The sequence below is a fragment of the Streptomyces laurentii genome, assembly GCF_040635425.1.
GTDB lineage: Bacteria > Actinomycetota > Actinomycetes > Streptomycetales > Streptomycetaceae > Streptomyces > Streptomyces laurentii.
Genome location: NZ_JBEYHT010000027.1, coordinates 1 through 53,788 on the forward strand (window position 1 = coordinate 1; position 53,788 = coordinate 53,788).

Sequence of the window (53,788 nt, forward strand, 5' to 3'; positions counted from 1 at the left end):
CACGGGAGGTACCCCCACCGCGTTGTCTCCCTCCTCCGCCTTGCGATCACCCGCACCGGACCCCGCTCCCTGATCCAGCCTGATCCAAAAGAAAGACCCTAGGAACGGAAGAGCGTGGTGTGCCTGTCCGCCCGCCGGGCAGGCACACCCCATGATCTCCACCAGGTGTCTCGACCTCGGGTACTTCACCCGGCCCGCCGCCGAGTGGGGTGGACCGCACGACCGCCGGGAGCCCGCCCTCGGCTATCTGGTCCGCCATGCCACCGGCACCGTGCTGTTCGACACCGGCATGGGCGAGGGGTCGCCCGAGGCCGACGCGCACTACCGTCCCGTACGCCGTGCGCTCCCCGTCGAGCCCGGTGACGTCGACGTCATCGTGAACTCCCACCTGCACTTCGACCACATCGGCGGCAACCAGCTCTTCCCCGGCACCCCCGTCCTCGTCCAGCGCACCGAACTGGCCACCGCGCGGGCCGGCGACCACACGATCGACACCCTGCTCCCGGGCGTCTCCTACCAGGAGATCGACGGCGAGTACGCGCTCGCGCCCGGCGTCCGCGTCGTCCCCACGCCCGGGCACACCGAGGGGCACCAGTCGCTCGTGCTCGACCACGGGGACCGGATGACCGTGCTCGCCGGGCAGGCGTACGACTTCGCGCACGAGTTCGGGACCCCGTACCGGCCCTGGCTCGACCGGCTCGGCGAGCTCGCCGCCGGGCGGCCGGTGCGTGTCCTGTTCGCCCATGACCACGACCTTTGGGAAGGGACGCTGCCGGCGCCCCGGTAGCCTGTGCGCCCGTGACCGCAACACTGATCTGGACCGTAGCCGCACTGATCCTCATCGGCGTCTACCTGAGCTGGACAGCCGGACGCCTCGACCGGCTGCACACCCGCATCGACGCCGCCCGCGCCGCCCTCGACGCGCAATTGCTGCGCCGCGCCTCGGTCGCCCAGGAGCTGGCCACGTCGGGGGTGCTCGACCCGGCCGCGTCGATCGTGCTCTACGAGGCGGCGCACGCCGCCCGGCAGGCCGAGGAGGAGCAGCGCGAGGTCGCCGAGAGCGAGCTGAGCCAGGCGCTGCGCGCGGTGTTCGGGGAGCCCGAGCAGGTCGAGGCGGTCCGCCGGGCGCCCGGCGGCGAGGAGGCCGCGGGGGAGCTCGCGGCGGCCGTGCGCCGGGTGCCGATGGCCCGGCGGTTCCACAACGACGCGGTACGGGCCGCGCGGGCGCTGCGCCGCCACCGCAAGGTCCGCTGGTTCCGGCTGGCCGGCCACGCCCCGTTCCCGATGGCCTTCGAGATGGACGACGAGCCGCCCGTCGCGCTCGCGGACCGCCCGGCCTGAACCGGCCGCGGCCCGCGGCATCGGCGGGTCATGATCACCTACGGTCGAAAATGATCCACGGGGTCCGTATTGGCCCTTGATGTGGACTGGTCGTGGCCTGTTTCCTCACTCTTGTCTTAACCCGCTGTGAACGAGTGAGGTACCCCGTGTCCACCACGCCTTCCGCCACCCCCCAGTCCCCCGAGACCGGCACCGCGCGCGTCAAGCGCGGCATGGCCGAGCAGCTCAAGGGCGGCGTGATCATGGACGTCGTCAACGCCGAGCAGGCGAAGATCGCCGAGGACGCCGGCGCCGTCGCCGTCATGGCTCTGGAGCGGGTCCCCGCGGACATCCGCAAGGACGGCGGCGTGGCCCGGATGTCCGACCCGAACATGATCGAGGAGATCATCGGCGCGGTCTCCATCCCGGTGATGGCCAAGTCCCGCATCGGCCACTTCGTCGAGGCCCAGGTCCTGCAGTCCCTCGGCGTCGACTACATCGACGAGTCCGAGGTCCTCACCCCGGCCGACGAGGTCAACCACTCCGACAAGTGGGCCTTCACGACCCCCTTCGTCTGTGGCGCCACCAACCTGGGCGAGGCCCTGCGCCGCATCGCCGAGGGCGCGGCCATGATCCGCTCCAAGGGCGAGGCCGGCACCGGCAACGTCGTCGAGGCCGTCCGCCACCTGCGCCAGATCAAGAACGAGATCGCCAGGCTGCGCGGCTTCGACAACAACGAGCTGTTCGCCGCCGCCAAGGACCTGCGCGCCCCGTACGAGCTGGTCAAGGAGGTCGCCGAGCTCGGCAAGCTGCCGGTCGTGCTGTTCTCCGCCGGCGGTGTGGCCACCCCGGCCGACGCCGCGCTGATGCGCCAGCTCGGCGCCGAGGGCGTCTTCGTCGGCTCCGGCATCTTCAAGTCCGGCGACCCGGCCAAGCGCGCCGCCGCCATCGTGAAGGCCACCACCTTCTACGACGACCCGAAGGTCATCGCGGACGCCTCCCGCAACCTGGGCGAGGCCATGGTCGGCATCAACTGCGACACCCTGCCCGAGTCCGAGCGCTACGCGAACCGGGGCTGGTAAGCACCCATGAGCACCTCCGGTACCCCGGTCATCGGAGTCCTGGCCCTCCAGGGCGACGTACGGGAGCACCTGATCGCCCTGGCCGCGGCGGACGCCGTGGCCAGGCCCGTCAGGCGCCCCGAGGAGCTGGCCGAGGTGGACGGCCTGGTGATCCCGGGCGGCGAGTCCACCACCATCTCCAAGCTGGCCACGCTGTTCGGCCTCATGGAGCCGGTCCGCAAGCGGATCGCGACCGGCATGCCCGTGTACGGCACCTGCGCCGGCCTGATCATGCTGGCCGACAAGATCCTCGACCCGCGCTCGGGCCAGGAGACCTTCGGCGGCATCGACATGATCGTGCGCCGCAACGCCTTCGGCCGGCAGAACGAGTCCTTCGAGGCCTCCGTCGCGGTCCGCGGAATAGAGAGCCCCGTCGAGGGCGTCTTCATCCGTGCCCCCTGGGTGGAGTCCGTCGGTGCCGAGACCGAGGTGCTCGCCGAGCACGGCGGTCACATCGTGGCCGTGCGCCAGGGCCGCGCCCTCGCGACCTCGTTCCACCCCGAACTCACCGGCGATCACCGAATCCACGCACTGTTCGTGGACATGGTGCGCACGGAGCGGTGAGGCGCTCCCGGTAGGATCTCTCGGGTTCGTGCAGAAAATTGGTTACGCGAAGGAGACAGGCAGATGTCCGGCCACTCTAAATGGGCTACGACGAAGCACAAGAAGGCCGTGATCGACGCCAAGCGCGGCAAGCTCTTCGCGAAGCTGATCAAGAACATCGAGGTCGCGGCCCGCACCGGCGGCGCCGACATGGAGGGCAACCCGACGCTGTTCGACGCCGTCCAGAAGGCGAAGAAGTCGTCGGTCCCGAACAAGAACATCGACTCCGCGATCAAGCGTGGTGGCGGCCTTGAGGCCGGCGGCGTCGACTACGACACGATCATGTACGAGGGTTACGGCCCGAGCGGTGTCGCGGTGCTCATCGAGTGCCTCACCGACAACCGCAACCGCGCCGCCTCCGACGTGCGCGTCGCCATGACCCGCAACGGCGGCTCCATGGCCGACCCGGGTTCGGTCTCGTACCTGTTCAACCGCAAGGGCGTCGTCGTGCTCCCCAAGGGTGAGCTGTCCGAGGACGACGTCCTCGAGACCGTTCTGGAGGCGGGCGCCGAGGAGGTCAACGACCTCGGCGAGCAGTTCGAGGTCATCAGCGAGTCCACCGACCTGGTCGCGGTCCGCTCCGCGCTCCAGGCGGCCGGCATCGACTACGACTCGGCCGAGTCCAGCTTCGTCCCGAGCATGCAGGTCGAGCTCGACGAGGACGGCGCGCGCAAGATGTTCAAGCTGATCGACGCCCTCGAGGACAGCGACGACGTGCAGAACGTCTACGCCAACTTCGACGTCAGCGACGAGGTCATGGCGAAGGTCGACGCCTGATCGCGACCTGAGCGCGGTATCCGAGGCAGCGGGCCCAGCGCCTTCTCGGCGGCGTCGAGCTTGTACCAGCCCTCCCACGTCGTGTACGTGAGGCCCTTGCCCTCCAGGAAGGCCACGACCGCGGCCTCCTCCGGGGACTCGGGGGTGAGCAGGCGCCCGTGGGCGTGGTCGTCGAGCAGGTTGGCCACGGTCTCGTTGGCGTCGCCCTTGGTGTGGCCGATGAGGCCGACGGGGCCGCGCCGGATCCAGCCGGTGACGTACGTGGAGGGCATGGGCGCGTCGGCCTCCATGACCCGGCCGCCCTCGTCCGGGACGGTGCCGCTGGTGGTGTCCCAAGGCAGCTTCGGCAGCTCGTCGGAGAGGTAGCCGACGGCCCGGTAGACGGACTGGACGTCCCAGTCGGTGGTCCGGCCGGTGCCCTTGACGTTGCCGGTGCCGTCCAGCTCGGTGCGCTCGGTGCGCAGGCCGACGACCTTGCCGTCCTCGCCGAGGATCTCGACCGGGGACTCGAAGAAGTGCAGGTAGAGCTTGTGCGGGCGGTCGCCGATGTCGCGGATCGCCCAGTTCTCCAGGGTCTTGGCGACCATGTCGGTCTGCTTGTTCTTGCGCCGCTCGGCGATCGAGCCCTCGTCGTAGTCGATGTCCTCGGGGTTGACGATGACCTCGATGTTCGGGGAGTGGTCCAGCTCGCGCAGCTCCATGGGGCTGAACTTGGCCTGGGCCGGGCCGCGGCGGCCGAAGACGTGGATCTCGACGGCCTTGTTGGCCTTGAGCCCGTCGAAGACGTTGGCCGGGATCTCGGTCGGCAGCAGCTCGTCGGCGGTCTTCGCGAGGATGCGGGAGACGTCGAGGGCGACGTTGCCGACGCCGAGGACGGCGACCTTCTCGGCCTCCAGCGGCCAGGTGCGCGGCACGTCCGGGTGGCCGTCGTACCAGGACGCGAAGTCGGCCGCGCCGTACGAGCCGTCCAGCTCGACGCCCGGGATCCGCAGCTCGCGGTCGGCCATCGCCCCGGTGGAGAAGACGACCGCGTCGTAGAACGCGCGCAGGTCGTCGAGGTGCACGTCGGTGCCGTAGTCGACGTTGCCGAAGAGGCGGACCTGCGGCTTGTCGAGCACCTGGTGGAGGGCGGTGATGATGCCCTTGATGCGCGGGTGGTCGGGTGCGACGCCGTAGCGGATCAGACCGAAGGGTGCGGGCATCCGTTCGAAGATGTCGATGGACACACCCGGCTCGGCGGCGGCCTCGGACTTCAGCAGCGCGTCAGCGGCGTAGATCCCGGCGGGGCCGGCGCCGACGATCGCGACGCGGAGGGGGCGGGGCATGTCTGGATTCCCTTCACACAAACGACGTGGCGGTGCAGCCGCCACTTAGGCCAGCCTAAATAACACGGACGGGTGATCGGTACTCGCCCCCGGCCTATGGCCTCATAAGGCTGACTTATGGGTTCTCAAAGGGAATCTCTTAGTCCTCTCGGGGCCCTCGGTGTTCCGGTGCGGATGCGCGGGGCAGGGGTGGTGCGGCGGCCCGGTCGTCGGCGCGGGTCGTGCTCACGGCACCCCGTCCTTGAAGGACTCCACCAGGAAGAGCACCGCCATGGCGGCGGCGTTGAGCGCGCAGAAGACGAGGAAGACGCCGAGCCCCGCGTTCAGCCGCCGCGTGAACGGAATCTGGAGCGCGACCGCGTCCGTCGGATCCTCTGCGTCGTAGGCGACGGTCAGGGCGACCGCGTCGACCCCGTGCGCGAGCACCCGCTGCATACCGGTGCCGTCCTGGTAGAGATACACGCCGGGCCGGGCCTCCACCGCGGCGACCGTCACCCCGTGCCTGACCAGCCGCCGTTCGTGCCACCACGTCCCGAGAAGGTATCCGCCGACGCCGAACCCGGCCGTCGCGAGGAGGCCGACCGGCACCATGGCGATGGCCGTGCCCATGTCGTCCGCGAGGGCGGCGGCCGTGCTCAGGACGGCCATCGAGCCCTGGCAGCCGAGCACGAGCCACTTGATGCGCCGCAGGAACCGCCGGCGGTGCGCCGGCCGCCGGGTGCGCAGCACGACGAGTGTGGCGCCGTCGATCTCCTCGCCGTCCTCCGGTGCGGGCAGGAGCGAGGTCACGCCCTTGGCGAAGAGGGTCGCCGCGGCCTCGCTCACGTCCTCGACCCGGTACACCAGCGGCTCCGCCCCGGCCGGCGCCCGCAGCTCGACGGCCACCGCCCGCCCCTCGGCCCGCACCCGCGCGACGGCCTCCAGGCGGATCGTCAGCTCCTCGCCGGGCCGTTCGAGGACCAGGCAGTCGGGCTCGGCGGACAGCATGGTGGCGCCCCGGCCCTGGAGGAGGGGTATCGGATTCAAGATCGACATGACGGGAGCGTAGGTCCGGAGTGAGACATTCCGGGAGAGCTCGAAACTGCTTCCCTTAAACGGACTTCAAGCCCGCTCGCCGTCGAACCGGGCCGAGTCGCATCGTCGGGTGATTCGTCAGCGTTTGACGATCCGGTCGAGGGTGGCGGCGAGGGCGGACTTGACCGCCTCGCGGTGCGGGAGGGGTTCCGCCTCGTGCTCGCTGGTGGGGCGTACGCCGCGGTCCGCGAGGATGTACAGCAGGCGCAGGGTGCGCAGGCAGTTGCTGAGGTGGGCGGGCACCGGGGTGCTGATGCGGTCGGACCCGAAGCGGTCGGCGATCGCGTCGAGCCAGCCGACGGCGTCGCGCTCGCTCAGGTCGGCGCGGGTCAGGACGCGGGCGATCGCCCGGGCGAGGCGGTCGTCCTCCAGCTGGTCGTAGACGTGGTCGGTGGGCTCGGTCAGCCGGGCGGCGGCGAGGTCCAGCATCCGCGTCGGCGCCACCTCGGGGTGGAGGCCGAAGCCGGCGAGCAGATCCGCGCCGTGCGCCACCGCGTGCAGCCAGCCGAGGGTGTCGTCGTGGCCGCGCAGATCCCGCTCCGCCGGGTACCAGCGCGCGAACGCGTCCACCCAGCCGGTCTTGAAGTCCCCCGCCGCCACCAGCATCCCGAGGACGAGGGGCGCGAAGGTACGGGCCTCGGTCCGCGGGTCGGTGAGCCGCGCGGCCATCTCGTCGCCCAGCTCCAGCCGCCGGGACGGCTCGATCGTCCCGCGGGCTATCCAGGTCGCGAGGACGCCGTAGGGTTCGCCGTCCCGGACCAGCGGATCGGGATCCGCCAGGGCGCGGGACAGCTCGCGTACGAGGTCGTCCATGGGCCGGCCGGCGGGCACGGCGTAGTCGGCGGCCTCGACGTTCTTCCAGTTGATCATGACGGCAGGCTAGGCGGTGATGGCCGCCGGCGCCCGCGAATTATGTCCGGGTATTCGCCGTGACCTGCCAACCACCGGAAACTGTGCGGAAGTTCCGGACCCGGTCGGGCGCGGATCCCCGCGCCTGCACCAGGTGCGCGGGCCGCCGTCGGGGAGCGGGACCTCGGCCGTGACCGTGAAACCGAGACGCTCGCAGAACCGCGCGTTCGCCTCGCCGGAGGTCTCCGGGAACACCGGATACCCGGCGCGAGGACGACGGCCGGTGTTCACCGCCGCGCACAGGTCCGCGTGCTTCACTTCCGGCGCGTCGATGACAGGCTCCGTACATCGACCACGACAGGAACAGGAGAACGACCATGCCCGCCACGACCACCACCACGACGCTGCGCGTTCCCACGCCCGACGGCCACGCCGACGCCCTCGCCGCCTTCCCCCAGGACGGCGGGGATCACCCGGCGGTGCTGATGTACCCGGACGCCTTCGGGCTGCGGCCCGTGCTGGAGGAGATGGCCCGTGAGCTGGCCGGACACGGCTACTACGTGCTCGTCCCCAACTTCTACTACCGCCACGGCCCGGCGCCGGTGTTCGAGCTTCCCGCGCACATCACCACCGAGAACCGCTCCGAGGTCATCGGCCGGCTGATGCCCCTGCTCAAGGAGAGCGTCGCCCCCGAACTCGTCCTGCGCGACGCCGACGCCTACCTGGCCTTCCTCGCCGAGCAGCCCGGGGCCGCCCCCGGCCCCGTCGCCGTGACCGGCTACTGCATCGGTGCCCTCCTGGCGCTGCGCACCGCCGCGGCCCACCCCGACCGGGTGGCCGCGATCGCCGGATTCCACCCGGCGGCCGTGGTCAACGACGAGCCCGACAGCCCGCACGTCGTCATCCCCCGGCTGGCCGCGCAGGTGCATTTCGGCATCGCCGAGTCCGACGTGACGCCCGAGATCGTCGAGACGCTCTACGCGTCCCTCGACGCGGCCGGCGCCCGCGACACCTGCGAGATCTACCCGGGCACGGAGCACGGCTTCACGATGTCCGACACCGACGTGTTCAGCCCCTCCGGGATGGAACGCCACTGGCAGCGGCTGCTCGCGCTCCTCGGCCGCACCCTCGCCAAGGGCTGAGGAGTACGGCGGGGGCGATTGTCGGAGGCGTCTGACACAGTGCGCGCCATGGAGACGTCGAAAGTGGTCGAGGCCCTGTGGGACCGGATCGAGGCGCGGGACTGGGACGGCGCCGCCGCGCTGGTCGCGGAGGACGCCGTCGTCGAGTGGCCGGTCAGCCGCGAACGCATCGTGGGCAGGGAGAACTTCATCGCGGTGAACCGCGAGTACCCGGAGGGCTGGTCGATTCGCGTCCTCCGGATCGTGGCCGACGGCGACGAGGCCGTCTCGGAGGTCGAGGTTCCGCACAAGGGCCTCGGCGTCTTCCGTGCCGTGTCGTTCTGGTCCGTCCGCGACGGGCGGATCGTCCGCGGAACGGAGTACTGGACGACCCTGGGCGGCGATCCGCGCCCGGAGTGGCGGGCCGCCTACGTCGAAGCGATGTGAAGGCCGTGGGCCGGGGCGTAGGGTGCGGCCTCATGGCCGAGCCCTCCCACCTCGCGGCGGTACGGGAGTCGTACGACACCGTCGCCGCCGCGTACGCCGAAGTCGTCCCGCCGCCCGCCGCGTTGGACCCGCTGTCCCGGGCCATGCTGCACGCCTTCGCCGAGGAGACGGCGGGCGCGGGACCGGTCGCGGACGTGGGGTGCGGGCCGGGGCGGATCACCGCGTACCTGGCGGAGCGCGGCGTACGCGCCGTCGGCCTCGACCTGTCGAGCCGGATGACCGAACTGGCCCGACAGGCGTACCCCCACGTCCCGTTCGCCGTCGCCTCGATGACCACGCTCCCGGTCCGCGACGGCGCGCTCGCCGGCCTCCTGGCGTACTACTCCACCCACCACACCCCGCCCGCGCTCCTGCCGGACGTCTTCGCGGAGTTCCGGCGCGCGCTGGCGCCCGGCGGGCTGCTGATGCTCGCGGGGCACGTCGGTACGGGCGAGTGCCGCAGGCCCACCGAGGCGTACGGCGGTCTGCCCGTCTCGTTCGCGTCTCACCGTCTGCCCGCGACTCGGATCGCCGCCCTCCTGGAGGCGGCGGGCCTCACGGTCACGGCGCGGCTGGAGGAGGGGCGGTTCGCGACCTTCCGTGCACGGCGAGGGTGAGGACGGGTCGCCGTCGCTTAACGTCGTGTCGTCGTGAGTCCGGCGGTGGGGAGCCGCCGACTCCACTTGAGCCGGATCAGGGGGCATCACATGGACGCGAGTGTCGCATCGGCCGTGATTGGGGCCGTCGCCGTGGGCGGCACCGCTCTCGGAACGGTCCTCGGCGGATGGGTGCAGGCGCGGGGCGGCCAGGCTCAGGCGCGAGCCGCCCAGGAAGCGGCGCGTATAGCGGCGGACTCCGCGCACCATCAGGCCGTGTACGAACGGCGCTGGACCGTGCTGGCCGCCTATCTCCGCGCCGCCAGCGAGTGCATGGAAGCCGCGGACCGGCTCTACACCACGGACTCGCTTCCCGACGCCCGACGGCACTGGCACGCGTTGACGCTCGCGCACGCCGAGGCCGAACTGGCGGCCCCGACGGTCCTCCTCGCTCCTGTCGACGAACTCCGCAAGGTGGTCGGCCGGATGTACTGGACGGCACAGCGGTTCGCCCCCGCCGAGCGCGCTTGGAAGGAGCTGGTCAGACGGGCGAAGGAGGGGGAGACGGCGGCGGTCCGCGCGCGGGAGGCGGTCGAGCGGCTCTGGGAGAACGCCGATCAGGTGCCCCCTCGGAACGGGAATCCTCTCCGGAGTACGCCGGTGCGAGGAGCGCTCTCGAAGACCTTCCCGGATTCGCCGACGAACAGATGGTGCTCCTGCTGAACGGGACGCGACAGCGGCGCGAGACCGCCGCCCTGGAGAGGGAGACCCGGAAGGACCATCACATCTCGGCACGCCGGGAGTTGGTATCGGCCGCCCGGAGCGCGTTCGGCACGGACCGCCTGTAGTGCTCCCGTGACGGCGGTGGCTCCGTGGGACGGACTCGGGGCGGCGCCGGCCTCCGGGGTGGCTCGCGGCTCGGGGCCGGTCGCGATCAGGCGAGAGCCTCGCGACCGAGAGACCAGACGCGGTTCTCCACGCCGTCGACCATCATGGACGGCAGTTCGGCGAAGCCGAGGCGCGTGGGGACGGACGCGCTGGCGTGGTTGTCGACGTCGTGGGACACGATGACCCGCTCGACGCCCGGCATCCGGAACGCCTGCTCCACCAGCGCCCGCGTCGCCCGGGTGGCCACCCCGAGGCCGGTGGCGGCGGGGTGGAGCCAGTAGCCGATCTCGTACGCGTCGCCCGGGATCTGCTCGTGCCGGTGCAACTGGCAGGCGCCGGCGATCGATCCGTCCAGGAGGATCGCGTACGTGTACTCGTCGTGCCCCCACCGCTCGGCGCGCCGCGACAGGAACGACGCCGTCCAGTCCGGGCTGTACACCTCGGACCAGGAGATCCACGGTTCCAGGTGGTCGAGTGATTCGCCGATGACCCGGTGGAGTTCCGGCAGATCCGCCGGGTCTTCGAAACGGCGCAGGACGAGCTCGTCGTCCAGGCGTATTCGGGGGGAGGGGGCCGTCACGCCTTGACCCCGTCCACGAAGGCCGCCCAGGCGGCCGTCGGGACGACGAGGGCGGGACCGTCGGGGACCTTGCTGTCACGGACGGGGACCACGCCGGGGACCCCGTCCAGGACCTCCACGCAGGAGCCACCCGACCCATTGCTGTACGAGCTCTTGCGCCAGGCGGCGCCGGTGAAGTCGTACGCGACCTCGACGCAGTCGCCGCCTTCACCGTTGCTGTACGAGCTTTTGAACCAGTGGGCGTTGCTCAGGTCGTACTGGCGCATCGTCTGAATTCCTCCGCCGCCGATTCGATCAGGGCCAGGGACGCCTCCGGCGACAGCGCGGCGACCCTGAGCAGATCGTAGGCGCGCTGTGCCTGCTTCACCACCGCCGGATCGTCGAGGAGCGTGCCCGAAAATTCCGTCTCTGTATAGGCAGTTGGCGGCTGGTCGGAGAACTCCATGAGTTGCAGCATGCCGCCCATCGAGGCGTGTGCTCCGGTCGTACGCGGGAGCACGGTGACCAGGACCAAGCGCTTCCGGACCAGCTCCGCGATGTGCTCCAGCTGCCGTGCCATGACCTGCGGTCCGCCGACCGGAGTGAGCAGGGTGTTCTCGTGCACGATCACCCAGTACTCGGGGCGTGCGGCGTCTTTGAGTATCACCTGCCGGTCGACACGCGAGCTGACCTTCTCCTCGATGTACTCCTCCGTCGCGAACGGATTCGTCGCGGTCGTCACCGCTCGCGCGTACTCGGCGGTCTGCAGCAGACCCGGGACGACCGTCGGCGCGAACTCGCAGAGCTTCGTCGCCTGCGCCTCCAGCTCGGCCACATCGTTGAAATAGACCGCGTAAGGCGATCCGTCGACGAGCTTCCGGCACGTCCGCTCGAAAATACCGCCGGTTTGAAGAACCACGTCGATTCGCTGGGCGACATCCAGCTGTGGCTTTCGTACTCCCTGCTCGAACAGACCGATGTAGGTCCCCGAGACGAACACCTGTACACCCAGCTCGTTCCGGGTGAGGTTCGCCGCTTCCCGTCGCTCCCTGAGGAGTTCGCCGAAGAACTCCCAGGCTTCTTTGCTCTTGCCTTTGGCCATGGATTAACTCCCAAACGGCACAGCGCTGTTGTTGTCCCAGCGCGTATCCCGATTCTACGGAGGGTGCTCCACGCTGGTTGTCGTCCACGGGAATTGAACCGGAAAGGAAGGCGTTGATGGAAAACGACAACATGCGATCGACGGACGAGGCGTGTGAGGCAGTGGTGAGGGAATTGGGTGACGCGCTCGAACGGGCCGGAATCGTCCTGCCGTCGCTCGGGCTCGACGCGGTCACGCTGACCTCGGGGCCGCCGCGCGCGCCGCTGGTGGATCTGGGACGCTGCTCGGCCGGCATCGCCCGGCAGCTGACGGAAGCGCTCCTGAGGGCCCGGGCGGACCGCGCGGACCCCGCGGCCGGTCCGGTCGACGCGAAGCACGGGAACGAAGGGGGACGGGGATGAAACCGCCCATCGGCGCGTACGTGATCGACACGCGTACCGGCAAGGTCGGAACCGTCATGGGACACGAGGGCCCCTACCTCCAGGTACGGCCCATCGGCGGCGGCCGGGAGTGGGACTGCGAACCGGACCGGCTGCGGATCGCCACGCCGTCCGAGCGCCTGCGGGCGTCGACCGCGTACGTGAACGCCCGGAGCCGGGGCGAGGTGCCCTGACGGGCGCGGATCACCGCGGATGAACGAACGGGAGGGCCTGCGGGGAATGTCCCTCCCCGCAGGCCCCGTTCGGTCCAGGTCCCGTTGTCCGCCCCGAGGGTCAGAGCTGCGAGACGAAGTACGGCTCGACGGTCATGTAGCCGTTGCCCCGCGCGCCGTAGTAGGTGCCCTTGTTGGCCTGGGCGAGGGTGTACCAGCTGTCGACGTAGTCCGGGTCGTCCGTCCACCAGTCGTCCGGGATGGCGTCCAGGATGGCGTTGACGAGCGGGATGTACGCGCCGCCGTCGACGATGGTGAGCAGGATGCCGGCGATGGCCTTGGCGAGGTCGCGGTAGTTGGTGCTGCCGTCCTCCTCCATCATCACGGCGTCGGCCAGGTTGTACTTGTAGGACGACCAGTTGACGAGGATCTGGTTCGGCCGGTAGACCGTGCCGTCGTAGTCGAGGTACGGCATGTCGACCGGGTCGACGCGGACCTTGCCGTCCTGGCCGAAGCCGCTGACGAGGGTGTAGATCTCGGCCTTGCCCTTGATCCAGGGCTCCTCGTCGTCGTTGAGGTGGACGGCCGTGATCTTCGTGGTCCAGAAGCCGGCGGCGGCTGCCGCCGGGGTGCCGGTCACCGTCTGGGGCGCGGCGGACTCGACGCCGGCCTTCACCAGTTCCTGGCGCATGACGTCCAGGCCGGCGGCGAGCGCCTTGGTGCCGTCGACGTCGACGACGTACACGGGGTGCGACGGCGGCGTCTTGGCGTCCAGGACGTGGGCCCGGCCCTCGCTGTCGTACGCGGTGACGGTGGTGAGCTCGTCGTCGGAGACGGCGGCGGCCACCCACGGCTCCTCGCCGGCCGAGAGGGAGGTGCGCATCGACGCGTCGCCGAGGCGGAGTTGGAGGAGCGAGCCGGTCTTGGCGGCGTTGAGGCCCTTGGCCTCGGCGATGTCGCGGTCGGCGGCGGCGAGGCGGGTCTTCAGGGCGCCGCTCGCCTGGTCGGTGACGGACACCTCGGCGGACTTCAGGGCCGCCGTACGGAGTCGCGCCTTCCAGGACGTGTCGCCGAGCGAGCGCGCGATGTCCCGGGCCGCCCGGTCCTGGGCGGAGGTGACGGCGGCCTTGGTGACGGAGTGGGCGCGGGCGGCGGGTGCGGCCGTCCGGTCGGGTGCCGCGGAGGCGGTGGCGGCGGCGCTCAGGGTCTGCACCGCGCAGAACGCGACCAGGGTGGCGGCGGTGGCGGTGAGGGTGCCGCGTCGTCTGGTGTGACGAGGTCTCACGGGGATCGTTCCTCCTGCATGGGGAGTGGCTGGTGCGGGGATGCCGGAAGCCGGCGGAGGATGGGGCGGAGATACCTGGAGACGAACCCGGAAGCAGCCCGCGCAAGGGATCTATGCGGGTAGATGACTTCCCAGGCGCCATAATGACGAGGGCATGTCATGGGCACAAGGTTTTCACGGCACGCGCGGACGAACTTGACGATCCAGTAGGGGAGTTGGCGCGATTCATGCGCTCCGGTGGCTGTTCATCGTCGCCCGCCGAGGCGGCGAGGGCGTGGCGGCGGCCGAAACCTTTCGCCTGGGAGAGGCGGCGCGGGCGATACTCCGCCTCCTGAACGAGACCGGATGACGGCGGGGTCGACCGTCAGTGGACCCGTGCTCTCCAGCCGGTCCAGCACTTCCGGCGGATATCCCCAGTGCCCCTTCGAGCGTCGCGTCGGCGCCGTGAGCGCTTCCGCCTCACCGGCACGCCACACGGGCGCGTGGTCGTCGCGGAGCGGGGGGTTCTACCTGCGGATGGGCGCCGAGCGCGTCGGTGAACGGGAGGTCGCCCCGGGCCGGGTGCTGCCGGTCCTGAGGGGCGACGTCCCGGAGGTGTGAGGGCTCCGGAAGGTCGGCTCAGCCGGTGCGGTCCGGGTCCGCGGGGCCGGCTTCGCACGTGGCCGGGCCTGCCTCGCGCGTGGTCACGGGCCGGCTTCGCGCGTGGTCAGCCGCTGGACCAGCAGGATCAGGGCGTCACGGTCCGCCACCGGACGCGGATCCGGGGTGGAGGTCATGAGCAGGCGGGTGATCTGGGGCAGCATGAACCAGCCGGTGACCAGGGTGATCACCGCGTACATCAGGCGGGCGGGGTCGGTGTCCCGGCTCAGGGCGCCCGCGTCCTGGGCGAGGGTGACGGCTTGGATCTTCTCGGCGTAGTGGGCGGTCCGTTCGGCCTCCGCGACCAGGGGGACGGCCGGGTCCTCGACGCCGCACTGGAGACCCTCCCAGGCCAGCAGCCGGGGGAGGTGCGGGTGCGCGCGGTGGTAGTCGTAGACGCGGCCCGCGTAGTCGCCGAGGTCTTCGGCCTGCTCCGCCGAGAGCGGCACGGCCGCGGCGAGCCTGGCCATCTCGCAGGCGAGGACCGCGCCGAAGAGCTGCTCCTTGTTGCCGAAGTACTGGTAGATCCGCTCCTTGTTCACCCCCGCCCGGGTCGCGACCCGGGCGACGCGGGCGCCCTGGGGGCCGTGCTCGGCGAACTCCTCGACGGCGGCGTCGAGGAGGAGCTGCTTGGTGCGTGCGGTGTCCCAGGCCATGGCGTCACGATACCTCGAATCCAACCGGTTGGTTGGACATTGGCGGGCGGCCGTGGCAAACTCCAACCATCCGGTTGGGGAGTGGGTCTCCGGCCGTACGTCTCGAGTCGGAAGGACCGTCCCCATGACCACGCCCGCCGCGACCAGCGCCTCCACCGTTCCGGTCGCCCCGGCGGCAGCCGAGGCTGCCCCGCAGGTCGTGCCGTCCGTGCACCGCCGGGCCCTGCTGACCTGGATGGCCGTCTACCCCGCCATCACGGTCGCCTTCCTGATCCTGGGGCCGTACACCGCCGACCTGCCGCTGGCCCTGCGCACGCTGGTCATGACGGCGGTCGTCGTCCCGGCCGTCGTCTACTTCCTCGTCCCGGCCCTGCTCAAGGTCAACCACAAGGCGTCCGTCGCGCTCGGCGCCGGCCGCAAGGGCGCTGCCTGAGTTCTCGGCCTGGGTCCTCGGCTTGAGTTTTCGGTCTGAGCCCTCGACCCGGGTCCTCGGCCGCCCGACGGCGAGATTCGGCCTTCCTGTAAGACCCTCCCAATATCTGGGTGCCTTACGCGTGCGCGGCACGTAACGTGTGCGGCCGCATTGTGGGTATGACGCGGGTCGCGTGCGCGGCCCCGGCGACGGGAGGGCGCGATGCCGGCGGACATGGTGGAGACGTGGGTGGCGGGCTGGGCGGTGTCGCGGCGGACGCCGCCGCCGGTCGCGCAGCCGTGGGGCTATTACATCGAGGTGGCCGGCAACCCCGCCGAGGTCGGCCGCCATGTCCTCCCGGTGACCGGGGAATCGCTGGTCCGCGACGCGGCCGCCGCCGTGACGGTCCCGCGGACCTGGATGAAGATGCCCGCCGAACCCGGGGGCGTCGAGCCCTGGCTGTCTCCGGGATGGGTGGTGGCCTGGGAGGAGACCGGCCATCTGATGGCCGCCGACCTGACGGTCACGGCACTCCGCCCGCCCGAGGGATACGGCGTGACCGTCGAGTACCTCGAAGGTGTCATCCACGCTCGGGTGTCGGACGCCGCCGGCCGGCCCGCGGCCCAGGGGCAGGCGGCGCTCCTCGGTGAGACCGCGGTGATGGACCGGGTGGTGACCGACGAGGCCCACCGACGGCGCGGTCTGGGCGGTCTCGTGATGCGTACGCTCGCCGACGAGGCCGTGGCCCGGGGCGCGGGCACGGGCGTACTCGGTGCGACGGACCCCGGCCGCGCGCTGTACGAGACGCTGGGCTGGAAGAAGCACGCGACGATCGCGGAGTGCGTGTACCGGCCCTGACGCGGCCGTCGCGGTGGCGGGACGAGGATTCGCCGCACCAGCCGTATTTCCCCTCGTCGCAACGGCAGTTGAAGCTTCCGCAGGGTATTGAACGATGATTCAATTCTCGCCACGCCGAGGAATCCTCGGCGTGGTGGCAGCCCCCACGATGATGCGGAGGACCCTGCGGTGAACCTGACGTGGATGCTGGAGGCCTCGGCCCGCGGTTGCGGCGACAAGCCGGCCCTCGTGTCCGACCTGGGGTCGATGACGTACGCCGAGCTGCTCGCCGCCTCGAAGCGGGCCGCCGCCGTGTTGCGCGAGCGCGGGGTGCGGCCGGGGGACCGGGTGGGCGTGATGACGTACAACACCCCCGCCTTCGCCGTGGCGGCGTTTGGGATCTGGCGGGCCGGGGCGGCGCTCGTACCGGTCAACCACAAACTGACCGCGCCCGAACTGGCGTACCTCGCGGGCCACGCGAAGCTGCGGGTCGCCGTCGTCGCGGACGACCTGGCCGGCCGGATGCGGGAAGGCGCCCCCGAGGCCGACGTGCTCACCACGGACGACACCGGCGGCGGGGAGTTCGACCGGCTGGTCGCCGAGGCACCCGAATGGGACGGGGTGGAGGTCGGCCCCGACGCCGTCGCGCAGGTGCTCTACACCTCCGGTACGACCGGCGCGCCCAAGGGCTGTCTGCACTCGCACCGCGGACTGTCCGCCGTGCCCGCCTACACCACGGCCGCCGCCGGACTGCGGCGCGAGGACCGGTTCCTGATGGCCATGCCGATCTGGCACGCCTCGCCCCTGAACAACTGGTTCCTGTCGATGATCTTCCTGGGCGGCACCGTCGTCCTGCTGAAGGAGTACCACCCCCTCCGCTTCCTCGAAGCCGTGCGCGCGCACCGCGTCACGGCCTTCTTCGGCGCCCCCATCGCGTACCTCGCCCCGCTGAAGACCCTGCCCACGGCAGGTGTGGACCTGTCCGGATTCGGCTTGTCGGACGTGCGGCTGTGGGCGTACGGCGGCGCGCCGCTGGGCGCCGAGACCGTACGGGCACTGGAGGCGGTGTACGGCGAGGACCGCTTCTGCCAGGTGTACGGGATGAGCGAGATGGGGCCGGTGGGCTCCGTCCTGCACCCCCACGAGCAGCTCGTCAAGGCCGGGTCGATCGGGGCGGGCGGCATGCCGGGCGTGGACATCCGCGTGGTCGGGGACGACGGCCGGGACGCCGGGGCCGGCGAGATCGGCGAGCTGTGGCTGCGGTCGGGCACCCGCATGCTGGGCTACCTCGACGATCCGGAGGCGACGGAGCGCGCCTTCGAGGGCGACTGGTACAAGTCCGGGGATCTCGCGCGGGTGGACGAGGACGGCTATCTGTTCATCGTCGGCCGGAGCAAGGACGTCGTCATCACCGGCGGGGAGAATGTCTACGCGCCCGAGGTCGAGGAGGCGATCCTGCAGCACCCGGCGATCCGGGACGCCGCCGTCGTCGGGCGGCCGCACCGGGACTGGGGCGAGACCGTCGTCGCCGTGGTGGAGGCCGAATCGGCGGTGACGGTCGAGGAGTTGCGCGACTTCCTGGCCGGCCGGCTGGCGAAGTACAAGATCCCCCGGGACCTGGTGACGGTCGCGGCGCTGCCGCGTACGCCCTCCGGGAAGGTGCAGAAGCACGTCCTGCGCGAGCGGGTGCTGACGGCCGGCCCGTGATGCGTTGTCGGCGCGCCACGGGCCGTTCCGTCGGCTGGTCCCGCGCTCAGTCCTGCTGCTTGCCCGCGCTGACGATCGTGCCCTGCGCGACGGCGACCAGGCGCTCCTCGCCCTGCTCCGAGACGACGTGGATCTCGCACTGGCAGACGGCCTGGCGGCGGGTCGTGGCGGTCGCCTTGGCGCGGGCGATGACGACCTCGCCCACCGCGGGACGTACGTAATTGATCTTGTACTCGGCGGTGAGCGCGTCGCCGCCGAGGGCGAGGCCGCCGGCGAAGGTCAGCGCGTTGTCGGCCAGGTAGCTGAGCACGCCGCCGTGGACGAAGCCGTGCTGCTGCTGGATCTCGGGCCGGTTGGCGATGCGGATCTCGGCCGAGTCGGGCCCCACGGAGGTGAGTTCGGCGCCCAGGAACACGCTGAACGGCTGGGCCTTGAAGATGCCGTGGGCGAAACCGGTGAGGTCCGTGGTCATGAGTGCCGTCCTGTCGTTCGTGGTGGGGGTGGTGGGGGCGCGGGTTCCGGTGATGGGGGGAGTCACGGGGCCGTGGGTGCGACGGGGGTCGTGGGGGCCGTGGGGGTGTCCGCGTCCGGGTCGGTGAGGCGCTCGTCGATGGTGTTCTGGAACATCGCGAGCAGTCCCTCCGCCAGCCCCAGGACGTGATGGTCGCTGCCGCCGTGGAGGAGGCTCCGCTGCACGTTCTCGGCGATGGCGAAGTCCTCCTGGTCGAAGACCGTGTCGTTGGTGAACGCGAAGCGCTTGGCGAGCGCGCTCTGCCCCTTGGATCCGGGGAAGTCGCCGTCACGGTAGAGCATTTCGTGGGTCCAGACCGTGCGATCCGGTGCCAGCGGCCAGAACGTGTTGATGGACACGTAGTCGGGATGCAGGATGAAGAAGGTGTTGGGGAAGAGCGTGTAGTACACCGAGGCGTAGTCCAGGATGCGCCACTCCTCCTCCGCCTTGAGGGTGATCTCGCCGATGTTGGTGCGTGCCGCGGACAGCCGGATGTGCGGCCCGTCCTCGTCGTGCGCGATCACGCCCTTCTTGAAGGCGAAGGCGAGGGTGTCCCGGTGCAGATACGGGACGTGGTAGCCCTCCAGGTACGTCTTGATCAGCAGCTTCCAGTTGGCTTCCTTGACCACCTTGGTCTTCTTGTACCGGACGAGGGAGGCCACGTCGAAGTTCACCAGGTCGTCGTGGAACGTCCCGAGGAAGCCGGGGATGTCGAGCTCCTCGCCGGGTGTGCGGCCCACCCATATGAGGCCGCCGGACTCCGTGGCGGGCAGCTCCACCAGGCCGTAGTCGCAGGTCTTGACGCCGGGGAAGTCATGCGACCGGGTGATGCCCTTCAGGGCGCCGTCGAGCCCGTAGACCCAGCCGTGGAAAGGGCAGATGAAGTTCTGCACGGTCCCCGACGGCTGGTCGGCGAGGCGGGCGCCGCGGTGGCGGCACTGGTTGTAGAAGGCGCGGACCCGGCCGTCCTCGCCCCGGACGACGATGTACGGAAACCGGTCCCAGTCGCTGGTGAGATACGCCCCGGGCTCGCCGAGCGCCGAGGAGTGGCCGGCGATCAGCGGGTAGTGGGAGAAGGCCGAGTCGATCTCCCGCTGGAGGAGGGCCTCGTCCGTGTACTTGGTGACCGGAATCGTGACGACCTCGTCGAGCATCTTCTCGTCGCGGCGCGTCTCGCGCAGCGCGAGAAGGCGCTTGATCATGGCTACTTGTTCACTCTGACGCATGGTGCCCCCGTCGCAGGTCAAGCTCTGAATCCACGTTCAATTCATGGTACGGAGGGGGCGGGGGCGAGGCAATGAATCGGCGGGAGTGCGCGGTGGGGAGGCCGGGAAGGCGGGGCGAGGGGGTGGGGGAGAGGGGGCGGGGCTCAGGCGGGTACGCGGCCGAGGGCGCGCAGGCAGAAGTCGCGGATCTCGTCGACCAGTTGCTCGTCCGGCACCTCCGCCCGCCGTGCGACCTCCGGCGAGAGCCGGCCGACCAGCGCCTCGGAGATGGCGCCGATGACGGCACCGGCCGCGACCGCCGGATTCTGCCGGGCGAACCGTCCGACCGCGACGCCGTCACGGATGACACCCTCGCACACCTGCGCGTACTCCCGCCGGTACAGCAGCCGTTCCCGTTCCACCACCGGTGAGACCGGCTCGAAGAGCAGGGCCCACGCCAGCCTCCGGCCGCGCAGGGCGCGCACCGTGAAGGTGTCGGCGAACGCTTCGAGCCGGGCCTCGGGGCGGGCGGGTGCGGCGTCCACCGCCGCGCGTACGGCGGCCAGTTCACGTCCGGCGGCACGCCGGAAGACCCGCGCGAGGAGCTCGTCCCTGCTTCCGAAGTACGAGTAGAGCGAGCCCGCGCTGACCCCGCAGGCCCCGGCCACCGCGGCCACCTTCGCCCCGGCGAAACCCTCGTGGGCCACCAGCTCGTGCGCGGCGCGCACGAAGGCCTCCTCCTTCGTCCGGGCGTGCCGCTCCGTGCGTTCCGTACGCCGATACACCATGGCGGGAGTCGGGCCTTTCGTGTTGCTGTCGAGGGGGTTAGGGAGGGGCGGACCGGGAGCCGTCCGGCGGTGACGTGGTGACGCGGGGCTGTGGATCCGCTCCGGGCCCGACGGGGCCTGTCCCTATACGAGTTCCTGCTCCAGGCCGTCGAGCAGGGCGCGGAGGCCGAACTCGAAGGTCCGGTCGGGGGCTGCGGCGTACTCGGCCGCGGCCTGGTTCTCCAGGCGGGTGCGCAGGCGCGGGTAGCGCAGGGCGATCTTGCGGGCCTTGGCCAGGGTCTCTTCGAGCTGCTCCTCGACGGCGGTGCGGTCCTCGCCGTGCCGGCGGGTGAGCGAGGCGGTCGCGGCGACGCCGGCCGCGTTGCCGAGGACGTACGTGAAGACGGTGGCCGCCGCCCGGTCGGCCTGGGTGCCGGTGAAGCCGGCGGCCTCGTAGACGGCCAGGCTGTGGTCGTCGTGGCGGGCCTTGCCCTCGCCGTAGACGAGGTGCGCGGCGAGGACCTGCACCAGCCAGGGGTGCCGGACGAACATCTCGTACAGGTCCGTGGCCATGGCGGAGGCCGCGGCGCGCCAGCCGGCGGTGTCCGGGTCGGGGAGCTTCAGCTCGCCCCACACCTGGTCGGTGGCGAGGAGGACGAGGTTGTCCTTGTTCTTCACGTGCCAGTAGACGGCGGTGGCGGCGGAGTCGAGCCGTTTGCCGAGGGCGCGCATGTTGAGACCTTCGAGGCCGTCGGCGTCCAGGAGTTCGACGGCGGTGCTGACGATCTGGTGGCGGGTGAGCGTGTCGCGCGGCATGGCCTCACCGTACGCAGTCGCGGCGGCTTGCACAAAGTTCAAGAAAGGGCTTGCACGGTGTTCAAGTCGTGGTCTACCGTCTTCTTCATCAGCCGCTTGAACTTAGTGCAAGTCGATCGAAGGGGAGTCCCATGAGTGCCCTCACCGCGGCCGGTCAGCTGCTCGTCGCCGCCGCCTTCGTCAGCATCCCGGTGGTCCGCCACCGCTTCGGTCCCGCCGCGAAGGCCGCCGCCGTCGCCGAGCTGCGCGGGCAGGACGTCCGCCTGGAGGTCCTGGAGGAGAACCGGCTCCGGTTCGACGCCGGGGGCCACGAGACCGCCGCTCCGGTGGCCGTCGCCGCGGTGATGGCCGTCACCGCCGCGCTGAACTTCGCCGGCGCCGACCTGGCCCAGGCGCTGACCTGGGTCTTCTCCTCTGCGGTCCTGCTGATGAACGGGGTGATCGTGTACAGCGACCTCACCGCGGTGAAGTCCGTGGAGGCCGCCTTCCGCCGCAAGGGCGACCCGGAACTCGCCCGCGTCCGGGTCGCTCCCTTCCTCCAGGCCGCCGAGTCCGCCTTCCCCCGCTGGGCGCGCGCCCAGACCTCTGCGCGCAACGCGGTGGTCTTCGGGGGCTCCGCCATAGCCCCGGCCGCCGTCTCCCCCGTCTGAGGGGTACGGGGCTCGTATCCGCGGCCCCGGTCCTGCCCCGCCCGTCCGGGGCTCCCGCGCTGCCCCCCGGCCCCGGCCGGGAGCGCCGGGCGCATGCGCGAGAATGGGCGCATGAGTCTGTTCCGCGACGACGGCATCGTGCTGCGCACCCAGAAACTGGGAGAAGCGGACCGCATCATCACCCTCCTCACCCGCGGTCACGGGCGCGTACGCGCCGTGGCGCGGGGAGTGCGGCGCACGAAGTCGAAGTTCGGGGCCCGGCTCGAACCCTTCTCCCATGTGGACGTGCAGTTCTTCGCGCGGGGCAGCGAGCTGATCGGACGCGGACTGCCGCTCTGCACCCAGAGCGAGACGATCGCGGCCTACGGCAGCGGGATCGTCACCGACTACGCCCGCTACACCGCCGGCACCGCCATGCTGGAGACGGCGGAACGGTTCACCGACCACGAGGGCGAGCCGGCCGTCCAGCAGTACCTGCTGCTCGTCGGCGGACTGCGCACCCTCGCCCGGGGGGAGCACGCCCCGCACCTCATCCTTGACGCCTTCCTGCTCCGCTCGCTCGCCGTCAACGGCTACGCGCCCAGCTTCGACGACTGCGCGCGCTGCGGACTGCCCGGCCCGAACCGTTTCTTCTCGGTCGCCGCGGGCGGAGTGATCTGCGGTGACTGCCGGGTGCCCGGAAGCGTCGTACCCTCTGCGGAGGCCGTAGGGCTGCTCAGTGCGCTGCTCACCGGCGACTGGGAGACCGCGGACGCGGCCGAGCCGCGCCACGTCAGGGAAGCGAGCGGGCTGGTGTCCGCCTACCTCCACTGGCACCTGGAGCGAGGGCTGCGCTCGCTGCGCTATGTAGAGAAGAGCTAGGAGATCCATCGCATGGCCATCGCACGACGCGGAATCCTCGGACGTCAGCGCCGGGAGTACAAGATTCCCGAGCCCCACCCGTCCGGCGCGACTCCGCCGAAGCTCCCGTCCGAGCTGGTGCCGAACCACGTCGCCGTCGTGATGGACGGCAACGGCCGCTGGGCCAAGGAACGCGGCCTGCCGCGCACCGAGGGGCACAAGGTCGGCGAGGGCGTCGTGCTCGACGTGCTCAAGGGCTGCCTGGAGATGGGCGTCAAGAACCTCTCCCTCTACGCCTTCTCCACCGAGAACTGGAAGCGCTCGCCCGAAGAGGTCCGCTTCCTCATGAACTTCAACCGCGATGTCATCCGCCGCCGCCGCGACGAGATGAACGAGCTGGGCATCCGGATCCGCTGGGTCGGCCGTATGCCGAAGATGTGGAAGTCGGTCGTCCAGGAGCTCCAGGTCGCCCAGGAGCAGACCGTCGACAACGACGCCATGACGCTCTACTTCTGCGTCAACTACGGCGGGCGCGCGGAGATCGCCGACGCGGCGAAGAAGATCGCCGAGGACGTCGCGGCTGGGAAGCTCGACCCGTCGAAGGTCAGCGAGAAGACCATCCAGAAGTACCTCTACTACCCGGACATGCCGGACGTGGACGTCTTCCTGCGCCCCAGCGGCGAGCAGCGCACCTCCAACTACCTCATCTGGCAGAGCAGTTACGCCGAGATGATCTTCCAGGACGTGCTGTGGCCGGACTTCGACCGCCGCGACCTGTGGCGCGCGTGCGTCGAGTACGCCTCGCGGGACCGTCGCTTCGGTGGCGTGGACCCGGCGGACATGGCCATTCTCGACAAGAGGTGAGCGTGTCCGAGGGGGGCCGGCTCGGCGCGCCGGGGACACGGCCCGACGCCGAGCCGGAGCCCGGGGCGGCGGGGGCGGCGCTCGAGCTGACATACCTGCCGACGCGGGCCGACGTGCTCGACGCCGTACGGGTGCAGATGCGGTACGGGTCGTTCCGGCGGGTGCGCTGGCTGATCCCGTTCTCCACCGTCATGGCGGTGTTCGGGACGCTCATGGAGTTCTTCGGTTCCGACGAGCCGGATCCGGTCCGGGTGGTCTTCCTGGTGGCGCTCGGACTGCTCACCCTGGTCCTCGGCCCGTTGCTCGCCCGGCTCTCCGCCCGGCAGATGTACGGGCTGGTCGGCCGGCAGGGCGAGTTCCGGGCGCGGGTGGACGAGAGCGGGGTCCGCTGGAGCACCCGCGAGAGCGAGACCGCCCAGCGCTGGCGGATGATGACCCGCTATCAGGAGACGGCCACGCAGTTCGTCCTGCTGACCGCCGACAAGGCGCGGGTGGGCGTCGCGGCCCTGCCCAAGCGCGGTTTCGCCGACCCGGCGGACGTCGAACGGCTCCGCACGCTCCTGGACCGGCACGCCACCCGGCTCTGACGGCACTGCCCGACGGGGCCCGGACGCGGACGCCGGTTCCGGCCCGCGTCCGCGTCCGCGTCAGGGCTCCGGCAGCCGGCAGACGAAGGCCGGTAAAACGAGGGCGGGCCCGCACCGGGACGTGATGTCCGGTGCGGGCCCGCCGTCGTGTGTCACCTCGCACGAGGCGTACGGACTACCTGGCCGCGGCGCACTCCGCGCAGGTGCCGAAGATCTCGACCGTGTGCGCGACGTTCACGAAGCCGTGCTCCGCCGCGATGGTCTCCGCCCACTGTTCCACCGCCGGGCCCTCGACCTCGACGGCCGTGCCGCACATGCGGCACACCAGATGGTGGTGATGGTCACCGGTGGAACAGCGCCGGTAGACGGTCTCGCCGTCGCTGGTGCGCAGCGCGTCGACCTCGCCGGCGTCGGCGAGGGACTGGAGCGTGCGGTAGACGGTGGTGAGGCCGACGGAGTCGCCACGATGCTTGAGCATGTCGTGCAGCTCCTGGGCGCTGCGGAACTCGTCCACCTCGCTCAGCGCGGCCGACACGGCCGCCCGCTGTCGGGTCGAGCGGCCTCGTACGGGGGGTCCTGCCGTTGCCACGGGGGCCTCCTAAATCCTGGTCTGCCCCCGCCATTCTGCCAGCCTCCCCTGTCCCGGGGGCGAGCCCGTGGCGCGCCCCGGACATCCGCCCCGCGGGTGTCTCAGACCCGCACGTCGTCCGCCGGGCGGCGGACGGCCGGGACCGCCGCGTCGCAGACCCGTGTCGCGGTCTCGGCGGCCCGGGCGCGGCGCCTGGCGAGCGGCGCGGCGAGCGCCGTGAGGGCGATGAACACACCGATCGCGAGGAGCACGATCGTCGCGCCGGGCGGCAGGTCCTGGTAGTACGAGGCGGTCGTACCGGTCAGGGTGACGCCGGTGCCGATGACGACGGCCAGCGCGAAGGTCGTACGGAAGGACCGCGCCAGCTGCTGGGCGGCGGCGACCGGGACCACCATCAGCGCGCTGACGAGCAGCAGGCCGACGACGCGCATGGCGACGGTGACGGTGACGGCGGCGGTGACCGCGATCAGCAGGTTCAGCAGCCGCACCGGCAGGCCGGTGACGCGGGCGAAGCCCTCGTCCTGGCTGACGGCGAACAGCTGGCGGCGCAGACCGACGGTGACGAGCATGACGAGCGCGGCGAGCACGGCGATCGTCACGACGTCCTCGGGTGACACCAGGGACAGCGAGCCGAAGAGGAACGAGCTGAGCTTGGCGTTGGAGCCGGTCGGGGTGAGGTTGATGAGCAGCACGCCGCCCGCCATGCCGCCGTAGAAGAGCAGCGCGAGGGCGAGGTCGCCGCGCGTCTTCCCGTACGCCCGGATCAGTTCCATGATCACCGAGCCGACGACGGCGACGAGCGTGGCCATCCAGATGGGGCTGGTGTTGAGCAGGAAGCCGAGACCGACACCGGTCATGGCGACGTGGCCGATGCCGTCACCCATCAGCGCCTGGCGGCGCTGCACGAGGTAGACGCCGACGGCGGGGGCGGTGATGCCGATGAGCAGCGCGGCGAGGAGGGAGCGCTGCATGAACGCGTCCTGGAGCATTTCCATGGGTCTGCTTCTTCTCGTCGGCCGTCAGGTCAGCAGACCTGTACGGAGCGGCTCGTCGGCCGCGTGCGGGTGGACGTGGTCGTGGCCGGGCAGCGCGTGCTGGCCGACGGCCTCGGGCGGCGGGCCGTCGTGCACGACGCAGCCGTCGCGCAGGACGACGGCGCGGTCGATCAGCGGCTCCAGCGGGCCCAGCTCGTGCAGCACGAGCAGGACGGAGGTGCCGCCGGCGACCTGCTCGCGCAGGGTGGCGGCGAGGATCTCCTGGCTGGCGAGGTCGACGCCGGCCATCGGCTCGTCCATGATCAGCAGCTCGGGCTCGGAGGCGAGCGCGCGGGCGATCAGCACCCGCTGGTGCTGGCCGCCGGAGAGCGCGGAGACGGAGTCCCCGGCGCGGTCGGCGAGGCCGACCAGGTCGATGGCCCGCTCGACGGCGGCCTTGTCGGCCTTGTTCGGCCAGCCGAACCGGCGGCGGGACAGCCGACCGGAGGTGACGACCTCGCGGATGGTGGCGGGCACGCCGCTGGAGGCGGTGGTGCGCTGCGGGACGTAACCGATCCGGGCCCAGTCGCGGAAACGCTTCTTCGGAGTGCCGAACAGGTCGATGGAACCACCGGTCAGCGTCACCTGGCCGATGAGCGCGCGGATGGTCGTGGACTTGCCGGAGCCGTTGGCGCCGAGCAGGGCGACGACCTCGCCGCGCCGGACGGTGAGGTCGACGCCGCGCAGCACGGGACGCGCGCCGAGGGTGGCGGTGGCGCCGCTGATGGTGATGACGGCCTCGCCGGTCACGGGCGTGCTCATGCGTGCCTCCTCTGCTTCTTCTTCACAGCTTCGATGTCGTGGGGCGCTCGGGTGCGGGGCGTCGCGGTCGGGGACGTCGCGCCGCGTCGCGCGGTCACCGGGCGCCGAGCGCGGTCTGCAGCGCGGCCAGGTTGGCGCGCATGACCTGGAAGTAGTCGTCGCCCTTGGACTGGTCGGTGATGCCTTCCAGCGGGTCGAGCACGTCGGTGCGCAGACCGGTGTCGCGCGCCAGGGTCTTGGCGGTCCGGTCGCTGGCGAGGGTCTCGAAGAACACAGTGGAGACCTTGTCCGCGCGCGCGATGTCCTGGAGCTGCTTGACGCGGGCGGGGGACGGGTCGGCCTCGGGGTCGACGCCGGCGACGCCCTCCTGCTCCAGTCCGTAGCGCTCGGCGAGGTAGCCGAAGGCGGAGTGGGTGGTGATGAAGGTCCGGGTGGCGGTGTTCTTCAGGCCGTCCTTGAACTCGGTGTCCAGTGCGCCGAGCTGCTTCACCAGGGTGTCGGTGTTCTTGCGGTAGTCGGCGGCGTGGGCCGGGTCGGCCTGGGCGAAGACCTTGCCGACGCCCCGGGCGACCTCGGCGTACTTCACCGGGTCGAGCCAGACGTGCGGGTCGCCGGCGCCGGTCTCGGCCGCGTGGGCGTGTCCCTCGTGGCCCGCTCCCTCGCCCGCCGCCCCCTCCGCCCCTTCCGCGCCGTGCGCGTGGCCGACCTCGGTGCCGTGCTCTTCGAGCGTGGTGAGCGTGGTGGCGTCGACGGTGTGCTCGACGCCCGCCAGCTCGATGGCGTCGTCGACGGCCGGCTGGACGCCCTTCAGATAGAGGACGACGTCGGCGTCGGTGAGCCGGCCGATCTGCCGGGGCTTGAGCTCCAGGTCGTGCGGCTCGACGCCCGGCTTGGTGAGGGACTCGACGGAGACGTGCCCGCCGCCGATCCGCTCGGCCAGGAACTGCACGGGGTAGAACGACGCGACCACATGGAGCTTGCCGTCGTTCTTACGGTCGGCCGCGTCCGAGGTCCCGCCGCAGGCGGTCAGGGTGGCGAGGCCGAGCGCGAGGGCTCCGGCGGCGGCGGTCAGTCGTATCGGCCCGGGAACGTTCATGAAAGCCATTTTCAACAAGAGTGGAAACGATTGTCAATTACCGAACGTGTGTCCAGGCGTACAGACGTGCGGTCCTTCACCCGAAAACCTGTCTGGACCTGCGCTGATTCCCTTCGGAGCCCCACTGTCGGGAGTCTCACCGTCCGAGGCTCCCCGTACGGTCCGCGCATGGCTGATCCACGCCCCCGCTGTCCTCGCCGGCCGGCCGGAGCCTCGCCCACCGGGGCTCCATGCCGCCGGCGGCCCGCGCCGCCGTGGAGGGCATCCGGCGGACGCTCGTCCGCACCCTCGTCGAGGGGAACCTCGGCCCCGCGGTCCGACCGGCGAGGTCACGCCAGAGCTCTTATCCAGGCAGACACGTACAAGTCGGGAGGCGGCCCGGTGCCCCGGCGCCGCCTTCCCCCGCTTTCCGCTCGACGACGCACAACCGATTTGAAAGAGGAGGTACGGGCGCCGGTACCCTGGGGCATTCGCACTTCGTCGTCGTAATGAAGAGAGCACCGTGGCCGCCGACAAGATCGACACCATCGTCAGCCTGAGCAAGCGCCGTGGCTTCGTCTACCCGTGCAGCGAGATCTACGGCGGTCAGCGTGCCGCCTGGGACTACGGACCGCTGGGTGTCGAGCTCAAGGAGAATCTCAAGCGCCAGTGGTGGCGTTACATGGTCACCTCGCGCGAGGACGTCGTCGGTCTCGACTCGTCGGTCATCCTGGCGACCGAGGTCTGGGAGGCGTCGGGTCACGTCGCCACCTTCACCGACCCGCTGACCGAGTGCACCTCCTGCCACAAGCGCTTCCGCGCGGACCACCTGGAGGAGGCGTACGAGGAGAAGCACGGCCGTCTCCCCGAGAACGGCCTCACCGACCTCAACTGCCCCAACTGCGGCAACAAGGGCACCTTCACCGAGCCCAAGAACTTCTCGGGTCTGCTCGCCACCCACCTCGGCCCGACCCAGGACTCCGGCTCCGTCGCGTACCTGCGTCCCGAGACGGCCCAGGGCATCTTCACCAACTTCCTCCAGGTCCAGACGACCTCGCGCAAGAAGCCCCCGTTCGGCATCGCCCAGATGGGCAAGTCCTTCCGGAACGAGATCACTCCGGGCAACTTCATCTTCCGGACCCGCGAGTTCGAGCAGATGGAGATGGAGTACTTCGTCAAGCCGGGTGAGGACGAGGAGGCGCAGGAGTACTGGATGCAGCAGCGCTGGAACTGGTACACCGGCCTCGGCATGCGCGAGGAGAACATGCGCTGGTACGAGCACCCGCAGGAGAAGCTCTCCCACTACTCCAAGCGCACCGCCGACATCGAGTACCGCTTCCAGTTCGGCGGCAGCGAGTGGGGCGAGCTCGAGGGCGTCGCCAACCGCACCGACTACGACCTGAACGCCCACTCCAAGGCGTCGGGTGCCAACCTCACGTACCTGGACCAGGAGTCCGGCGAGCGCTACACGCCGTACGTCATCGAGCCCGCCGCCGGTGTCGGCCGTGCCATGCTCGCCTTCCTGCTCGACGCGTACACCGAGGACGAGGCCCCCAACGCCAAGGGCGTCATGGAGAAGCGCGTCGTGATGCGCCTCGACCACCGCCTGGCCCCGGTCAAGGCCGCCGTCCTGCCGCTGTCCCGCAACGCGCAGCTCTCGCCGAAGGCCAAGGGCCTCGCGGCCGACCTGCGGCAGAACTGGAACATCGAGTTCGACGACGCCGGCGCCATCGGCCGCCGCTACCGCCGTCAGGACGAGATCGGCACCCCGTACTGCATCACCGTCGACTTCGACACCCTCGAGGACAACGCGGTGACCGTGCGCGAGCGCGACACCATGAAGCAGGAGCGCGTCTCCCTGGACCAGATCCAGGGCTACCTGGCCTCCCGCCTCATCGGCTGCTGATCAGCCGCATCCCGTACGGGAAAGCCCCCGGTTCCGACCAGCGGAACCGGGGGCTTTCCCGTACGCATCCGGACGAGGCGACGTGCCCGGGTCACGCCCGCAGCGCGCGCCGCACCAGCGCCACCACCGCCGCGAACGCCGCGTCGGCGTCCGGGCCGGCCCACTCGGCCGCGTGCGCCGGGTTGTGGAAACGGTCGGTGGCGTCGAAGACCGCGCGGGCCGTGGTGCGGAAGTCCGTCTCGGGGGCGGCGAACACGCCCGCGCGGTGACCGTCCGCCAGGATCCGGGCGATCTGCTCGACCAGCCGCTCCTCGTGCCGGTCGACCACCGCGCTGTTCTCGCCGATCAGCACCTTGAACGTGGCCATCAGTTCCGGGTCGCCGCCCGCCTTCGTTCGCTTGAGGTCGAACAGCGCGGTCAGCCAGCCGGTCAGCCGCTCGTCGGCCGGCCCGGAGCCCTCGACGAACGGTGCGAGCGGGACGAAGGTCCGCTCCAGCCACCGCTCCGTGACGGCCTCGCGCAGCGCCGCCTTCGTACGGAAGTGCCGGTAGACGCTGCCGTGGCTGACGCCGAGCGCCCGGGCCACGTCCACCACGGTCGCCTTCGCGGGGCCGTAGCGGCGCAGCACCTCCTCGGTGGCGGCGAGGATGCGCTCTGCGGTCAGGGTCTCGGTGACGGCCATGGTCACGACAGTACCGGGGAGTCCGGCCCGGTCAGCGCTCGCTGTCCAGGAGGGCCATCTGGCCCTCCGCGTAGCGCGCGCCGGCCGCCGCGCCCGCCGGGACGGCCGCCTCGATCGCCGCCAGATCGGCCGCGTCGAGCGGGACGTCCACGGCGCCCAGCGCCTCCGTCAGCCGCTCGCGGGTGCGCGCGCCGACCAGCGGTACGATGTCCGCGCCGTGCCGGGGTCCCTGGGCGAGCACCCAGGCGATGGCGGTCTGCGCCACCGTGACGCCCTTGGCCTCGGCGACCGCGCGCAGCCGGTCCACGAGGTCGAGGTTCCGGTCCAGGTTCGCGCCCTGGAAGCGCGGGCTCGCGCCCCGGAAGTCGCCGGGCGCCAGCTCGCGGTCGCGGGCGAAGTGGCCGCTGATCAGACCGCGCGAGAGCACCCCGTACGCCGTGATGCCGATGCCCAGTTCGCGGGCGGTGGGCAGGATCTTCTCCTCGATGCCCCGGGAGATCAGCGAGTACTCGATCTGGAGGTCGGCGATCGGGGCGACCGCCGCCGCCCGGCGCAGGGTGTCGGCGCCGACCTCGGACAGTCCGATGTGCCGGATGTGGCCGGCCTCGACCAGCTCGGCGAGGGCGCCGACGGTCTCCTCGACGGGGACGTCCGGGTCGAGCCGGGCCAGTCGGTAGATGTCGACGTGGTCGGTGCCCAGGCGCTGGAGCGAGTACGCGAGGAAGTTACGGATGGCCGCCGGGCGCCCGTCGACCCCGCCGAAGCCGCCCTCGACCGTGCGCAGGGCGCCGAACTTCACGCTGGTCAGCGCCCGTTCGCGGGCGGCGGCCGGGGCGGTGCGCAGCGCCTCGTTGATCAGCAGCTCGTTGTGGCCCATCCCGTAGAAGTCGCCGGTGTCGAGGAGGGTGACCCCGGCGTCCAGGGCGGCGTGGATGGTCGCGATCGACTCGGCGCGGTCGGCCGCGCCGTACAGCGCGGACATGCCCATGCAGCCGAGACCGAGGGCGGAGACGCGGGGGCCGGTGGTGCCGAGGGTGCGGGTGGGGAGCATGACGGTCTCCTGGGAGTCGGAATCCGGTCCGTGACGGCTGTCACTCTTCGAGAATGACATGGGGGATGACAGATTTCAATATCTGTCAGTCGGTTGACCGGGGGAGGGAGCGGGGGGCGGGAAAATCGGGTGCCGAGGGCTCGGGGCAGGGGATAGCGTCGACGGCATGTACTCCTATCTCCCGATCTACGAGTGAGCGCGTCGCGCACGCCGCGACCGACGATCGACCGAACGCCCACCTCACCGGAGGGGAGACACCCATGGCCAAGAGCCGCAACAACCTCCTCGGCGTCGGCGGACAGCGCAAGAAGCTGTCCCGCGCCGAACAGCACGGAAACGCGCAGAGCCGGGCCGCCGCAGGCCGCCAGGCCGACGAGCGGAAGCAGGAGCTGCTGAAGAAGATGCGCGAGCGTACGCGGCAGGAGACCGGCGGCCAGGAGGCCGCCGAGTAGGACTGGCACGTACGGCACGACGGCCCGGGTCACCTCGTGACCCGGGCAACCGCACCTTCGGGGCGCTCTACCGCGATCTCGACGCGGAGTCCCGGGCGGGCCTCGAACGGCTCCGGGATCTGCTGCTCGCGGAAGAGGCGGCGGCCGCGCAGGGCGATTTGAGCGCCGGTCAGCGCGGGGGAGCGTTCGCCGGCGTGGGGTGAGCCCCGTCCGCCGTCTGCAGCAGTTCGGCGGTGTGCCGCGCCGTACGCCGGGCCCAGGCGCCGCTGCTCACCGCGCCGGCGACCAGGACGCACAGGCCCCAGCCGGTGATGATCCAGTACGCCGGTTCGCTCGCCGCCAGGAACGCGTCCAGGCTCCAGCCGCCGGGCGCGTGCCGGACCGCCCCGAGCCCCGCCGCGAGCACCGCGCCCGCCACCGCGACCCCGAGTGTCTGCCCGGTCTGCCGGCTGGTCGAGGCGACCGCCGCCGCGACCCCGGCCTGGGAGCGGGGCATGCCGGAGACGGCGGTGTTGGTGATCGGGGCGTTCACCAGGCCGAAGCCGATGCCGAACACCACGTACCCCGTGAACAGCAGCGGAGTGCTGCGTTCCGCGTGGAAGGCGGCGAACATCAGCGCCCCCGCCGTCATCGCGGTGCCCGCGAGCAGCAGCGACGGGCGCGGGCCGCGCGCCCCGACCAGACGGCCGGACAGCGGCGCGAAGATCAGGCTCATCGCCGCCATCGGCAGCATGAACAGCCCCGCGTGCAGCGCCGACAGACCGCGGACGACCTGCAGATAGAGGGTGTTGAGGAAGAGGAAGCCGCCGAGCGCGGAGAAGGCGCAGACCGCGATCACGGTCGCTCCGGTGAACGGCGCGCTGTGGAAGAACCGCAGGTCGATGAGGGGTTCGCGGCGCCGCGGCTCGTAATAGAGGAGCCCGGCGAGGGCGAGCACCGAGACCCCGGCGACCGGCAGGCTGGACTCGATGATCGCGTACGTGAGGGAGGCCAGCAGCGCCGTCACCAGGATCTGGCCCACCGGGTCGGGGCGCCGGGGGTGGGGCGCGCGGGACTCGGGGACGAAGCGCAGGGTGAGCAGCAGGGCGGCGAGACCGATGGGCAGGTTGACCCAGAAGATCGCCCGCCAGCTGATCGTCTCGACGAGCAGCCCGCCGACCAGCGGGCCCATCGCCATCGAGATGCCGACGACCCCGCCCCACAGGCCGATGGCGCGGGCGCGTTCGGCCGGATCGGTGAAGGTGTTGGTGATGATGGACATGGCGACCGGGTTGAGCATCGACCCGCCGACGGCCTGCACCATCCGGAACGCGACCAGCGCGGGCAGGCTGGGCGCGAGCGAGCAGAGCAGCGACCCGAGCACGAAGACGACCAGGCCGACGGTGAAGACGCGGCGGCGGCCGATCCGGTCGGCGGTGGAGCCGGAGAGCATCAACAGCGAGGCCAGTACCAGCGCGTAGGCGTCGACGGTCCACTGCATCCCGGCGACCGAGGCCCCGAACTCGCGCCGCATCGACGGCAGCGCCACATTGAGCGCGGTGTTGTCGAGGCTGACGATCAGCAGACTCATACAGCAGATCGCGAGGACGACCAGCTTCCGACCGCGCGTGAGCTCGGGCATAGGCGGATCCTACGACTGCCGACGCCCACCCGCACGTGTGCCCGAATATCGGGCGGGCCCGCCGGCGGTCAGCGGGCGGTGGGGGAGAGACGGGGCCAGGTCGGGTGGTGCTGGTCGATGACGTAGGGGTGGGCATGGCGCAGGCCGGCGGGGGAGGGGCGGGAGCCGGCGAGGTGGGGGTGGCCGGGCGGCAGGTCGGAGTGGGTGTGTTCGAGGTACGTCGGGTCGTGCGCGGGCCACAGCGCGGTGGCCGCCAAGGTGGCGGCGAGCGCGACGGCGCCGAGGACCGCGGCGGTGACCGGCAGGCCCGCGCCCGCGGCGAGCCAGCCGGCCAGCGGGTAGGTCAGCAGCCAGCAGCCGTGGGACAGGGAGAACTGGGCGGCGAACGCGGCGGGCAGGTCCGGGTCGGCGGCCGAGCGGCGGACCACCCGCCCGCCCGGGGTGAGGACGGCCGAGCAGGCGGCGCCGATCAGCGCCCAGGCGCCCAGGACCGCCCACCAGGACCAGGTGCTCGGCGCGACGGCGGCCGGCACGGCGACGGCGGCGAGGATCACGGGCAGCGCGAAGGCGGCCGGGAGCATCACCGCCCGGTCGCCGGTCCGGCGCAGCAGACGGGGCAGGGCCAGGGCGGCGAGCATCGAGCCCGCGCCGTACGCGCCGAGGGCGAGCGAGAGGGCCCCGGCGGGCCGGTGGAAGTGGTCGCGGACCAGGACGACCGTGTTCACGAAGACGATCGAGCCGGCGGCGGCGACCGCGAGGTCCAGCGCGAGCAGGGCCCGCAGCCGCGGGGTGGCCCGGAACAGGCGGATGCCGAAGACGGCCTTCGCGTACACCCCGCCGGAACGTTCCGCCGGCGCCGGCTTCGGCAGGACCGCCGAGACCACGAGCGCGGCGGAGGCCAGGAACCCGGCCGCCGTGCCGGCGAACAGCCAGCCGGAGGAGACCAGGGTCAGCAGCCCGGCGGCGAGCGCCGGACTGAACAGGCTCTCCAGGTCGTACGCCAGCCGGGACAGCGACAGGGCCCGCGTGTAGTCGCGCTCGGCGGGCAGGACCTCGGGGATGGTGGCCTGGAAGGTCGGGGTGAAGGCGGCGGACGCGGCCTGGAGGACGAAGATCAGGACGTAGATCTGCCAGACCTGGGTGACGAACGGCAGCGCGAGCGCGGCCGTCGCGCGGGTGAGGTCCATCGCCACCATCAGCGTCCGGCGCGGGATCCGGTCGGCGAGCGCGCCCGCCAGCGGGGCGATGGCGACGAAGGCGATCATCTTGATCGCCAGCGCGGTGCCGAGCACCGCGGACGCGTCGGCCTTCGCGAGGTCGTACGCGAGCAGGCTCAGCGCCACCGTCGCCAGACCGGTGCCGGTCAGGGCCACGACCTGGGCGGTGAACAGGTGGCGGTAGGTGCGATCACGCAGTACGGACAGCATGGCCGGCTCCGTCCCGGGTCGGGCGGGTGAGACGTGGGCAGCGTGCGGGAGCGTGCGGGACGATTCCATCGTAATCAACATGTGCGTACATGCGCACGCGTTAGGGGGTGGCTGTCCGGCGTGCCCGCCGGACAGCTCGCCGCGGTGTGCGTGTCCGTGTCCGGCTCCGCGCCCGTGTCCCCGTCACGTACGGATGCGGGTGCTGCCTCCCTCCAGGAGCGCGAGGCCCAGTTCGGTGACCGTGTGCAGGGTCGCGTTGCGGTGGCGCAGGCTGGTGGCCAGGGCCGCCTCCCGCAGCGCCGTGAGGTGGCGGCTGGCGTTGGGCGCCGAGGTGCCCGCGGCGCGCGCGAGCTCGCCCGTCGTCGCGATGCCGTCCGCGAGGGCCGACAGCAGCATCGCCCGGGTCGGCCCGATCAACGCCGCGAGCGCGCGCCCGTCGGCCGGCCCGGACTCCGGAGCCGCCCAGGCGGCGTCGTGCTCGATCGGGTGGACGAGGACCGGCGGCAGCGTCGGGTCGGCGAGTGTCGTCGGGGCGTACCGGGAGAAGAACGACGGCTGGAGCAGCAGGCCGCGGCCGTCGAGGTGCAGGTCCTGGTCGACCGGGAAGTCGAGCCGGAGCACCGGGAAGTCCCAGCGCGCGGACGGATGGATCGTGCTGAGAACCGCGTCCCAGCCGCCCTCCGCGAGCACGGTCGAGCGCCGCGATCTGTCCCGGCTCACCTGGGCCCGGATGCGCTCCCAGAACGGGGCGAGCACCGTGGCGAAGTACGCGTCCGCCGCGTCGGCGATCCGGCCGATGCCCCCGGCGCCCCCCTCCGCCAGGTCCCGGCTCCAGGACGGCATGCGCCTCGCCCCGTTCTGGCGCGTGAACTCGCCCAGATCACGGTGCACTTGACGCAGCGGCGTGGCACGCAGGGCCTCGATCCGCTCGGTCAGGCCGCCGCCGACCGCAGGCGTCAGGAAGTCCACCGTGTACCCGACGGGCGGCGCGAGGGCGGTCAACAGGCGGGTGACGGGCGGGACTCGGGGCAGCGCCTCCCGCAGCCAGGGCCTGAAGAGCACCCCCGCGTCCCGTCTTCGCAGCCGGTGGAGGCTGAGCAGCAGCTCCCACATCGGATCGGGTCCGGGCGCGATCCGCACCCGGGCGAGGTCCTCCCCCGTGAAGTGGATGCGCAGCATCCTCTCAACCCCTCCCACCACGGTAATTGCGTTCCAGTGCAACAACGTTCACCGAACTCCCCCTGACCTCACAGAATCTGTCCGACCAGCACCGGATCAACGCACTCATCGACAGGACGGTGGATCGTAAAATGGCCGGGACCCGGACGAAGAACGTTTGCGGCGCGCGTGTCGCCGCGCGGGGGCTCGTACGCGCGCTGGCCACCGGAGCGGCCGCCGGAGTGGCCCTCGTCGCGACGGCCGGCTGCTCCGGGTCCGCCGGGGCGTCGTCCGCGGCCCCGGCCCCGGCGGCGAAGCGCACGATGGAACCGGCCGCGCTCACCGGGCTGCACGAACTCCTCCCCGTTACCGGTCTGTTGTTCACACCGCAGCTGCGCGGCGCCCGGGCTCAGCAGAAAGTCGCGATCGCCTGCATGGCCGAGCACGGCTACCGCTACGCCCCCGCGGCCCCGGCTTCGGACACCGGGGCGGACGGGGCTCCGGCCGAGGAGCGCCCGCAGCCGTTCGGCCTGGAGTCCTCGGCCCCGCCGCGTACCGCCGCCACGCCGTCTCCCGAGAAGCCGCCCCGGCCGGGCAGCCCGGAGAGCACCGATGCCTACGCCCGGGCCCTGTTCGGCCGGGAGAGCGCCCGGGTCAGTACGAAGGGGCTGCGGCTGGGCGTGTCCCGGCCGGGCGAGGGCTGCCTCGCCGAGGCGGAGAAGCGACTGCTCGGCGACGGCCGGATGCGCTGGCTCCAGGTGCGGATCATGCTCTTCGAGGCGCAGGAGCAGGCACGCGGCGACGTGGAGAAGGACCCCGAGTTCCGGGCGGCGACCACGCGCTGGCGGGCGTGCATGGACCGGGCCAAGGTCAAGGCCCAGGATCCTGTCGCGGTCCTGAACTCGCTGCGCTCGGCCGAGGACCGGCGGACCAGCCCGGTCGCCGCGGCGGATCTGCGCTGCAAGGCCGAGACGGGGTACCTGACCACCGCGTACCAGCGGCTCGCCGTCGCCCAACAGCACTGGCTCGACGGGCACCCGACCGTCGGCGCCGACTGGAAGAAGCTGTCGGACCGCCAGAACAAAGAGGCCGACAAGGTCCTCGGCGCGACGGCCGGCTGAGTTCTCCCGCACGCGGGGATCCACAGTCTTCCGCTCCCGGCCCCGGGAGCGGATGTCCTCCCCATGTTCTCGTACGTCCTCATACGAAAGGGAACCACTCATGTTCTCGAACCAGACCCGCCCGAAGTCCGGCCTCCGCAGGAAGGTCGCCGCCGTCGCCGGCGCGACCGCGCTCCTCGTGGGCGCCGGCGTCGCCACCGCGGCGACCGCCTCGGCCGGCCCCAACTGCGCGTCGGGCTACCACTGCGTCTTCTACAACGGGCTCGGCGAGCCCGGCGGGCACGCGTTCTACAACAGCGACCCCGACTTCACCGACAACACCTTCGACGGTATGTCGATCAACATCAACGACAACGTGTGGGCGGCCAGTAACTCCAGCAACGGTGGTTACGAGAGCCACTACTACTACGACGTCAACTACGGCGGCGGTCTCGTCTTCTGCGTGAACCCGGGCAGCGCGGTCAACTACGACCGACTGAGCGACGACGGCGTGAACGGCAACCACGTCGGTCAGCGTGACGAGGCCAGCTCCCTGCTGATGCGCCCGTCGACGACCGTCTCCTGCTTCTGACCGGACCGCGGGCGGCGCACGGAGGAGCTCCCCTCCTCCGTGCGCCCTCACGGACCGTGCCTCTCACTCACAGCACATCCGACAACCGAAAGGTAGAACACACCATGAGCACGATCGGCAAGAACGCCGGATTCCGCCGGACGCTCGCCACCATCGCCGGAGCGACCGCGCTCCTCGTGGGCGGCGGCATCGCCACCGCTTCGACCGCCTCGGCCGGCCCCAGCTGCCCCTCGGGCTACCACTGTCTCTTCGAGGGCAACCTCGGAAGCTCCGTGCACAACTACTACAACAGCGACCCCGACTTCACCAATGACACGTTCAGCAGCGGGCACGGCGTGAACGACAACTCGTGGGCGGCCAGCAACTCCAGCAGCGGCGGTTACGAGAGCCACTACTACTACGACGTCAACTACGGCGGCGGTCTCGTCTTCTGCGTCAACCCGGGCAGCTCGGTCGACTACGACCAGCTGAGCGACGACAACGTCGACGGCAACCACATCGGCAAGCGTGACGAGGCGAGCTCCCTGTTGATGCGTCCCTCGACGACCGTCTCCTGCTTCTGACCCGACATGGACGGCGCGCGGAGGAGCTTTCCCTCCTCCGCGCGCCCTCGCGGGCCGTGCCTCTCTCAGCACCGCCGACCACCGAAAGGCAGAACACTTCATGAGCACGATCGGTACGAAGTCCAGATTCCGCCGGAAGTTCGCCGCTGTCGCCGGGGCGACCGCGCTCCTCGTGGGCGGTGGCATCGCGACGGCGTCGACCGCCTCGGCCGGCCCTGTCTGCCCCTCGGGCTACCACTGCCTCTTCGAGGGCAACATCGGAGTGTCCGTGCACAACTACTACAACAGCGACCCCGACTTCACCAACGACGTGTTCACCAGTGGGCGCGGGGTGAACGACAACTCGTGGGCGGCCAGCAACTCCAGCAGCGGTGGTTACGAGAGCCACTACTACTACGACGTCAACTACGGTGGCGGTCTCGTCTTCTGCGTGAACCCGGGCAGCGTGGTCTACCCCGACCAGCTGAGCGACGACTTCGTGGACGGCAACCACGTCGGTCAGCGTGACGAGGCCAGCTCCTTGCTGATGCGTCCTTCGACGACCATCTCCTGCTTCTGACCCGGCCGAAGCACACCCGCGCGTGATCAGTCGTGCGGCGGGAGCGCGCCGATCTGGTGGTCGGCGACGTTCAGGGCCTCGTCGACGAGGCGGCGCAGATGGCCGTGCCGCAGTGCGTACACGACCCGGCGGCCGTCCTTGCGGGCGGTGACCAGGCCGGCGAGGCGGAGCTTGGCCAGATGCTGGCTGACCGAGGGGCGGGGGGCGCCGCACGCCTCGGTGAGGGTGGTCACATCCGCCTCGCCCTCGCCGAGCCGCCGCATCAGGGCCAGCCGGGTGCGGTCCGCGAGCAGGGCCAGGATCGAGACGGCGACCGTGAGCCGCTCCGCGTCGTCCCCGGCCTCTTCATGCCGCTGCGGGTGCGCGTCCGCGCCCTGCGTGCGTGAGGTCATCGGCCCATCGTAGGCGGGCGGGCTCCGGCGACGGCCTGGCCGGGGCGGATCGTACGACTCCCGCGGTGCGGGCGCGGTGCGGGACAATGGGCGGATGACCGTGTTCTCCCCCCTCGCCATCGGCCCGCACATCGTGCAGCCGCCGGTGGTGCTCGCGCCCATGGCCGGCATCACCAACGCCCCCTTCCGCACCCTCTGCCGCGATTTCAGCGGCGGCAAGGGCCTGTACGTGAGCGAGATGATCACGACGCGGGCGCTGGTCGAGCGCAACGAGAAGACGATGCAGCTGATCCGCTTCGACGCGAGCGAGAAGCCGCGCTCGATCCAGCTGTACGGGGTGGACCCGGAGACCGTCGGCAAGGCGGTCCGGATGATCGTCGACGAGGACCTGGCCGATCACATCGACCTGAACTTCGGCTGCCCGGTGCCGAAGGTGACCCGCAAGGGCGGCGGCTCGGCGCTGCCGTACAAGCGGCCGCTGCTGCGGGCGATCCTGCGCGAGGCCGTGGGCAACGCGGGCGCGCTGCCCGTGACCATGAAGATGCGCAAGGGCATCGACGACGACCACCTCACGTATCTGGACGCGGGCCGGATCGCCGTCGAGGAGGGCGTGACCGCGATCGCCCTGCACGGCCGCACCACCGCCCAGCACTACGGCGGCACGGCCGACTGGGAGGCCATCGCCCGCCTGAAGGAGCACGTGCCGGAGATCCCGGTGCTCGGCAACGGCGACATCTGGTCGGCGGACGACGCGCTGCGGATGATGCGCGAGACCGGCTGCGACGGCGTGGTCGTCGGGCGCGGCTGCCTCGGGCGGCCGTGGCTGTTCGGGGACCTGGTGGCGGCCTTCGAGGGGACCGAGGACTACGCGCGGCCGGGGCTGCGCGAGGTCGCGGACACGATGGTGCGGCACGCGCGGCTGCTCGGGGAGTGGCTGGGCGACGAGGCACGGGGTGTCATCGACTTCCGCAAGCACGTGGCCTGGTACCTCAAGGGCTTCTCCGTGGGTTCGGAGATGCGCAAGAAGCTGGCCATTACGTCGTCCCTGGACGAACTGAGCGCTCAGTTGAGCGAGCTGGACCTGGACCAGCCGTGGCCGGTCGGCGCGGACGGCCCCCGGGGTCGTACGTCCGGAAATGGGCGGGTTGTCCTTCCGGATGGCTGGCTGAAGGACCCGTACGACTGCTCCGGAGTGAGCGAAGACGCCGAGCTGGACACGTCCGGAGGGTGAGACCAAGGGCCCTTCGGGGTCTCAAAAGAGCGTTTTCAGCGAGTGATTCTCGCCACCCTTGATAGGGGTAGCGCTCAGATGAGCGGTCTTGTAGACCCTCTCCCGTTTGAAGGGTGGCACTGCGTGCCACCCTTCTTTCGTTCAAGCCTTGAACGCAAGTGCCGGATTGTGCGCTCATGTGAGCGCCTGGGTCCTGATTTGAGTCAAAAGAGCTTCGGGGACTGAAAGCGCAGGCTACCCGCCGGTAACTTTCGATGCGCTGGCGGACGGGTGGTTAAGACCGGATGACCGGTAGGCGTACCTCCCCAGAAGCCTTCGATCTGGGTATGTTCCTCGCCGTCAGGGCAGCCAACCGAGTCGTCGAGGAGTCGTGGCCCGTGTCGGAATTCAATGATCAGAAGTTCGTGTACGACTTCACCGAGGGCAACAAGGACCTCAAGGACCTTCTCGGTGGCAAGGGAGCGAACCTCGCCGAGATGACCAACCTCGGTCTCCCGGTTCCCCCCGGCTTCACGATCACGACCGAGGCCTGCAAGGTCTACCTGGAGAGCGGCGCCGAGCCGGCCGCCCTCCGCGACGAGGTCAGCGCGCACCTCGACGCCCTCGAGCGCACCATGGGCAAGAAGCTCGGCCAGGCCGACGACCCGCTGCTCGTCTCCGTCCGCTCCGGCGCCAAGTTCTCGATGCCCGGCATGATGGACACGGTCCTCAACATCGGCCTCTCCGACGCCTCCGTCGAGGGCCTCGCCACCCAGGCCGACAACGCGCGCTTCGCCTGGGACTCGTACCGCCGTCTCATCCAGATGTTCGGCAAGACCGTCCTCGACGTGGACGGCGAGCTCTTCGAGGACGCCCTCGACGAGGCCAAGGCCGCCAAGGGCGCCGCCAGCGACACCGACCTGGACGCCGCCGACCTGAAGCGGCTCGTCGAGCGCTTCAAGGGCATCGTGAAGACCGCGACCGGCCGCGACTTCCCGCAGGACGCCCGCGAGCAGATGGACCTGGCCATCGAGGCGGTCTTCAACTCCTGGAACACCGACCGGGCCAAGCTGTACCGCCGCCAGGAGCGCATCCCGCACGACCTCGGCACCGCCGTCAACGTCTGCTCGATGGTCTTCGGCAACCTCGGCCCCGACTCCGGCACCGGCGTCGCCTTCACCCGCGACCCCGCCTCCGGCCACCAGGGCGTCTACGGCGACTACCTCACCAACGCCCAGGGCGAGGACGTCGTCGCCGGCATCCGCAACACCGTGCCGCTCGCCGAGCTCGAGTCGATCGACAAGAAGTCGTACGACCAGCTCATGCAGATCATGGAAACCCTCGAGACGCACTACAAGGACCTGTGCGACATCGAGTTCACCATCGAGCGCGGCCAGCTCTGGATGCTGCAGACCCGCGTCGGCAAGCGCACCGCCGGTGCCGCCTTCCGCATCGCCACGCAGCTCGTGGACCAGGGCCTCATCGACGAGGCCGAGGCGCTCCAGCGTGTCAACGGCGCCCAGCTCGCGCAGCTGATGTTCCCGAAGTTCGATGACAACGCCAAGGTGGAGCAGGTCGGGCGCGGCATCGCCGCCTCCCCGGGTGCCGCCGTCGGCAAGGCCGTCTTCGACTCGTACACGGCCGTCAAGTGGTCCCGCTCGGGCGAGAAGGTCATCCTGATCCGCCGCGAGACCAACCCGGACGACCTGGACGGCATGATCGCCGCCGAGGGCATCCTCACCTCCCGCGGCGGCAAGACCTCGCACGCCGCCGTCGTCGCCCGCGGCATGGGCAAGACCTGTGTCTGCGGCGCCGAGGAGCTCGAGGTCGACACCAAGCGCCGCCGCATGACCACCGCCGCCGGCGTGGTCGTCGAGGAGGGCGACGTCGTCTCCATCGACGGCTCCACCGGCAAGGTCTACCTCGGCGAGGTACCCGTCGTACCGTCGCCGGTCGTCGAGTACTTCGAGGGCCGGACGCACGCCGGCGCCGACGACGCCGACGAGCTGGTCCAGGCCGTGCACCGGATCATGGCCTACGCCGACCGCGTCCGCCGGCTGCGCGTCCGCGCCAACGCCGACAACGCCGAGGACGCCGCCCGTGCCCGCCGCTTCGGCGCCCAGGGCGTCGGCCTGTGCCGTACCGAGCACATGTTCCTCGGCGAGCGCCGCCAGTACGTCGAGCGCCTCATCCTCGCCGACACCGACGAGGAGCGCGAGGCCTCGCTGAAGGCCCTGCTGCCGCTGCAGAAGGGCGACTTCGTCGAGCTGTTCGAGGCGATGGACGGCCTGCCCGTCACCGTCCGGCTGCTCGACCCGCCGCTGCACGAGTTCCTGCCCGACATCACCGAGCTGTCGGTCCGCGTCGCCCTCGCCGAGGCCCGCAAGGAGCCGCACGAGAACGAACTGCGCCTGCTCCAGGCCGTCCACCGGCTGCACGAGCAGAACCCGATGCTCGGCCTGCGCGGCGTCCGCCTCGGCCTGGTCATCCCCGGCCTGTTCACCATGCAGGTCCGCGCCATCGCCGAGGCCGCCGCCGAGCGCATCGACGCGAAGGGCGACCCGCGTGCCGAGATCATGATCCCGCTCGTCGGCACCGTCCAGGAGCTGGAGCTGGTCCGCGAGGAGGCCGAGGCGGTCATCGCCGAGGTCGTCGCCCGCACCGGCGTCGACCTGAAGCTGGCCCTCGGTACCATGATCGAGCTGCCGCGCGCCGCCGTGACCGCCGGCCAGATCGCCGAGGCCGCCGAGTTCTTCTCCTTCGGCACCAACGACCTCACGCAGACGGTCTGGGGCTTCTCCCGCGACGACGTGGAGGCCAGCTTCTTCACCGCGTACCTGGAGAAGGGCATCTTCGGCGTCAGCCCCTTCGAGACCATCGACAAGGACGGCGTCGGCGCCCTGGTCCGCCAGGCCGTGGAGTCCGGCCGGGCCACCCGCCCCGACATCAAGCTCGGCGTCTGCGGCGAGCACGGCGGCGACCCGGAGTCGGTGCACTTCTTCCACGAGGTCGGTCTCGACTACGTCTCCTGCTCGCCGTTCCGGATCCCGGTGGCGCGCCTGGAGGCCGGCCGCGCGGCGGCCGAGTCGAAGGGCAGCGACAGCCGCTGACCCGCCGCGCCCCCGCCGGTCCGGGTCCCCGGACCGGTGAAGCGGGGGCCGCGCACCACCGGAGCCGCCGTTCGTCCCCGACCCTCAGAACCGATGGGCGGCGGCCCCGGTTTCCGTGAAGAGACAGGGCGGACACCTTTTGTGCGGAGGTGTCCGCCCCGTCGCGTTTCCATGGCCTCTTCGGCTGTTCCCGGCTTATCCGGCTATTTCTTCCCTTCGCCCCGGAATGCCTTCCAGGCTGTGTTCCCATACGCATTCCCGGAAAGGTATTCGGTTTTCCCTGGGAAACCTGGGGGCGGTGGTGCGCGGGAAGTGCCCGGAGGGGTGGAAGGGGTTGCGGGGGTATCGAGGATTTCGATGGGTTCGGGTGTGCGGAAAGGTGAGCTCCTGTTCGCGTCGTGTTCACATCGCGACGGCACAGGAATTTCGCCTTTGAACTTTCGCAAACAAAGACATGGGCGCGGCCTCCGGATCCCCACCCGGAGGCCGCGCCCATTCCGTTAGCCGGGCGGATGAGCCGCAACCTCGCCGACCGCCGCCGGACGCGCCGAAGCCCCCCACGGTCTTCGTCGCGTCACCTCGGTCCTCGAAGGTTCCCCGTCCGGCCGATCACAGCTTTTCGGTTTCCGGCCGTTCACCGCGAGGCTTTTCAAGTCTGGCTGAAACACCCTGGTAACGTGCTGTGATGCTGTGCATACTCGTCGTCGGGGGTGGTTGCGAGTGCACAGGTGGGGGTTCGATGCTGCGGATTCATTTCACCGGGGCCGATCTGGCCGGGGTGAGGATGGCAGCCCAGCCGGACGTGTTGTGGGAAACGATTCTCAGCTTTCACCGGATACGGGACCGGCGCGGCCCGGTCGTGTTCCGGGAATGGCGGTCGGAAGCACGGGTACGGCTCGGCACGGAGACGCGGCTGCTCGCCGCACTGGTCCCGGGACGCGGCTATTTCCCCGACTTCCTCAACCCCCCGGAGGGCATCCTCGGTCTCGACGAGGCGCTTGACGCGATCCGCGCGACCCCGGCCGCCCGGCTCCACGCCGAACTGGCCCAGATCGGCGCCGCGGCCACCGGGCGGCCCGCCGTACCGGCCGCGCTGCGCTCCCTCGCCGACGGCTGCGGCGGGGCGCTCGGCCGGCTGTCCGGGGCGCTGCGCGACTACCACCGGGCCGCCGTCGAGCCGTACTGGACGCACATCCAGGCCCGCGTCGAGGCCGACCGGGTGCGGCGCGGCCGGGCGCTGCTCGACGGGGGAGCGGACGAGCTGCTCGCCTCCCTGCCGCCGATGCTCCGCTGGCACAGCCCCGTCCTGGAGGCGGACTACCCCGTCGACCGGGACGTCCGGCTCGACGGGCGCGGGCTGCTGCTCCAGCCCTCGTACTTCTGCCGCGGCACCCCGGTCGTCCTGCGCGACCCCACGCTGCCGCCGGTCCTCGTCTACCCGCTCACCCACGGCGAGTCCCCGACGGTCCGGCCGCCCGGCCTGCCGTCGCTCGCCAAGCTGGTCGGCCACACCCGCTCGGCGGTCCTGCACGCCATCGGCGACGGCGGTACGACGAGCGAGCTGGCCCGCCGGGCCGGGGTGTCCCTGGCCTCCGCCAGCCAGCACGCCGGGGTGCTGCGCGAGGCCGGGCTGATCGCCACCCTGCGCAACGGCAACGCGGTCCTGCACACGCTCACCCCGCTCGGCGCCGCCCTCCTCGGTGGTGGTGGCGGGACGCGCGACGAGAACGGCCGCCGGGCGGGCGGGGGCCGGCGGGAGGACGGTACGGGGGGTGGCGCGGGCGGCCCGGCCGGTGCGGGCGGTCCCGGCGGCGGGGACGACGGGGCGGGAGAAGCGGGGAGGGCGGGCCGGGCCGGCGGGCGGATCCCGGAGCGGGCCCCGGAGCGGGCCCCGGCTCCGGTCCGGTGACGCGTACGGGACGGTGGGGCCGCCGGGTGATGCGTACGGGTGGTGCGACCGCCCGCTGATACGTACGGGTGGTGCGGCCGCCCGGTGGCCAAGGCGGCCCGGGGGTGTCGGTCCCGGCTCCCGTGACCGGCCCAGGGCACCGGACAGGGACCTTCGGCTCTGTGCGGGCCGGCGGCGGGCGCGCGACCCTGGACCCATGCGTGTCACCCGAGACGTCCCCGACATCCGCGGCCGCGCCGACCTCGACGTGCTGCTGCGGCGCTTCTACACGGCCGCCTTCGCCGACCCGCTCATCGGGCCCTTCTTCACCGAGATCGCCGGCACGGACCTGGAGGTCCATCTGCCGCGGATCGGCGACTTCTGGGAGCGGGCGCTGTTCCGGACCGCCGCGTACCGGCACGACGCCTTCGCCCCGCACTCCGCCGTGCACTCCGTACAGCCGCTGACCGCCGCCCACTTCGGCCGCTGGGTGCAGCTGTGGCACGCCACGATCGACGGGCTGCACGAGGGTCCGCTGGCCGACCGGGCCAAGGCGCAGGGCGAACGGATCGCGCTCGCCCTGCTCCGCCGGCTCGCCGGCCGCGACGTGTCCACCGACGCGCCCCGGGGCGAGGGCGGCGGGTTCGTACCGCTGGCGGCGCTCACACTGCGGGCGGCCGGCTGACGGGTTGGAATCTCTTCGAAGAAAAGCGCGAGAGAGCGATGAGTTCCGGTGAGGCCGGCCGTCTTACCTCTCGAAAGCACCGCGACGGAAGAGAGAGTGACCACCATGGCCCCCCAGATGATCTTCGTGAACCTGCCGGTGAAGGACCTGGACGCGAGCAAGGCGTTCTACGAGAAGCTCGGCTTCTCCGTCAACCCGCAGTTCACGGACGAGACCGCCGCGTGCGTCGTCATCAGCGACGCGATCTTCGTGATGCTGCTGACCGAGGAGAAGTTCAGGGCCTTCACCGCGCCCGGCAAGGAGATCGCCGACGCCACGAAGGTGACCGAGACGCTGGTCTCGCTGAGCGCGGAGAGCCGGGAGAAGGCCGACGCCCTGGCGGAGGCGGCCCTGGCCGCGGGCGGCAGCCCGGCGAAGGAGCCGCTGGAGCTGGGCTTCATGTACGGCCGCTCCTTCGCCGACCTGGACGGGCACCACTGGGAGGTGTCCTGGATGGACCCGGCCGCCCTCCAGGGCGGTGCGCAGGGCTGATCCGCGTCCCGCGCGGCCCCTTGCCGGTCAGGCCGAGACGCCGCCGTCGATCACCAGGTCCGTGCCGACGGCGGAGCCGGCCTCGTCGGAGGCCAGGTAGAGCACCGCCGCCGCCACCTCCCGGGCCGAGGTGATCCGGCCGAGCGGCGACTGCCCCTTCATCCGCACCGCCCGCTCGGCCTCGGTCTCGCCCGGGCGCAGCGACATCGCGGACTCGGCGGCCCCGGGGCTCACCGCGTTGATCCGGATCCCGTCGCCGACGTGGTCGAGGGCGGCGGCCCGGGTGAGCGCGGAGACGGCGGCCTTGGACACCTGGTAGCCGAAGAGGCCCGGCCGCCGGGTGTGGGCGCCCAGGTTGGACGAGATGTTCACGATGGCCCCGCCGCCGTGGGCGCGCATGTGGGCTATCTCGGCCTGGAGCGAGTGCAGGACGCCGGAGACGTTGACGTCGAGCAGCGCCTGCCAGTCGTCGAGCGGGAAGTCGGCCGCGCTGTGGCCGCCCCGGAACACCCCCGCGTTGTTCACCGCCACGTCCAGCGAGCCGAAGGCGGCGACGGTCTCCCGGACGGCCCGGCGCATGTCCTCGGCGACCGAGACGTCGGCGGTGACCGCGCGGGCGGTGCCGCCCGCGGCCTCGATGAGCGCCACCGTCTCGTCGAGGGCGGCGGCCCGGCGGCCGGACACGGCCACCTGCGCGCCCTCGGCGGCGAAGGCGAGCGCGATGGAGCGGCCGAGACCGCCTCTGGCGCCGGTGACGAGGACGGTGCGGCCGGTGAATCGGGACGACGACATGGTCACTCCTGTGCGAGGTGGGCGAGCGGATGGATTTTTGACCGTACGTTCTTGAATGAGGCGCGAAAGATGGGCGCCCGCAGGCGCCCAGGGGCAGAGCCGTGAAGGGCCGGGAAGGCGAGCCGGGGCGGGTCAGTCGAGCAGGGTCAGCGCCTGCTCCGCGGCGTCGCGCACCCGGGCCGGGTCGCTCGACGCCTTGCCGACCACCCGCAGGCCCTGGAGCAGGACGAGCAGCATCCGGGCCAGCGCGCGCGGATCGCGGCCGGGTGGCAGTTCGCCCTGGGTCCGGGCCCGGTTGAGCGCACTGTGCAGCAGGGTCTCCAGCTGCTCCCAGCTCCGTTCGACCCGCCGGCCCACCGCCGGGTCGCGCGGGGCCAGTTCCGCCGCCGAGTTGGTGAGGAGACAGCCGGTCAGCCGCAGCTCGTCGGCCGCCGCCTCGGCCGCGAACCGGCGTACCAGCGCCCGTACGCCCGGCAGTGCGGGCCCCGGCGCGGACAGCTCGTCGAGGATCCGCGGATCCGTGTTCTCCGCGTAGCGCTCCAGGGCCTTCAGATACAGCTCGTGCTTGCTGCCGAAGGTCGCGTAGACGCTGGCCCGGCCGATGCCGAGGCGCTCCACGAGGTCCGCCATGGTGGTCGCCTCGTAGCCGCGCGCCCAGAACAGCTCAAGGGCGGACTGGAGCGCGGCGTCGGGATCGAATTCCTTGGTCCTGGCCACGTGTCGACCGTACGGCTATCGAGAACGATCGGTCAAGATCCTCTATGACTCCGTCCGGCCAAGCTCTGGGCTTGCTCAAGACCGGCCGGGATCGATGGACGGCACACCTATCCCGTTTCTAGGCTCGCGCCATGCCTGACATATCCCTGACCACTCTTGCCCTGCTCTGCCTCGCCGCCTTCGCGGCCGGCTGGATCGACGCCGTGGTCGGGGGCGGCGGTCTGCTCATGCTGCCCACCCTGCTGCTCGGGCTGCCGCACCTGCCGGCCGCGCAGATCCTCGGCACGAACAAGGCCATGTCCATCGTCGGCACGTCCGGCGCGGCCGTCACGTATCTGCGCAAGGCCCCGATGAAACTGGGCATGGCACTGCGGATCGGGTTCGCCGCGCTCGCCGGGTCGATGGCCGGCGCCTTCTTCGCGGCCGGGATCAGCAGCGCGGTGCTGCGCCCGGTGATCATGGTGGTGCTGCTGGCCGTGGCCGTGTTCGTGCTGCTCCGGCCGACGTTCGGCGCGCGGCCCGAGGGCGCGGAGCGGCCGGAGCTCACCAGGGCCCGGATCGTCACCGCGATCGTCGTGGTCGGCGGCGGCATCGGTTTCTACGACGGCCTGTTCGGGCCCGGCACCGGCACCTTCCTGGTCCTCGCCCTGACCGCCGTGCTCCACCTCGACCTGGTGACGGCCTCCGCCACCGCGAAGATCGTCAACGTCTGCACCAACGCGGGCGCGCTCGTCACCTTCGCCTCGCAGGGGAACGTCATCTGGCAGCTGGCCGCCGTCCTGGCCGTCTTCAACCTCGCGGGCGGCACGACCGGCGCGCGGATGGCGCTGAGCAAGGGCACGGAGTTCGTCCGCGGGGTGCTGCTCGTGGTGGTCCTCTCGCTGGTCGCCAAGCTCGCCTTCGACCAGTGGGCGTGAGCCCGCCGTACGGGACCGGCCCGCGGGCGGATCAGGCGGTACGGGAGCCGGCCGGGAGCGACGCCTCCGGCCGTACGCCGATGAGGTGCCCGAACGCGACCACGTTGCCCAGGTAGCCGCCGGACTTCTTGGAGAAGCCGCCGCCGCAGGTGATCACCCGGATCTCGGCCCGGTCCGCCTGCCCGTACACCTTGGCGTCGGGGAAGGCGTCGTTCTCGTAGACCTCGACCGCGTCGATCGTGAACACCGCCGTCCGGCCGTCCCGCCGGTCCACCTCGACCCGGTCGCCCTTCTTCAGCGCGCCGAGCGCGTAGAAGACCGCCGGCCCGTCCGCGTTGTCGACATGGCCGGCCACGATCGCGGTGCCCTTGGCGCCGGGCCGGGTGCCGTCCTCGTACCAGCCCGCCAGATTGCGGTCGGCGGCCGTCGGGACGTCGAGCGCGCCGTCCCGGCCGATCCCGAGGCCCGTCACGGGCGCGTCCACGTCGATCTCGGGGATGCGCAGCCGGACCGGATCGGACGGCGGGAGCGGGTCGGCGGCGGCGTCCGTGTGGACGCTCGGCCCGGCGGCGAACGCCTGGGCCGCCGACGGCACCGGCGGGGTGACCTGCGCCGAACCGTTGTGGATCATCCACAGGCCCAGGCAGGCGGCCGCGGCGACGCCCCAGCCCTTGCTCCGCGTACTCACCTGTCGCTCACCGGCCGCCCATCCGTCGCTCGCCTGCCGCTCGTGTCGCTCACCTCTCGCCCGCCCGTCCTCGCCGGCCGCTCACCGGCTCCTTCCGTGCCTCTCGGGGATGGCCCTGCCCCCGCCGGGCCGTCAGCGGGCGCGCGGCGGAGGCAGGACGTGGGGCGGTACGGGTCAGCCGTCCTGCGCGCCGCTCGCCCGGCGGCGCAGGAGCCACGTACCGCCGGCGGCGGCCGCGGCCAGCACCGCCACGCCCGCCGCGATCTGGGAGGTGTCCGGGCCGACGCTGCCGCCGACACCGGTCCGCACATGGCCGCTGGGGCCTTCCCGGCGTTCGACGATCAGTTCGCCGCGGGTGGACTTGCCGTTGTCGCACTCGACCCGGATCTCGTACGAGCCGGCCCGGGCGTGGTGCGGCACCGCGAACTGCCCGACCACGACCTTCTTGTGGGTGCTCGGGTTGAGATGGAAATCGCCCGCGCCGACCGAGGTCGCGTCGCCCTTGCCGTGGCCGTGCTCGCCGCAGGCGGCGGTGTTCACGGTGACGGTGGTGCCGGGGTCGGCGGGGGAGGGGAAGATCTCCAGCCGCCGGTCGCCCCAGTCGCGGCCGCTCTCGCCGCCACCTTCGCGGCCTTCGTCACGCCCCCCGTCGCGGCCTCCCTCGCCGCCGCCGTCGTTCGCGACGGCGGGGGGAGCGGCGAAGGTGGTGAAGGCGAGGGGCGCGGCGGTGAGGGTGGTGAGGGCGACGAACGTCAGCGCGGTACCGGTGAGCAGTCGGGCGGGGGTGCGGCGCATGGGGGGTCCTCCGGGGCGCGCGAACGGCTTGCGGAAGCGGTCTTCCGTAGGTCCGAGACAAGGCGATGCCCGGGTTCCGCGCCTGGTGAGGAAGCGTCAGAACTGCTCCGTCCGATACGGCGTGCGGCCGCCCTCCCTGGTGTTCGCGCAGGTAGGGGGCGATTCCGGGAGGCGGGATGCGGCCCGCTCCGAATGGGTGAGCACGGCCGCGGAAAATCCGCGCTTGACCTCGACCTTGCTTGAGGTACCACCCTCGTCGACATGGACACCGACACCACCACGCGCCCGCTCCGACTCGCCGTCATCGCCGCCAGCAACCGCGAGGGCCGCTTCGGCCACATCGTCACCGACTGGTTCGCCGGACACGCCGAGGCGCACCAGGACTTCGCCACCCGCGTCGTCGACCTCGCCGACGTCGACCTGCCCACCGCCCTCTCCCGCGACCCCGGCGCCGCCGTCAGGGCCGAATTGGCCAAGGTCGGCCCGGTGCTGGCCGAGGCCGACGCCTTCGTCGTCGTCACCCCCGAGTACAACCACTCCTTCCCCGCCTCCCTGAAGGCCCTGATCGACTGGCACTTCACCGAGTGGCAGGCCAAGCCCGTCGCCTTCGTCTCCTACGGCGGCATCTCCGGCGGCCTGCGCGCCGTCGAGCAGCTGCGCCAGGTCTTCGCCGAGATGCACACCGCCACCATCCGCGAGACCGTCTCCTTCGCCGGAGTGCACGGCAGCTTCACCGAGGACGGCACGCTCAAGGACCCGGAGATCCCGGACGCCGCCGCCACCCGCCTGCTCGACCAGCTCGCCTGGTGGGCCCACGCCCTCAGGGAGGCCAAGACCGTCCGCCCGTACGCGGGGTGAGGACGCGGCGGTACTGGGGGGGCGGACGCCGGTGGTACGGGGTGGAGCGCACCCGCCCCGCCGCCCGCCGCGCCCCGGCCCCTACCGTGGCGGCGTGAACGAGAACGCGAACGAGAACGCGAACGAGAACGCGAGCGGCGCGCACCGGCCCGGGACCGAGCGGCCCTTCTTCGTGTACGGCACGCTGCGTCCCGGCGGGTGGCACCACGACCGGCTCCTGCGCGGCCGGACCGCCGCCGAGGAGGACGCCCTTCTGCCCGACGCGGTGCTGCACGACGGCCCCGGCTACCCGTACGCCGTCGCCGCCCCGGGCGCCGGGCCGGTCACCGGCACCCTGCTGACGGCCGCGCCCGGCACGTACCCCGCACTCCTCGACGCCCTCGACCTGCTGGAGCTTCCCGCCGGCTACGAGCGCGCGGCCCGCGCGACCGTACGGCTCCGGGACGGGGCCCGGGTGTCCGCCTGGGTGTACCTGGCCGCGCCGGGCACGGCGCTCGGCCCGCCGATCCCGGGCGGCGACTGGTTCGGCCGCGCGGACGTGTGACCGGAAGCGGGGACGGAAGAGGGAGCGGACGCCCGACCGGTCACCGGGCCGGGTGCGGGGTGGCCGCCAGGGCCTTGGTGACGCCGTCCTCCCGGTCGCCGAGGAAGTGCGGGTCCGGCCGCAGGGCCGCCTCGGCGGCGGCCTTCCCGGCGGCGGCGATCTCCCGGGTGGTGCCGTAGTACCAGGTGGCGTCGTGCGGTTCGCCGACACCGACGCCGTACGACTCCACGCCCGCCGCCGCGCACAGCGCGAGGGCCCGCTTGACGTGGAAGTCCTGGGTGACGAGGACGGCCCGGTCCACGCCGAAGATCTTCTTGGCGCGGACGCACGAGTCCCAGGTGTCGAAGCCCGCGTAGTCGCTGACGACCTTGTCGTCCGGCACCCCGCGCGCCGCCAGGTAGGTGCGCATCGCGCTCGGCTCGTCGTACTCGGTGCGGCTGTTGTCGCCGGTGACGAGGAGGACCTTGACCTTGCCGGAGCGGTACAGCTCGGCGGCGGCGTCGAGGCGGTGCGCGAGATACGGGGTGGGGCGGCCCTTCCACAGTCCGGCGCCGAACACGACCGCGACGTCCTCGGCGGGCACGTCGGCCGTCGTCCGCAGCCGGCCGTCGGCGGCGGTGTGCATCCAGGTGACCGGCGCGAGCGCGAGACAGGCCCCGATCATGACGGCCTGGACGGCGCGGCGGCGGCCCCGGACGGTGCGGGGGAGTCGGAGCGGTCGGGGCAGTCGGACGCCGCGCATGCGGGGGGACCTCCGGAGTGGTCGTCGGATGTCGGAGCGGGGAGAGGAGCGGAAGAGCCCGGGAAGGTCGAAGAGTCGAAGAGTCGAAGAGTCGAATTGCCGAAGAGCGGAAGAGCGGAAAGTCGAACGGATGTCACACCGTTCGACGCGATACGGCCGGTTCCGGTTCGCTCGCCGGCGCGATCCGTTCCCTCCCGGCCCACCCGCCCCGAGCCGCCGCGCCCGCAACTCCCTCCGGCCGCGCGGAGGTTCCGGGAGGCCCCGTGTGGAAAATAGGAGGAGGCGAAGAGACCGGGCCCGTACCATCCGCGGGTGATCATCGAAGCCGTCCTCGCCGACGCCCTCCAGAACAACGTCCAGTGGTGCGCGACGATGTGCCGCGCGCACGGCCTGTCCGAGGCCGCCCTGGGCCCGCGCGCCTGGACCAGCCCGCGCCGCACCCCGCTCTACTACCCCGACGCGGTCACCCTCACCGCGGACGCCGAAGCGCGGGACGTCCTGGACGGCATCGACCGCACCACCCCCGGCGCCTCCGTCAAGGACAGCCTCGCCCGCCTCGACCTCGCGCCCGAGGGCTTCCGGCTGCTCTTCGAGGCCCAGTGGATCCACCGCCCCGCCGGCCTGCCGGGCAGCGCCGCGGACGCCGGCGCCGCCGCGTACCGGCCCGTCCGCACCCCCGGCGAACTCGCCGCCTGGGCGCTGGCCTGGAGCGGCGGCGACGCCGACGAGGCCGCCCTCTTCCGGCCGGAGCTCCTCGACGACCCCGCCACCACGATCGTCGCGGGCCACGCCCCCGACGGCCGGATCCTCGGCGGCGCCGTCCTCACCGCGAGCCCACGCGTCACCGGCGTCTCCAACCTCTTCACCGCCGACGGCGTCCCGGCCTCCGCCGCCTGGTCCGGCGTCCTCGCGGTCGCCGACCCCGCGCTTCCGCTCGTCGGGTACGAGTCGGGCGACGACCTCGACGCGGCGCTGGCGGCGGGCTTCGAGGCGATCGGCCCGCTGCGGGTCTGGCTCGACGCCTGAGCCACAAAGGCCCCGCCACAGCGGCCCAGCCATAAAGGCCCCGCCACAAGGCCCGGCCGCAAACGCCCGGCCATGGCCCCGGATCCCGGAGGTCCTGCCCCACCCGACGCCGCCATCTGCCCCCTTCTGTCCG

At 71.6% G+C, this 53,788-nt stretch carries 59 protein-coding genes and 1 pseudogene; 33 read left to right on the forward strand and 27 right to left on the reverse strand.

The window, feature by feature from the left end:
• Positions 1-151: 151 nt before the first annotated feature.
• The 5 genes from ABZ693_RS18395 (at position 152) to ABZ693_RS18415 (ending at position 3,821) form a co-directional block, all read left to right on the forward strand.
• Positions 152-787 carry an MBL fold metallo-hydrolase gene (locus ABZ693_RS18395; RefSeq protein WP_359878045.1) on the forward strand — a complete coding sequence of 212 codons (636 nt, stop codon included), beginning with the start codon at positions 152-154 and terminating at the stop codon, positions 785-787.
• 11 nt (positions 788-798) lie between these two features.
• Complete coding sequence (locus ABZ693_RS18400; RefSeq protein WP_359878047.1) at positions 799-1,341, forward strand: hypothetical protein; 543 nt, start codon at positions 799-801, stop codon at positions 1,339-1,341.
• Between the two features lie 146 nt (positions 1,342-1,487).
• A complete protein-coding gene (pdxS, locus tag ABZ693_RS18405) occupies positions 1,488-2,402 on the forward strand; it encodes a pyridoxal 5'-phosphate synthase lyase subunit PdxS (protein ID WP_359878050.1) in 915 nt (304 codons plus the stop codon).
• Between the two features lie 6 nt (positions 2,403-2,408).
• Positions 2,409-3,005 carry a pyridoxal 5'-phosphate synthase glutaminase subunit PdxT gene (gene pdxT, locus ABZ693_RS18410; protein WP_359878052.1) on the forward strand — a complete coding sequence of 199 codons (597 nt, stop codon included), beginning with the start codon at positions 2,409-2,411 and terminating at the stop codon, positions 3,003-3,005.
• A gap of 63 nt (positions 3,006-3,068) precedes the next feature.
• A complete protein-coding gene (locus ABZ693_RS18415) occupies positions 3,069-3,821 on the forward strand; it encodes a YebC/PmpR family DNA-binding transcriptional regulator (RefSeq protein WP_359878055.1) in 753 nt (250 codons plus the stop codon).
• 32 nt (positions 3,822-3,853) lie between these two features.
• On the opposite strand, the pseudogene ABZ693_RS18420 reads toward ABZ693_RS18415, so the two are convergent.
• The 3 genes and pseudogenes from ABZ693_RS18420 to ABZ693_RS18430 all read right to left on the reverse strand — a co-directional run.
• Positions 3,854-5,146 (reverse strand): annotated as a pseudogene (locus tag ABZ693_RS18420) (FAD-dependent oxidoreductase); the annotation flags it as partial.
• A gap of 225 nt (positions 5,147-5,371) precedes the next feature.
• Positions 5,372-6,181: a hypothetical protein gene (locus ABZ693_RS18425; protein WP_359878058.1), complete on the reverse strand. Its 810-nt coding sequence runs from the start codon at positions 6,179-6,181 to the stop codon at positions 5,372-5,374.
• Positions 6,182-6,298: 117 nt separating this feature from the next.
• The gene (locus tag ABZ693_RS18430) at positions 6,299-7,090 is read right to left on the reverse strand and encodes a DUF2785 domain-containing protein (protein WP_359878060.1); all 792 of its coding nucleotides are present in this window, start codon (positions 7,088-7,090) and stop codon (positions 6,299-6,301) included.
• A 356-nt stretch (positions 7,091-7,446) separates the two neighbouring features.
• Here ABZ693_RS18430 and ABZ693_RS18435 point away from each other — a divergent pair, with 356 nt between their 5' ends.
• The 4 genes from ABZ693_RS18435 (at position 7,447) to ABZ693_RS18450 (ending at position 9,995) form a co-directional block, all read left to right on the forward strand.
• On the forward strand, positions 7,447-8,211 hold the full coding sequence (locus ABZ693_RS18435; RefSeq protein ID WP_359878063.1) for a dienelactone hydrolase family protein: 765 nt from the start codon (positions 7,447-7,449) through the stop codon (positions 8,209-8,211).
• 48 nt (positions 8,212-8,259) lie between these two features.
• On the forward strand, positions 8,260-8,637 hold the full coding sequence (locus ABZ693_RS18440; protein WP_359878066.1) for a nuclear transport factor 2 family protein: 378 nt from the start codon (positions 8,260-8,262) through the stop codon (positions 8,635-8,637).
• A gap of 32 nt (positions 8,638-8,669) precedes the next feature.
• On the forward strand, positions 8,670-9,293 hold the full coding sequence (locus tag ABZ693_RS18445) for a class I SAM-dependent methyltransferase (protein WP_359878069.1): 624 nt from the start codon (positions 8,670-8,672) through the stop codon (positions 9,291-9,293).
• Between the two features lie 90 nt (positions 9,294-9,383).
• Positions 9,384-9,995, forward strand: coding sequence for a hypothetical protein (locus ABZ693_RS18450; protein WP_359878071.1), 612 nt, complete (start codon positions 9,384-9,386; stop codon positions 9,993-9,995).
• Between the two features lie 211 nt (positions 9,996-10,206).
• Here the strand turns inward: ABZ693_RS18450 and ABZ693_RS18455 are convergent, their stop codons facing one another.
• From ABZ693_RS18455 to ABZ693_RS18465, 3 genes are read right to left on the reverse strand one after another with little or no spacing between them, the layout of a single operon-like run.
• Positions 10,207-10,740, reverse strand: coding sequence for a GNAT family N-acetyltransferase (locus ABZ693_RS18455; RefSeq protein ID WP_359878074.1), 534 nt, complete (start codon positions 10,738-10,740; stop codon positions 10,207-10,209).
• Positions 10,737-11,006 (reverse strand): DUF397 domain-containing protein, encoded by a 270-nt coding sequence (locus ABZ693_RS18460; RefSeq protein WP_359878076.1) that lies wholly within the window; start codon positions 11,004-11,006, stop codon positions 10,737-10,739. Before ABZ693_RS18460 ends, ABZ693_RS18455 begins: the two co-directional genes overlap by 4 nt.
• Positions 10,988-11,821 carry a helix-turn-helix domain-containing protein gene (locus ABZ693_RS18465; RefSeq protein ID WP_359878078.1) on the reverse strand — a complete coding sequence of 278 codons (834 nt, stop codon included), beginning with the start codon at positions 11,819-11,821 and terminating at the stop codon, positions 10,988-10,990. Before ABZ693_RS18465 ends, ABZ693_RS18460 begins: the two co-directional genes overlap by 19 nt.
• A 116-nt stretch (positions 11,822-11,937) precedes the next feature.
• On the opposite strand from ABZ693_RS18465, the gene ABZ693_RS18470 reads away from it, so the two are divergent.
• Both ABZ693_RS18470 and ABZ693_RS18475 read left to right on the forward strand, forming a co-directional pair.
• Complete coding sequence (locus ABZ693_RS18470; RefSeq protein ID WP_359878080.1) at positions 11,938-12,222, forward strand: hypothetical protein; 285 nt, start codon at positions 11,938-11,940, stop codon at positions 12,220-12,222.
• A complete protein-coding gene (locus ABZ693_RS18475; RefSeq protein ID WP_359878082.1) occupies positions 12,219-12,434 on the forward strand; it encodes a hypothetical protein in 216 nt (71 codons plus the stop codon). The genes ABZ693_RS18470 and ABZ693_RS18475 overlap by 4 nt, the downstream gene beginning before the upstream one ends.
• A 100-nt stretch (positions 12,435-12,534) precedes the next feature.
• Here the strand turns inward: ABZ693_RS18475 and ABZ693_RS18480 are convergent, their stop codons facing one another.
• On the reverse strand, positions 12,535-13,698 hold the full coding sequence (locus ABZ693_RS18480; RefSeq protein WP_359878084.1) for a DUF3103 family protein: 1,164 nt from the start codon (positions 13,696-13,698) through the stop codon (positions 12,535-12,537).
• 683 nt (positions 13,699-14,381) lie between these two features.
• Complete coding sequence (locus ABZ693_RS18485) at positions 14,382-14,993, reverse strand: TetR/AcrR family transcriptional regulator (RefSeq protein WP_359878086.1); 612 nt, start codon at positions 14,991-14,993, stop codon at positions 14,382-14,384.
• Between the two features lie 124 nt (positions 14,994-15,117).
• Between ABZ693_RS18485 and ABZ693_RS18490 the strand changes: the two genes are divergently transcribed.
• The 3 genes from ABZ693_RS18490 to ABZ693_RS18500 all read left to right on the forward strand — a co-directional run bounded on the left by ABZ693_RS18490 (position 15,118) and on the right by ABZ693_RS18500 (position 17,949).
• The gene (locus ABZ693_RS18490; RefSeq protein ID WP_359878089.1) at positions 15,118-15,426 is read left to right on the forward strand and encodes a putative antibiotic biosynthesis monooxygenase; all 309 of its coding nucleotides are present in this window, start codon (positions 15,118-15,120) and stop codon (positions 15,424-15,426) included.
• A 201-nt stretch (positions 15,427-15,627) separates the two neighbouring features.
• The gene (locus ABZ693_RS18495) at positions 15,628-16,263 is read left to right on the forward strand and encodes a GNAT family N-acetyltransferase (RefSeq protein WP_359878092.1); all 636 of its coding nucleotides are present in this window, start codon (positions 15,628-15,630) and stop codon (positions 16,261-16,263) included.
• 168 nt (positions 16,264-16,431) lie between these two features.
• Positions 16,432-17,949 carry a class I adenylate-forming enzyme family protein gene (locus ABZ693_RS18500; RefSeq protein WP_359878094.1) on the forward strand — a complete coding sequence of 506 codons (1,518 nt, stop codon included), beginning with the start codon at positions 16,432-16,434 and terminating at the stop codon, positions 17,947-17,949.
• Positions 17,950-17,995: 46 nt separating this feature from the next.
• Here ABZ693_RS18500 and ABZ693_RS18505 read toward each other — a convergent pair whose 3' ends face one another.
• The 4 genes from ABZ693_RS18505 to ABZ693_RS18520 form a co-directional block, all read right to left on the reverse strand.
• A complete protein-coding gene (locus ABZ693_RS18505) occupies positions 17,996-18,421 on the reverse strand; it encodes a PaaI family thioesterase (RefSeq protein WP_359878096.1) in 426 nt (141 codons plus the stop codon).
• 62 nt (positions 18,422-18,483) lie between these two features.
• Positions 18,484-19,662 carry an aromatic ring-hydroxylating oxygenase subunit alpha gene (locus tag ABZ693_RS18510; RefSeq protein ID WP_359878099.1) on the reverse strand — a complete coding sequence of 393 codons (1,179 nt, stop codon included), beginning with the start codon at positions 19,660-19,662 and terminating at the stop codon, positions 18,484-18,486.
• A 167-nt stretch (positions 19,663-19,829) separates the two neighbouring features.
• Complete coding sequence (locus ABZ693_RS18515) at positions 19,830-20,453, reverse strand: TetR/AcrR family transcriptional regulator (RefSeq protein WP_359878102.1); 624 nt, start codon at positions 20,451-20,453, stop codon at positions 19,830-19,832.
• 123 nt (positions 20,454-20,576) lie between these two features.
• Positions 20,577-21,248 carry a TetR/AcrR family transcriptional regulator C-terminal domain-containing protein gene (locus ABZ693_RS18520; protein ID WP_359878104.1) on the reverse strand — a complete coding sequence of 224 codons (672 nt, stop codon included), beginning with the start codon at positions 21,246-21,248 and terminating at the stop codon, positions 20,577-20,579.
• Positions 21,249-21,379: 131 nt separating this feature from the next.
• On the opposite strand from ABZ693_RS18520, the gene ABZ693_RS18525 reads away from it, so the two are divergent.
• The 4 genes from ABZ693_RS18525 (at position 21,380) to ABZ693_RS18540 (ending at position 24,189) form a co-directional block, all read left to right on the forward strand.
• Entirely contained in the window at positions 21,380-21,898 is a 519-nt protein-coding gene (locus ABZ693_RS18525; protein WP_359878107.1) for a hypothetical protein, read from the forward strand.
• Between the two features lie 111 nt (positions 21,899-22,009).
• Positions 22,010-22,759: a DNA repair protein RecO gene (recO, locus tag ABZ693_RS18530; protein ID WP_359878109.1), complete on the forward strand. Its 750-nt coding sequence runs from the start codon at positions 22,010-22,012 to the stop codon at positions 22,757-22,759.
• An 18-nt stretch (positions 22,760-22,777) separates the two neighbouring features.
• Positions 22,778-23,602 (forward strand): isoprenyl transferase, encoded by an 825-nt coding sequence (locus ABZ693_RS18535; RefSeq protein WP_359878243.1) that lies wholly within the window; start codon positions 22,778-22,780, stop codon positions 23,600-23,602.
• A gap of 2 nt (positions 23,603-23,604) precedes the next feature.
• Positions 23,605-24,189 (forward strand): YcxB family protein, encoded by a 585-nt coding sequence (locus tag ABZ693_RS18540; protein WP_359878110.1) that lies wholly within the window; start codon positions 23,605-23,607, stop codon positions 24,187-24,189.
• 175 nt (positions 24,190-24,364) lie between these two features.
• Here the strand turns inward: ABZ693_RS18540 and ABZ693_RS18545 are convergent, their stop codons facing one another.
• The 4 genes from ABZ693_RS18545 to ABZ693_RS18560 all read right to left on the reverse strand — a co-directional run bounded on the left by ABZ693_RS18545 (position 24,365) and on the right by ABZ693_RS18560 (position 27,670).
• Positions 24,365-24,778, reverse strand: a complete 414-nt coding sequence (locus ABZ693_RS18545; RefSeq protein ID WP_359878112.1) for a Fur family transcriptional regulator — start codon at positions 24,776-24,778, stop codon at positions 24,365-24,367.
• Between the two features lie 101 nt (positions 24,779-24,879).
• Positions 24,880-25,773, reverse strand: coding sequence for a metal ABC transporter permease (locus tag ABZ693_RS18550; RefSeq protein ID WP_359878114.1), 894 nt, complete (start codon positions 25,771-25,773; stop codon positions 24,880-24,882).
• A gap of 24 nt (positions 25,774-25,797) precedes the next feature.
• Positions 25,798-26,574: a metal ABC transporter ATP-binding protein gene (locus ABZ693_RS18555; protein ID WP_359878117.1), complete on the reverse strand. Its 777-nt coding sequence runs from the start codon at positions 26,572-26,574 to the stop codon at positions 25,798-25,800.
• 94 nt (positions 26,575-26,668) lie between these two features.
• The gene (locus ABZ693_RS18560; protein ID WP_359878119.1) at positions 26,669-27,670 is read right to left on the reverse strand and encodes a metal ABC transporter substrate-binding protein; all 1,002 of its coding nucleotides are present in this window, start codon (positions 27,668-27,670) and stop codon (positions 26,669-26,671) included.
• A 502-nt stretch (positions 27,671-28,172) separates the two neighbouring features.
• On the opposite strand from ABZ693_RS18560, the gene ABZ693_RS18565 reads away from it, so the two are divergent.
• Entirely contained in the window at positions 28,173-29,555 is a 1,383-nt protein-coding gene (locus ABZ693_RS18565) for a glycine--tRNA ligase (protein WP_359878122.1), read from the forward strand.
• Between the two features lie 91 nt (positions 29,556-29,646).
• On the opposite strand, the gene ABZ693_RS18570 is transcribed toward ABZ693_RS18565, so the two are convergent.
• The gene (locus tag ABZ693_RS18570) at positions 29,647-30,237 is read right to left on the reverse strand and encodes a TetR/AcrR family transcriptional regulator (protein WP_359878125.1); all 591 of its coding nucleotides are present in this window, start codon (positions 30,235-30,237) and stop codon (positions 29,647-29,649) included.
• 31 nt (positions 30,238-30,268) lie between these two features.
• Positions 30,269-31,288, reverse strand: coding sequence for an aldo/keto reductase (locus tag ABZ693_RS18575; RefSeq protein ID WP_359878128.1), 1,020 nt, complete (start codon positions 31,286-31,288; stop codon positions 30,269-30,271).
• A gap of 260 nt (positions 31,289-31,548) precedes the next feature.
• Between ABZ693_RS18575 and ABZ693_RS18580 the strand changes: the two genes are divergently transcribed.
• Entirely contained in the window at positions 31,549-31,740 is a 192-nt protein-coding gene (locus ABZ693_RS18580; protein WP_359878131.1) for a DUF6243 family protein, read from the forward strand.
• A gap of 169 nt (positions 31,741-31,909) precedes the next feature.
• On the opposite strand, the gene ABZ693_RS18585 is transcribed toward ABZ693_RS18580, so the two are convergent.
• The 3 genes from ABZ693_RS18585 to ABZ693_RS18595 all read right to left on the reverse strand — a co-directional run bounded on the left by ABZ693_RS18585 (position 31,910) and on the right by ABZ693_RS18595 (position 35,967).
• Positions 31,910-33,361, reverse strand: coding sequence for an MFS transporter (locus ABZ693_RS18585; RefSeq protein ID WP_359878133.1), 1,452 nt, complete (start codon positions 33,359-33,361; stop codon positions 31,910-31,912).
• Between the two features lie 68 nt (positions 33,362-33,429).
• Positions 33,430-34,788: an MFS transporter gene (locus tag ABZ693_RS18590; protein ID WP_359878134.1), complete on the reverse strand. Its 1,359-nt coding sequence runs from the start codon at positions 34,786-34,788 to the stop codon at positions 33,430-33,432.
• 183 nt (positions 34,789-34,971) lie between these two features.
• A complete protein-coding gene (locus tag ABZ693_RS18595) occupies positions 34,972-35,967 on the reverse strand; it encodes a helix-turn-helix domain-containing protein (protein ID WP_359878137.1) in 996 nt (331 codons plus the stop codon).
• Positions 35,968-36,098: 131 nt separating this feature from the next.
• Here ABZ693_RS18595 and ABZ693_RS18600 point away from each other — a divergent pair, with 131 nt between their 5' ends.
• The 4 genes from ABZ693_RS18600 (at position 36,099) to ABZ693_RS18615 (ending at position 38,760) form a co-directional block, all read left to right on the forward strand.
• Positions 36,099-37,067: a hypothetical protein gene (locus ABZ693_RS18600; RefSeq protein WP_359878139.1), complete on the forward strand. Its 969-nt coding sequence runs from the start codon at positions 36,099-36,101 to the stop codon at positions 37,065-37,067.
• Positions 37,068-37,167: 100 nt separating this feature from the next.
• Positions 37,168-37,638: a hypothetical protein gene (locus ABZ693_RS18605; RefSeq protein ID WP_359878141.1), complete on the forward strand. Its 471-nt coding sequence runs from the start codon at positions 37,168-37,170 to the stop codon at positions 37,636-37,638.
• A gap of 104 nt (positions 37,639-37,742) precedes the next feature.
• Complete coding sequence (locus tag ABZ693_RS18610; protein ID WP_359878144.1) at positions 37,743-38,201, forward strand: hypothetical protein; 459 nt, start codon at positions 37,743-37,745, stop codon at positions 38,199-38,201.
• Positions 38,202-38,301: 100 nt separating this feature from the next.
• Positions 38,302-38,760, forward strand: coding sequence for a hypothetical protein (locus tag ABZ693_RS18615; RefSeq protein WP_359878147.1), 459 nt, complete (start codon positions 38,302-38,304; stop codon positions 38,758-38,760).
• A gap of 26 nt (positions 38,761-38,786) precedes the next feature.
• Here the strand turns inward: ABZ693_RS18615 and ABZ693_RS18620 are convergent, their stop codons facing one another.
• The gene (locus tag ABZ693_RS18620; RefSeq protein ID WP_359878150.1) at positions 38,787-39,152 is read right to left on the reverse strand and encodes an ArsR/SmtB family transcription factor; all 366 of its coding nucleotides are present in this window, start codon (positions 39,150-39,152) and stop codon (positions 38,787-38,789) included.
• 94 nt (positions 39,153-39,246) lie between these two features.
• Between ABZ693_RS18620 and dusB the strand changes: the two genes are divergently transcribed.
• The 5 genes from dusB to ABZ693_RS18645 all read left to right on the forward strand — a co-directional run bounded on the left by dusB (position 39,247) and on the right by ABZ693_RS18645 (position 46,576).
• A complete protein-coding gene (gene dusB / locus ABZ693_RS18625) occupies positions 39,247-40,383 on the forward strand; it encodes a tRNA dihydrouridine synthase DusB (protein ID WP_359878153.1) in 1,137 nt (378 codons plus the stop codon).
• 377 nt (positions 40,384-40,760) lie between these two features.
• A complete protein-coding gene (gene ppdK, locus ABZ693_RS18630; RefSeq protein WP_359878155.1) occupies positions 40,761-43,472 on the forward strand; it encodes a pyruvate, phosphate dikinase in 2,712 nt (903 codons plus the stop codon).
• A gap of 739 nt (positions 43,473-44,211) precedes the next feature.
• Positions 44,212-45,381 (forward strand): ArsR/SmtB family transcription factor, encoded by a 1,170-nt coding sequence (locus ABZ693_RS18635; RefSeq protein WP_359878158.1) that lies wholly within the window; start codon positions 44,212-44,214, stop codon positions 45,379-45,381.
• Positions 45,382-45,577: 196 nt separating this feature from the next.
• Positions 45,578-46,045: a group III truncated hemoglobin gene (locus ABZ693_RS18640; protein WP_359878160.1), complete on the forward strand. Its 468-nt coding sequence runs from the start codon at positions 45,578-45,580 to the stop codon at positions 46,043-46,045.
• Between the two features lie 105 nt (positions 46,046-46,150).
• Positions 46,151-46,576: a VOC family protein gene (locus tag ABZ693_RS18645; RefSeq protein WP_359878162.1), complete on the forward strand. Its 426-nt coding sequence runs from the start codon at positions 46,151-46,153 to the stop codon at positions 46,574-46,576.
• A gap of 27 nt (positions 46,577-46,603) precedes the next feature.
• Here ABZ693_RS18645 and ABZ693_RS18650 read toward each other — a convergent pair whose 3' ends face one another.
• Together ABZ693_RS18650 and ABZ693_RS18655 are read right to left on the reverse strand one after the other, a co-directional pair.
• On the reverse strand, positions 46,604-47,368 hold the full coding sequence (locus tag ABZ693_RS18650; protein ID WP_359878164.1) for an SDR family NAD(P)-dependent oxidoreductase: 765 nt from the start codon (positions 47,366-47,368) through the stop codon (positions 46,604-46,606).
• A 132-nt stretch (positions 47,369-47,500) separates the two neighbouring features.
• Positions 47,501-48,085 (reverse strand): TetR/AcrR family transcriptional regulator, encoded by a 585-nt coding sequence (locus tag ABZ693_RS18655; protein WP_359878165.1) that lies wholly within the window; start codon positions 48,083-48,085, stop codon positions 47,501-47,503.
• A 131-nt stretch (positions 48,086-48,216) separates the two neighbouring features.
• On the opposite strand from ABZ693_RS18655, the gene ABZ693_RS18660 reads away from it, so the two are divergent.
• A complete protein-coding gene (locus ABZ693_RS18660; RefSeq protein WP_359878168.1) occupies positions 48,217-49,002 on the forward strand; it encodes a sulfite exporter TauE/SafE family protein in 786 nt (261 codons plus the stop codon).
• A 31-nt stretch (positions 49,003-49,033) separates the two neighbouring features.
• On the opposite strand, the gene ABZ693_RS18665 is transcribed toward ABZ693_RS18660, so the two are convergent.
• Both ABZ693_RS18665 and ABZ693_RS18670 read right to left on the reverse strand, forming a co-directional pair.
• Positions 49,034-49,690 (reverse strand): class F sortase, encoded by a 657-nt coding sequence (locus ABZ693_RS18665; protein WP_359878170.1) that lies wholly within the window; start codon positions 49,688-49,690, stop codon positions 49,034-49,036.
• Between the two features lie 174 nt (positions 49,691-49,864).
• The gene (locus tag ABZ693_RS18670) at positions 49,865-50,485 is read right to left on the reverse strand and encodes a GVDTG sorting domain-containing protein (RefSeq protein ID WP_359878172.1); all 621 of its coding nucleotides are present in this window, start codon (positions 50,483-50,485) and stop codon (positions 49,865-49,867) included.
• A 261-nt stretch (positions 50,486-50,746) separates the two neighbouring features.
• Here ABZ693_RS18670 and ABZ693_RS18675 point away from each other — a divergent pair, with 261 nt between their 5' ends.
• Positions 50,747-51,343, forward strand: coding sequence for an NADPH-dependent FMN reductase (locus ABZ693_RS18675; protein WP_359878175.1), 597 nt, complete (start codon positions 50,747-50,749; stop codon positions 51,341-51,343).
• Positions 51,344-51,437: 94 nt separating this feature from the next.
• A complete protein-coding gene (locus ABZ693_RS18680; protein ID WP_435842461.1) occupies positions 51,438-51,887 on the forward strand; it encodes a gamma-glutamylcyclotransferase family protein in 450 nt (149 codons plus the stop codon).
• Between the two features lie 40 nt (positions 51,888-51,927).
• Here ABZ693_RS18680 and ABZ693_RS18685 read toward each other — a convergent pair whose 3' ends face one another.
• A complete protein-coding gene (locus tag ABZ693_RS18685) occupies positions 51,928-52,629 on the reverse strand; it encodes a SanA/YdcF family protein (protein ID WP_359878177.1) in 702 nt (233 codons plus the stop codon).
• A gap of 372 nt (positions 52,630-53,001) precedes the next feature.
• Between ABZ693_RS18685 and ABZ693_RS18690 the strand changes: the two genes are divergently transcribed.
• Complete coding sequence (locus ABZ693_RS18690; RefSeq protein WP_435842464.1) at positions 53,002-53,655, forward strand: hypothetical protein; 654 nt, start codon at positions 53,002-53,004, stop codon at positions 53,653-53,655.
• The last annotated feature ends 133 nt before the right edge of the window (positions 53,656-53,788 follow it).

Coding starts and splice junctions, on each gene's coding strand:
- ABZ693_RS18395 (WP_359878045.1), top strand. CDS start 152: ATGATCTCCACCAGGTGTCTCGACCTCGGGTACTTCACCCGGCCCGCC.
- ABZ693_RS18415 (WP_359878055.1), top strand. CDS start 3,069: ATGTCCGGCCACTCTAAATGGGCTACGACGAAGCACAAGAAGGCCGTG.
- ABZ693_RS18650 (WP_359878164.1), bottom strand. CDS start 47,368: ATGTCGTCGTCCCGATTCACCGGCCGCACCGTCCTCGTCACCGGCGCC.
- ABZ693_RS18450 (WP_359878071.1), top strand. CDS start 9,384: ATGGACGCGAGTGTCGCATCGGCCGTGATTGGGGCCGTCGCCGTGGGC.
- ABZ693_RS18690 (WP_435842464.1), top strand. CDS start 53,002: ATGTGCCGCGCGCACGGCCTGTCCGAGGCCGCCCTGGGCCCGCGCGCC.
- ABZ693_RS18685 (WP_359878177.1), bottom strand. CDS start 52,629: ATGCGCGGCGTCCGACTGCCCCGACCGCTCCGACTCCCCCGCACCGTC.
- ABZ693_RS18575 (WP_359878128.1), bottom strand. CDS start 31,288: ATGCTCCCCACCCGCACCCTCGGCACCACCGGCCCCCGCGTCTCCGCC.
- ABZ693_RS18620 (WP_359878150.1), bottom strand. CDS start 39,152: ATGACCTCACGCACGCAGGGCGCGGACGCGCACCCGCAGCGGCATGAA.
- ABZ693_RS18495 (WP_359878092.1), top strand. CDS start 15,628: ATGCCGGCGGACATGGTGGAGACGTGGGTGGCGGGCTGGGCGGTGTCG.
- ABZ693_RS18470 (WP_359878080.1), top strand. CDS start 11,938: ATGGAAAACGACAACATGCGATCGACGGACGAGGCGTGTGAGGCAGTG.
- ABZ693_RS18560 (WP_359878119.1), bottom strand. CDS start 27,670: ATGAACGTTCCCGGGCCGATACGACTGACCGCCGCCGCCGGAGCCCTC.
- pdxT (WP_359878052.1), top strand. CDS start 2,409: ATGAGCACCTCCGGTACCCCGGTCATCGGAGTCCTGGCCCTCCAGGGC.
- ABZ693_RS18520 (WP_359878104.1), bottom strand. CDS start 21,248: ATGCCGCGCGACACGCTCACCCGCCACCAGATCGTCAGCACCGCCGTC.
- ABZ693_RS18675 (WP_359878175.1), top strand. CDS start 50,747: ATGGACACCGACACCACCACGCGCCCGCTCCGACTCGCCGTCATCGCC.
- ABZ693_RS18460 (WP_359878076.1), bottom strand. CDS start 11,006: ATGCGCCAGTACGACCTGAGCAACGCCCACTGGTTCAAAAGCTCGTAC.
- ABZ693_RS18640 (WP_359878160.1), top strand. CDS start 45,578: ATGCGTGTCACCCGAGACGTCCCCGACATCCGCGGCCGCGCCGACCTC.
- ABZ693_RS18615 (WP_359878147.1), top strand. CDS start 38,302: ATGAGCACGATCGGTACGAAGTCCAGATTCCGCCGGAAGTTCGCCGCT.
- ABZ693_RS18490 (WP_359878089.1), top strand. CDS start 15,118: ATGACCACGCCCGCCGCGACCAGCGCCTCCACCGTTCCGGTCGCCCCG.
- dusB (WP_359878153.1), top strand. CDS start 39,247: ATGACCGTGTTCTCCCCCCTCGCCATCGGCCCGCACATCGTGCAGCCG.
- ABZ693_RS18605 (WP_359878141.1), top strand. CDS start 37,168: ATGTTCTCGAACCAGACCCGCCCGAAGTCCGGCCTCCGCAGGAAGGTC.
- ABZ693_RS18510 (WP_359878099.1), bottom strand. CDS start 19,662: ATGATCAAGCGCCTTCTCGCGCTGCGCGAGACGCGCCGCGACGAGAAG.
- ABZ693_RS18570 (WP_359878125.1), bottom strand. CDS start 30,237: ATGGCCGTCACCGAGACCCTGACCGCAGAGCGCATCCTCGCCGCCACC.
- ABZ693_RS18635 (WP_359878158.1), top strand. CDS start 44,212: ATGCTGCGGATTCATTTCACCGGGGCCGATCTGGCCGGGGTGAGGATG.
- ABZ693_RS18555 (WP_359878117.1), bottom strand. CDS start 26,574: ATGAGCACGCCCGTGACCGGCGAGGCCGTCATCACCATCAGCGGCGCC.
- ABZ693_RS18425 (WP_359878058.1), bottom strand. CDS start 6,181: ATGTCGATCTTGAATCCGATACCCCTCCTCCAGGGCCGGGGCGCCACC.
- ABZ693_RS18645 (WP_359878162.1), top strand. CDS start 46,151: ATGGCCCCCCAGATGATCTTCGTGAACCTGCCGGTGAAGGACCTGGAC.
- ABZ693_RS18580 (WP_359878131.1), top strand. CDS start 31,549: ATGGCCAAGAGCCGCAACAACCTCCTCGGCGTCGGCGGACAGCGCAAG.
- ABZ693_RS18430 (WP_359878060.1), bottom strand. CDS start 7,090: ATGATCAACTGGAAGAACGTCGAGGCCGCCGACTACGCCGTGCCCGCC.
- ABZ693_RS18445 (WP_359878069.1), top strand. CDS start 8,670: ATGGCCGAGCCCTCCCACCTCGCGGCGGTACGGGAGTCGTACGACACC.
- ABZ693_RS18590 (WP_359878134.1), bottom strand. CDS start 34,788: ATGCTGTCCGTACTGCGTGATCGCACCTACCGCCACCTGTTCACCGCC.
- ABZ693_RS18505 (WP_359878096.1), bottom strand. CDS start 18,421: ATGACCACGGACCTCACCGGTTTCGCCCACGGCATCTTCAAGGCCCAG.
- ABZ693_RS18465 (WP_359878078.1), bottom strand. CDS start 11,821: ATGGCCAAAGGCAAGAGCAAAGAAGCCTGGGAGTTCTTCGGCGAACTC.
- ABZ693_RS18585 (WP_359878133.1), bottom strand. CDS start 33,361: ATGCCCGAGCTCACGCGCGGTCGGAAGCTGGTCGTCCTCGCGATCTGC.
- ABZ693_RS18525 (WP_359878107.1), top strand. CDS start 21,380: ATGAGTGCCCTCACCGCGGCCGGTCAGCTGCTCGTCGCCGCCGCCTTC.
- ABZ693_RS18515 (WP_359878102.1), bottom strand. CDS start 20,453: ATGGTGTATCGGCGTACGGAACGCACGGAGCGGCACGCCCGGACGAAG.
- ABZ693_RS18440 (WP_359878066.1), top strand. CDS start 8,260: ATGGAGACGTCGAAAGTGGTCGAGGCCCTGTGGGACCGGATCGAGGCG.
- ABZ693_RS18600 (WP_359878139.1), top strand. CDS start 36,099: ATGGCCGGGACCCGGACGAAGAACGTTTGCGGCGCGCGTGTCGCCGCG.
- ABZ693_RS18550 (WP_359878114.1), bottom strand. CDS start 25,773: ATGGAAATGCTCCAGGACGCGTTCATGCAGCGCTCCCTCCTCGCCGCG.
- ABZ693_RS18670 (WP_359878172.1), bottom strand. CDS start 50,485: ATGCGCCGCACCCCCGCCCGACTGCTCACCGGTACCGCGCTGACGTTC.
- ABZ693_RS18610 (WP_359878144.1), top strand. CDS start 37,743: ATGAGCACGATCGGCAAGAACGCCGGATTCCGCCGGACGCTCGCCACC.
- recO (WP_359878109.1), top strand. CDS start 22,010: ATGAGTCTGTTCCGCGACGACGGCATCGTGCTGCGCACCCAGAAACTG.
- ABZ693_RS18595 (WP_359878137.1), bottom strand. CDS start 35,967: ATGCTGCGCATCCACTTCACGGGGGAGGACCTCGCCCGGGTGCGGATC.
- ABZ693_RS18485 (WP_359878086.1), bottom strand. CDS start 14,993: ATGGCCTGGGACACCGCACGCACCAAGCAGCTCCTCCTCGACGCCGCC.
- ABZ693_RS18435 (WP_359878063.1), top strand. CDS start 7,447: ATGCCCGCCACGACCACCACCACGACGCTGCGCGTTCCCACGCCCGAC.
- ABZ693_RS18475 (WP_359878082.1), top strand. CDS start 12,219: ATGAAACCGCCCATCGGCGCGTACGTGATCGACACGCGTACCGGCAAG.
- ABZ693_RS18660 (WP_359878168.1), top strand. CDS start 48,217: ATGCCTGACATATCCCTGACCACTCTTGCCCTGCTCTGCCTCGCCGCC.